Source organism: Paraburkholderia sp. LEh10, assembly GCF_017814945.1.
Classification (GTDB): domain Bacteria; phylum Pseudomonadota; class Gammaproteobacteria; order Burkholderiales; family Burkholderiaceae; genus Paraburkholderia.
Genome location: NZ_JAGIPX010000050.1, coordinates 1 through 57,671 on the forward strand (window position 1 = coordinate 1; position 57,671 = coordinate 57,671).

Below are 57,671 nucleotides of genomic sequence, written 5' to 3' on the forward strand. Positions count from 1 at the left end.
TGCCGCCCCGCACAGGGGCAACGCCCGCGCCGCGAGGCGCTATCGCGGATGCCAGCGATAGTGGCAAAACATAAGGCACATCGCGGATGCCAGCGACAGCGGCAAATCACCCCCAGCGTCGCAGACAGAAAACCAGCAAGACAATGATCCACGAAACAATCATCACCACAGCATCCCACGACGGCGTCCCCCACGTCGCGCCAATGGGCGTGCGCTTCGAGCAGAACCTCGCAATCCTCGCCCCGTTCCGTCCGTCGAAAACCCTCGACAACATCGTCGCTACACACGCCGCCGTCATCAACTTCACCACCGACGTGCGCGTGTTCGCGGGCTGTGTGACGGGCGCGCAACGCGAATGGCCAACCCGTGCGGCGAGCCGCGTCGGCAGCGTGCGGCTTCAGCAGTCGCTCGCTCACACCGAACTGACGCTCGATCATATGACCGACGATCCGCAACGCCCCGTGCTCCACATGCGATGCGTGCACAGCGAAACGCATGCGCCATTCGGCGGTTTCAACCGCGCGCAGGCCGCCGTCGTCGAAGGCGCGATTCTCGTGAGCCGGCTCTTCATGCTGCCCGCCGATAAAATCGACCGCGAAATGGCCTATCTCCAGATCGCCATCGATAAAACGGCGGGCCCCGACGAACGCGTCGCATGGGAATGGATCACGGCCGCCGTCGAACGCTTCCGCGCGACGGGCGGCGCGCCCGCATCGCACGCGAGTGCTTCCTGATCGCCGCGCGTCCTCATTTCCGTCATGCCTCGCCTCTTCGGAGACTTCGATGACCGCATTGCTCGCAAGCGTCCGCTCGGCGCAAGAGGCGCTCGACGCAGCCGGCGCCGGCGCGGACCTGATCGATCTCAAGGAACCGCTTGATGGCGCGTTGGGCGGCGTGTCGCCCGACAACATCTGGCGCATCGCGCGCACGCTGCGCTCGCGCTATCCGGTGAAGCCGGTCAGCGCAACGATCGGTGATCTTCCATCCGACGCGCTCGACGCTATCGCGGCGCGCGTAATCGAAGTCGCCGATGCCGGTGTGGATTTCGTGAAAGTCGGCGTTACGCCGGGCCCGGATGCGCGCGCGTGCCTCGCGCGCGTCGCCGGGTTGCGGGCCGTCGTGCTGCCCGTGCTGTTGTGCGACGAAGGCGTCGAAGCGTCGCTCGTCGAGTACGCGGCCACCCTCGGCTTCGAAGGCATCGTGTTCGACACGGCGGGCAAGACGGGCCGAACGCTGTTCGATTGCATCGACATTGGCACGCTCGCGCGCTACCTCGCGACGATCCGCGCATCGGGCGCCATGGCGTGCATCGCGGGCTCGCTCGGCTGGCCACAGCTCGGCGGCATACGCGCGCTCGCGCCCGACGTCGCCGGTTTTCGCACCGCGCTGTGCGAGAACGGCCGCACGTCCCGCCTCGATCCGCGCCGCGTCGCACAATGGGCCGACGCGCTGCATCACGCCGCGCCGAGCGCCGCCGCGTGACAGCCACTCGCGCCCCGCACGCTCAAACCCGCCGACGCGTGACAGCCACTCGCGCCCCGCACGCTCAAACCCGCCGCCGCGTGACAGCCACTCGTGCCCCGCACGCTCAAGCCGCCGACGCGTTGAGCAGCCGCTCGCGTACCAGCGCGACATCCGTCTTGCTGAACAGCTCGACCTCGTAGTTCGCCTCAGTCACGTAATGGACGAAGCTCGCGTCGACCACGCCGCTCGACGCGAGCGTCACGAGCGGCACGCCCTCGCCAACGGGACACGACTTCACCACCATCAGACGCTCGGCATTCAGCGACGTGGAAAGCCACGCGGCGAGGCTGTCGGACGTGGTGTCCCAGTTGGTCATCGAATCGGCTGTGACGCGCATGAGGCTCACGGGCATCCAGACAGCGACCTTGCCGTTGCGCAGCGCGCGCCGGATCAGGTCCTCGTTGGTCGCGAGCACGAGCTCCGGCAGCACGGCCTGCATCAGCAGCGCGTATTGCGTCATCGCCAGCAGGCACATGTTGTGCGCGGCCAGATCGTCGAACTGCCATTCGCGCTGATACGCGCGCACGCTGTCCGCAAAGTCCCCGCCACCGGGCACGATCACGACGCGCCCGCCGCCGACCTCCCACAACTGCGTGAGCCAGTCCCGCAGCGATGGGTCGTGACTCAGGCTGCCCCCGATCTTCACCACCCACATGTCCGTTACCTCGCTATCGTTCGCCTTCCTGAAGGCTTCCGTCCCATGCGTGCGCCGTGCGCCCGCTGCGTGCGTCGCGTGACGGCGGCTCTGCGCTGTGCGCGCCGCGCGCATCTATCGATGCAAACGCGGCGTGCGCCCGCTGCGGGACCCTCACGCGGCGCGCGTCGACGCTTCGTTTCGCCGTGGCGCACTCGCCGCCGTCATCAGCAACGCGACGGCGACACTCGGCGCGCATGTCGCAATCCATTCGGCGGCATCGCGTGGCGCATCTGCCGCCGCTCGCGCGAAGCTGCCGAAATCCACGTAATCGCGCCCGTGAGCGCGAGCCAGCGCGGCGGCCAGAAACCGCCCACAGCCCGCGCCGACGACGGGCGCATCGGCGAGCGCCGGATGCGCCGCGCACACCTGCTCGAAGCTCGCGCCGATCGCTTGCAATTGCGCATGGCGCCACGCCTGCGCGAACTCGCGCCATTCGTCTTCACGCGCGTCGGCGGCATCGCGGCCTATCGTTCTCGCGAGCCGCGCGCAGCTTGCCGCCACTGTCTTCGGCCCGTTGTCCGCGCCCGGATGCTGGTCGTGCGGCGGCCACAGCTCGCCCGTCAGGCGGTACACGTCGGCGCTCGTCGCGAACCATTCGTTCATGACGCCCGCGATTTCGCCGCGAAACGCGATGCGATGCGCAATGCCGCACAACGGCGTGCGCACGACGCCGTGATACGCGAGCTCGCCGGTCACGAGCCGCGCCGCATCGGTGGAGCCACGCGCGACGACGCGCGATCCGACGATGGGCACGATATCCGTCGTGGTGCTGCCGATGTCGATCAGCAGGCAAGCGGGCGCACGGGTCGCGACGTATTGCGCCGTCGCGAGCCAGTTCGCGGACGCCACGCTGCGCCACTGCGCGATGCTTTGCGCCGCGTCCAGCCAACGGCCGGGGCCGGCGTAGAAGACGGCATCGTCACCCAGCCGCCCAGCCAGCGCACCGACGATCGCACGCACGCCATGCTCGCGGTCGGCGAACAGATCGACCATTTCGCCCGTCATCGTGACCGCGTGGCGCGCGCGTGAGACAGACGCGTCCGGCCAGCGCGCCGCCGCCGCATCGATTGCCCGCTGCAGATGCCCGATCCCCTGCCACAACGGACACGCCCACTGCGCGACATCGGTGACGACGCCCGCCGAATCGACACGCGACACTTTCACATGCGCGCCGCCGACATCCCAGCCGAACACTGCGCGCTCGTCGAGGCAAGGCGCGCAGGCGCTCACGATTGCGCCCCGCATGCGAGCAGCTTCGCGCGCGGCGTGACGCCCGCGCCGGGCTCGCGCGGGCGCACGGCGACCCGCAGGCCGTGCGCGCACAGCACGTCGGCGGCAAGATTGCGGCCCAGCCGCGCCGACAGGCCCGCATAGGCGACGGTTGCGCGCGGATTCACTTCGATCACGACGGGACCGCGGCTCGCATGCCACACGACATCGATGCCGACGAATCCGCGCAGCCCCGGCAGCGCCGCGGCGACCTCACGCGCGAGCGCATCGAGCGTGCGGCCTTGCGGACTGTCGCGGTTGATGCGATCGATATCGACGCCGTCGAACCCGACCACCTGGCCCGCACGTCCCGCCACGCGCCCCGCCACATCGATCCGCTGCCGGTTGATGCTGACGAGCGTCGCGGCCGCCCCCTCGCAGATCAGCGACAGGCTCAGCGGATCGCCCTCCACCCATTCCTGAAGCACCGTTTCGCGCCCCGCCGCGCAGCGCGCCGCGTATTCGTCTCGCGCGCTGCCCGCGTCGTCGAACAGGTGCGTGTCGAGTCCGCCCGCGCCGTCGTCGGGCTTGACGACCCAGCGGCGCTGCGCGCGCGGTTCGAGGTGCGCGGCGTCGAGCGCAGGCGTCGCCGCGATGCCGTGCTCAGCGAGCCGCGCGGCCGTCACGCGCTTGCTCGACGCGTGCGCGATCGCTTCCCTCGTGCAGCCGATCCAGCGCGCGGGACCCACGGCATCGGCGAGATCGAACATCAGGCCGTCGCACTCGGGGGCGACGATCCACGCGTAGTCGTGCTCGCGCGCCGCCCGCGCGACGAATTCCATCATCGATTCGCCGGGCCTCGCGCGACAATGCGCAACGCCTTGCTCGACGGTTTCGAAGCGCGAACTGGCGAAGCTCACCTGTACGCCGTCGATGTGCCGCAGATCGCCGACGATCGCATCGCGCATCATCCGCCCTTCGACGACGAGCGCGCTCAGATCGGCGAGACTGCTGCTGCCAGCCAGTTGCCGATCGATGCCGCCGCCAGTGAGATACTCATAAACCCAAAGCTTCATCAAGGAACGTCTCCGCATGCAGGTGATCCCGGTTCTCGATCTGCTCGACGGGCACGCAGTACGCGCGATACGCGGCGAACGCGCGAACTACCGCCCCATCCAGTCTTCGCTATGCGCGACGAGCCGGCCGCTCGACGTCGCACGCGCCGTGCTTGCCGCGAGCGGCTCGCGCACGCTCTACGTCGCCGACCTCGGCGCGATCATGTCGCGCGAAGCCGATCCATTCACGCTCGCCGCGTTGAGCACAGCGCTCGCCGATCCGCACGACCAGCGTGACCCGCCGCACGGCCCGCCCGAAATCTGGCTCGATGCGGGCTACGCGGACTATCCGTCGATGCTTGCGCTTTTCGCGCGCATCGCGTCCGCGACGGGCACGACGCGCGAGCCGCAGTCCGTCGAGCGTCGCGCGCGCATCGTGCCCGTGTTCGGCTCCGAGTCGCTGCTTTCACTCGACGCGTTGCGCGAAGCCGAGGCTGCCGGCTATGCGCCCATCCTGTCGCTCGATCATCGCGGCGGTCAGCTGCTCGCCGCGCCCGAACTCGCGCACACGCTGCGTGCGCCGTCGTCGTGGCCGTCGCGCGTGATCGTGATGACGCTCGACCAGGTCGGCGCGGACCAGGGCCCCGACCTCGACACGTTCAACCTGATCCACGCGCAAGCGGGCCGGCGCACGACGATGGGAGCGGGCGGCATCCGTCATCGCGGCGATCTCGACGCGGCGGCCCGCAGCGGCGCGGCTGCGTGGCTCGTCGCGTCGGCGCTTCATGACGGCAGGCTCGGCGGAATGCTCGCGACAGACTCCGACGCTTCGGCGTGAACCGCGAAACAATATCCATGCCACGCGATCCGCGTTGCAGCATCGGCGCGCGTCGCATGCGCACTGGGCATCGTGCTGTCCTCAAGTGACACACTGTTGCAGCGCGGATCACATTCTGTGCTGTAGTCGCCCGGCCCTGCGCCGGGTCCGCGCACCGGGTTCGTGCGCACCACCGCGCGGCGCTCATGCACCCGACGGCACGCCCGCAAAACATCGGCACGGACCTTGCTGGTCGGGTTCTCATGCACGATTCCAACGCCCCCGCACCGAATGCCCAGACGACACCCGCCGCCGACGGGCCCGCACCGTTCGACGGGGCCCGCAGCGACTGGACGTGCCCCTTCTGCCCGCTGCTGTGCGACGACATCGACGCGAGGCTCGGCGGCGACGAGACGCTCGCGGCACCCGCCACCCGATGCACGCGCCTTGCCCTTGCGCTTACGCGCTACGACGCCAGCGACAACGTGTGCTCGCCTGCCATCGACGGCACGCCCGCGACGCTCGACGCCGCGCTCGACGAAGCCGCCGCGCTGCTCGCGCAGGCACGGCGGCCGCTGTTCGGCGGCTGCGCAACCGATATTGCGGGCGCGCGCGCGCTCTACACGCTCGCCGCCGTTTGCGGCGCGACGCTCGACTCGCTGCACGGCGACGCGCTGAGCGCCGCGACGCTCGCGTTGCAGGATCGCGGCGCGTTTTTCACGACGCTGTCCGAGGTGCGCTCGCGGGCCGACCTGCTTGTCGTGTTCGCTTGCGAGCCTTCGGCGCGGCATCCGCGCTTCTACGAACGCATCGCGAGCGGCACGGGCATGGCGCGCGAGATCTGCTTCGTCGGTTGCGAAATCGATCCCGCTGCGAGCCGGCTCGATAAAACACGTGCCCGTTCGATGCTTGCGGATGCTTCGCCGCATGATCTGCTCGCGATCTGGTCCGCTATCGCCGAAGGCCGCAAGCCCGACTTGCTCGAAGACGGCTCGGGCATGGCGACGACGCTCGCCTCGCTGACGGCGCGCGTGCACGAGGCCCGCTACGCGGCGTTCGTCATCGAGCCCGCCGCCCTGACGCAGCCTCATGCGGCGTTGCTGATCGAAGCGTTGCATCGCATCGTCAAGGCGGTCAACAGGACGAGCCGCGCGGGCGTGCTGACGCTCGGCGGCGCGGACGGCGCGCTGAGCGTCAACCAGACGCTCACGTGGCTGTCCGGGTTTCCGTTGCGCACGCGCGTGTCGAAGCCCGGCCGGCTGCCGGGCACGCCGCCGCTCGACCACGACCCTTATCGCTACCGCACCGCGCGCCTGCTCGCCGCGCGCGAAATCGACCTGCTGCTGTGGATCGCGAGCTTCGAGCCGCACGCGCCGCCCGCTGACCTCGACGACGTCACGCCCGCCATCGTGCTCGGCGCGCCCGCGCTGGCATCGGCCGTGACGCCGCGCGGCGCGAAAACCGTCTACATTCCCGTCGCGACGCCGGGCATCGATTGCGACGGACATCTGTTTCGCGTCGACGCATCCGTCGTCGTTCCGCTGCATGCGGCGCGGCACATTGCGCTGCCGACGGTCGCGTCGATCGCGGCGCGCCTGTCCGACGACCTCGCCGCGCGTGCGGCGCTGACGCGGAGGCCCGCATGAGCACTGCGCGACTGCGGGGCGGCCGCGTGTACGATCCCGCCAATGGGATCGACGGCGAAACGCGCGACCTCTATATCCGCGACGGCCGCATCGTCGCCGCGCCCGCCAGCGGCGCCGTCGATGCCGACTACGACGCGCACGGCATGATCGTGATGGCGGGCGGCATCGATCTGCATTCGCACATCGGCGGCGGCAAGACGAACCTGTCGCGGCTTCTGCTGCCCGAAGATCATCGCGACGACGCGCCGCGCGACGCATCGTACGAAGCCGTGCAGGACGAGCGCGGCCGCTATTTGCGCATGCCGTCGTGCGGCGTCTGCACGCCGGGCACGCTCGCCACCGGCTACCGTTACGCGGAAATGGGCTACACGGCGGCGTTCGAGCCCGCGATGATCGCGTCGAATGCGCGCCATGCGCATCTCGAGATGGGCGACACGCCGATCATCGATCACGGCGCGTACGTGATGCTCGGCAACGACGAGTTGCTGCTGCAGATGCTCGCCGCGAAAGACGACTTCGAGCGCGTGCGCGATTACGTCGCGTGGACGATGCACGCGAGCCGCGCGCTCGGCGTGAAAGTCGTCAATCCCGGCGGGATCTCGGCATTCAAGTTCAACCAGCGCGCGCTCGATGTCGACGAAGCGCATGCGCATTACGGCATTACGCCGCGCGACGTGCTGCGCACGTTGACACGCGCGTTGACGGAACTCGACGTGCCGCACCCGCTGCATGTGCACGCGAGCAACCTCGGCGTGCCGGGCAACCTCGACTCGACGATCGCGACGATGGACGCCGCGGACGGCCTCCCGATCCATCTCACGCATATCCAGTTTCACAGCTACGGCACGGAAGGACCCCGCAAGTTTTCGTCGGGTGCGCGCGCGATTGCGGACGCGGTGAACGCGCGGCCCAACGTGTCGATCGACGTCGGCCAGATCATCTTCGGGCAAACGGTGACGGCTTCGGGCGACACGATGATGCAGTTCAAGAACGCGCCGCTCGCGCGGCCTCATAAATGGATTCTCGGCGACATCGAATGTGATGCAGGCTGCGGCGTGGTGCCGTTCCGCTATCGCGAGCAAAGCTATGTGAACGCGCTGCAATGGATCATCGGCCTCGAGATCTTCTTGCTGGTCAGCGACCCGTGGCGCGTATCGATGACGACCGATCATCCGAACGGCGGCCCGTTCACCAGCTATCCGCATCTGATCCGACTGTTGATGGACAAATCGTTTCGCGACGCGCAGCTCGAGCGCCTGCATCCCGAAGCGAAAGCCGCAAGCGTGCTGGCCGGGCTGACGCGCGAGTTCTCGCTCGATGAGATCGCGATCATCACGCGCGCCGGTCCGGCGCGGCTGCTCGGCCTGAAGGATCGCGGGCACCTCGCGCCGGGCGCTGCTGCCGACATCGCCGTGTATCGCGACGACGCCGACCGCGAGCGGATGTTCACGTCGCCTGCGTATGTGTTCAAGGACGGCCAGCTCGTCGCGCGCGACGGCAATCTCGTTTCGACGCCGACGGGCGGCATCCACTGCGTTTCCCCGGCTTTCGACAGGAGCATCGAAAAGACGCTGCGCCAGTACCGCGAAACGAATCTGGCGAGCAACTTCGCGCATGCCGCGATCAGCGACGACGAGATCCGCGCATGCTGCCGCGGCGGGCGGCTGCTGCCCGTCGCGTGCGTCGCGCGGACCTGAGGTTGCACGACACCACAAATCCATCACGCGATGCAGATCAACGACACCCTGATCGACGACACCTTCGCGGAGGCCTTCCCGATGAAGGCGACGCGCATCATCATCACCGCGCACACGCCGCGCTGGGCGCGCGCGGCGGCAGACTCGCTGACGGGCTTCGCGACGTCGGTGATCGACTGCGGCTGCGAGGCGGGCATCGAGCGCGAGATCGCCGCCGACGCGACGCCCGACGGCCGCCCCGGCATCGCCGTGCTGATCTTCGCGATATCGTCGAAGGAACTGGCGAAGCAGATCACGCGGCGCGTCGGCCAATGCGTGCTGACGTGCCCGACGGCGGCCGTCTATGGCGGCATCGATCCAGCGACGTCGAGCGCGCCGCTGTCGGATGTCGCGCCCCTCGGCGGCTCGCTGCGCTTCTTCGGCGACGGCTGGCAGATCTCGAAGGTGCTGGGCGGCGTGCGCTACTGGCGCGTGCCCGTGATGGACGGCGAGTTCGTCTGCGAGGAGACGGTGCAGACGGTCAAGGCAATCGGCGGCGGCAACCTGCTGCTGCTCGCGCGCGATCTGGACAGCGCACTCGCTGCCGCCGAAGCCGCCGTCGCCGCAATGCACCGGCTCGCCAATGTGATCACGCCGTTTCCGGGGGGCGTCGTGCGCTCGGGATCGAAGATCGGCTCGAAGTACAAAGGCGCCGTCGCGTCGACGAACGATGCGTTCTGCCCGACGCTCACCGGCTTGTCGCAGCGCAGCGAACTGGACGCGAACACGGGTTGCGTGCTCGAAATCGTGATCGACGGTCTGACCGACGCCGACGTCGGCGCGGCCATGACGGCGGGCATCGCGGCGGCATCGGCGGCAGGCAGCGGCGTATTGCGCATCTCGGCCGGGAACTACGGCGGCAAGCTCGGGCCCTACCATTTCAGGCTGCGCGAACTTGCCGCGAACATTGTGCGGCGCAAGGCGGATAGCGCCGCCGGCGGCGCGCCGGACAGCGCGACATGAGCGCCGTCACGCTGCGCGTGAAAGACGCGCCGGGCTTTCGCGTGCAAGGCGCGGCGCTGTTGCCGTCGGCGCTCGCTTCGCTGTCGGAAGCGGCCATTGCACGCGTGATGCTGCCCGCGGGCAACGAAGCCTGCGCAGTCGGCGATCTGTTCGACGTGTCCGTCGATGCGAGCGCAAGCGATGCGCGCGTGGTGCTCGAAGGCGAAGCAGGCTGGCTCGACGGAGTCGGCTCGGCACTGGATGCAGGGCGCTTGCGCGTCGCGGGCTCGACGGGCGATTACGCGGGCTTCCGGATGATGGGCGGCACGCTCGAAATCGACGGCGACGCGGGGCATTTCACCGGCTGCGAGATGCGCGGCGGACGGTTGACGGTCGCGGGCGACAGCGGCGACTTCGTCGCGGGCGCGCTGCCGGGCGGCATGGAGGGCATGACGGGCGGCACGCTGATCGTCGCGGGCGATGCGGGCGCGCGGCTGGGCGACCGGATGCGGCGCGGCACGGTGCTGGTCGGCGGCGACGCGGGCGATTACGCAGCGTCGAGGATCGTCGCGGGAACGATCGGCATTGCGGGCCGTCCCGGCGCGCACTATGGTTACGGCATGCGGCGCGGCACACTGTTGCTGCTGCAATGGCCCGCGCGCATACCGCCGACGTTCACGCTGGGCGGACGCGGCTTCGACGTGTTCTGGGCGCTGTTCACGCGCGCGCTCGCGGCGGAATGCGGGATGGCGGCTTCTGTCGCCGCGAAACGTGTTGCGCGATTTGCCGCGCTCGATGCCCGCAGGCTGCCGCAGCGTTACGCAGGCGACCTTGCAGTCGATGGGCGCGGCGAACTGCTGATCGTCGAATAACACAGTCGCCGTCGAATGATCCGAGGGAACCGACATGAACGCCACACGCTCGACCGACATCGCGCAACGCGAGAAAGAGGTGCCGCAGCGCTTTCCGATGTCGCTGATCGTGTTGCACTGGCTGATCGCGTTCGGCATCGTCGCGATGCTCGCGATCGGTCTCTATATGGTCGGGCTGCCGCGCGGCCTGCCCTTCAAGGCCGCGCTGATCAACTTCCACAAGTCGCTGGGCTTGACGATTTTCCTGCTGGTGCTGATCCGCATCGGTGTTCTGATGGTCTCCGGCAGGCCGCCGCTGCCGCCGATGCGAGCGTGGCAACGCGCCGCCGCGAGCGCTACGCAGGTTCTTTTATATGTCGCGATGATCGCGATGCCGGTGACGGGCTATCTGGGCTCGTCGTTCAATACGTACGGCACGCGCTTCTGGGGACTGCCGCTTCCGAAGTGGGGCTGGGACGACAAGGCACTGCGCGAGTTGTGGTTCGGCATCCATGAGATTGCCGCATGGATCTTCATCGCATTGATCGCGATGCATATTGCGGGCGCGCTCAAGCATCAGCTGATCGATCGCGACGGGCTGTTGCGCAGGATGTTGCCGTGATGCGCGGCGCTCATCAATCGGGGCCTTTTTCTAGGGCATTTTCAGGAGCGGACGGACGATGAAGATCAAGGTGCTCGGTTCATCGGCGGGCGGCGGCTTTCCGCAATGGAACTGCAATTGCCGCAACTGCGACGGGGTGCGCAAGGGCGAGATCGATGCGCGTGCGCGCACGCAGTCGTCGATTGCCGTGAGCGTCGATGGGCTCGCGTGGCTGCTCGTGAACGCATCGCCCGATATCCTCGCGCAGATCGCCGCGAACCCAGAGATGCAGCCCGCGCGCCATGCCCGCGACACGGGCATCGCCGCGGTGCTGCTGATGGACGCGCAGATCGACCACGTGACGGGCCTGCTGATGCTGCGTGAAAACAGCGCGCCGCTGCCCGTCCATGCGACCGAGGCCGTATGGCAGGACCTGTCGACGGGCTTTCCCATCGTGTCGATCCTGTCGCACTACTGCGGGATCGAGCGCCATGCGATCGACCTCGACGCCGGGCCATTCGAAATCGCCGCGCTGCCTGGCGTGCGCATCGAAGCGCTGCCGCTGTCGAGCAAGGCGCCGCCCTACTCGCCGCACCGTGCCGCGCCGCAGCGCGGCGACAACATCGGCCTGATGCTGACGGCACCCGATTCCGGCAAGCGCGTGTTCTATGCGCCGGGGTTAGGCGCGCTCGAACCCCACATTCGCGATGCGATGTGCAGCGCCGATCTGCTGCTCGTGGACGGCACGCTGTGGACGCGCGACGAGATGATCGAGCTCGGCCTGTCGAAGAAAACGGCCGCCGACATGGGCCATCTCGCGCAAACAGGTCCGGGCGGAATGATCGACGTGCTGGATTCGCTCGATAGGCCGAAGGCGCGAAAGGTGCTAATACATATCAACAACACGAATCCGATTCTGATCGACGACGGTCCCGAGCGGCACGTGCTCGCGCAGCACGGCATCGAAGTCGCGCACGACGGGATGCTGTTCGAACTATGAGCCAGGCAAGCGGCTGAATGAGCCACCGCGCACGGCAATGATACGGAGAATCGATCGATGACTTTCAAGAGCGACATCGGCCCCGCATGGACCCGCGACGAATTCGAGGCGCAGTTGCGCGCGAAGGGTCAGGCATATCACATTCATCACCCGTTCAACGTGAAGATGAACAGCGGCGGATGCTCGCGCGAGCAGATTCGCGGCTGGGTCGCGAACCGCTTCTACTATCAGATCAACATTCCGCTGAAGGACGCCGCGATACTCTCCGGTTGCCCCGACCGCGAGACGCGCCGCCGCTGGGTGCTGCGCATTCTCGATCACGACGGCTACGGCGCGGACGAAGGCGGCATCGAAACATGGGCGCGGCTCGGCGATGCCGTCGGTCTGTCACGCGATGAATTGTGGTCGCTCGAACACGTCGTGCCGGGCGTGCGCTTCGCCGTCGATGCCTACGTGAACTTCGCGCGGCGCGCGCCGTGGCAGGAAGCCGTCTGTTCGTCGCTGACGGAGCTTTTCGCGCCGCAGATCCATCGCGACCGGCTCTCGACATGGCCCGAGCATTACCCGTGGATCAAGCCCGAAGGCCTCGCGTATTTCCGCTCGCGTATCTCGCTTGCGCAACGCGATGTCGAGCATGGCCTCGCCGTCACGCTCGATCACTTCCGCACGCGCGAGCAGCAGGAACGCGCGCTGGACATCCTGCAATTCAAGCTCGACATACTGTGGACGATGCTCGATGCAATCGAGAAGGCGTTCCCCGCATGAACACACCGACCAACGAAGGCCCCGTCATGCAAGACAACGAAAAGCGCGGCCCGAAGCTCAATCGTCTGTTTCGCCTGCAATGGGAGCCGGCGCAGGACGCGCACGTGCTGCTGTATCCCGAAGGCATGGTGAAGCTGAATCCGAGCGCCGCGCAAATCCTGTTGCGTTGCGACGGCACGCGCGACATGCAGGCGCTCGTCGCGGAACTCGAACAGGCTTTCAATGCGACGGGGCTCGCACCGGAAGTCGAAGCATTCGTCGACCACGCGCGCTCGCGTGGCTGGCTGGAGTGACAGCATGACCGACCTCGCGCTACCCGACCCCGAACACGCCGCGCGCAGCGGCGTCGGCCCGCCGCTGTGGCTGCTCGCGGAACTGACGTACCGTTGTCCGCTGCATTGCGCGTTCTGCTACAACCCGGTCGACTACACCGATCATCGCAATGAACTGAGCACCGCGCAATGGATCGGCGTGTTGCAGCAGGCGCGCAAGCTCGGCGCCGCGCAGCTCGGCTTTTCGGGCGGAGAGCCGCTGATGCGCGACGATCTCGAAGCACTCGTCGCCGAAGCGCACCGGCTCGGCTTCTATACGAACCTGATCACGTCGGGCGTCGGCTTGACGGATGCGCGGCTCGATGTGCTCAAGGCCAACGGACTCGATCACATCCAACTGTCGTTTCAGGATTCGACGCAGGAACTCAACGACTTTTTGAGCAGCACACGCACCTTCGACCTGAAGAACCGCGTCGCGCGTTCCATCAAGGCGCACGGCTTTCCGATGGTGCTCAATTGCGTGCTGCACCGCTACAACCTGCCGCATGTCGACAAGATCATCGACATGGCGCTGGCAATGGGGGCCGAGTACCTGGAACTCGCCAACACGCAGTATTACGGTTGGGCTCATGCGAACCGCGCGCAACTGATGCCGACGGCGGAGCAACTGCGCGAAGCGGAAGCCGTGGTCGAGCGTTACCGCAACGAAATCGGCAATCGCTGCAAGATCTTCTTCGTGGTCCCTGACTACTTCGAGACGCGGCCCAAGCGCTGCATGAACGGCTGGGGCTCGGTGTTCCTCGGCGTCGCGCCCGACGGCGCCGCGCTGCCCTGTCATTCGGCACGCTCGCTGCCGGGCCTCACGTTTCCGAACGTGAAGGACATGCCGCTTTCGCACATCTGGTACGAGAGCGACGCATTCAATCGCTTTCGCGGCTTCGAATGGATGAAAGAGCCTTGCCGCAGTTGTGACGAAAAGACGAAGGACCTCGGCGGCTGCCGCTGCCAGGCGTATCTGCTGACGCTCGATGCCGCCAACGCCGATCCCGTCTGCGACAAGTCCGCGTATCACGAGCAGGTCGTGCGCGTCGTGCGCGATGCGGCGAATCGTCCGGCGACGCCCGCGCCAAACGAGCAGCCCGTCACGTTCCGCAACGACGCGAACTCGCGGCGGCTCAGCGCCGACGCGCAAGCGAACCGCGCGCAAGGCGATCCGCGCGCGGTCCCGGCGACGCCTCACCCATAGGGAACGCGATGATGACGACGCCCGCCATTTCCGTGCTCCTCGTCGACGATCATGCCGTCGTGCGCGAAGGCTATCGACGGCTGCTCGAACTGAGCCCCGATGTGCGCGTCGCGGGCGAGGCGGCGCAGGCTTATCAACGCTTTTGCGCGCTGCGGCCGGACGTCGTCGTAATGGATCTCGCGCTGCCCGGCGCGAGCGGCATCGAAGGGATGCGGCGCATGCTCGCGCGCGAGCCGCAAGCGCGCGTGCTGATTTTCAGCGTGCATGAAGAAACGCTCTTCGTGCGCCGCGCGTTCGATGCAGGCGCGTGCGGCTATGTGACGAAAGCGAGCGCGCCCGATGTGCTGGTGGAAGCCGTGCGCGCCGTCGCGCGGCGCGTGCGGTATCTGAGCGCGGACGTCTCGCATGCGCTTGCGCTGCGGACGATGTTCAGCGAAGGGCCGCCCGGACGACAGCTTTCCGCGCGCGAGTTCGAAGTGCTGCGGTTGCTCGTGCAAGGCTACACGCTGCCCGTCATCGCCGAGCGGCTCGGGCTCAGCCAGAAGACGATTGCAAATCACCAGTCGGCGATCCGCCAGAAGTTCGGCGCGAACAACGGCGTGCAGCTCGTGCAGATCGCGCAGCGTCTGGGGCTGCAATTTTCCGAGCTGGCCGCGCCTCAGGAGCTTTTCGGACCGGCGGGGTCGATCGGGCCGCTCGGTTCGGGCAGCCCGAGCTGAGACGGTATCCGCGCGCAGAGCAGGAAGCCGCGCTCCGGCTCGCTCGCCACATGAAACTCACCGCCTAGCGCTTCGACGCGCTCGCGCATGCCGATGAGGCCAAGACCCGTGCGCGGCTTCGACAGATCGACGCCTGGGCCGTCGTCCGCGACCGTCAGCACGATCTCGCCACCGCGCTCGCTGTCGGCGGGCGCCCTCACCAGATAGATCTCGACGCGCGCTTGGCGCGCGAACTTCGACACGTTCGTGAGCGCCTCCTGCACGAACCGGTAAAGCGTGATATTGAGCGCATCGGTGAGACCGTCAAAGTCGCCGTCGACGGCCAGCTTGAACGACGCATCGGGCAGACGCTCGCGCCAGCCTTCGACGCAATGTTCGAGCGCGCTCGGCAGGCCGAGCTCGTCGAGGCCGATAGGCCGCAGCTTGCGGATCATCCCGCCGATCTGCCGATAGACGAAGCCCGCGCTTTGCATCACGGCCAGCGACGCGCGGTGAATCTCAGGCTCGCTCGCTGCCGACAGATCGCGGATTCTCGCGGCGTCGAGCGCGATTGCGTTCAGATATTGGCCAAGCTCGTCATGCAGTTCGCGCGCGAGGTGGCGGCGCTCGGCTTCCTGTGCTTCGATGCCCTGGCTCGCGAGCCGCCGGTTTTCAGCGAGCAGCCGGCCCGCTTCTTCCTCCGCCGCGCGCCGCCGGCGCAACTCCCTTTGCGATTCCCGATAGCGGCGCCATGCAAACCACGCAAGCCCCGCTGCAAGCACGAATAGCGTGACGGGCAGTTCATCGAGCTGATAGCGCTCGGCACGGCGGCTCCAGCGGTAGGCAATCTCGCTGACATCGAACGTCGTACACAGTACGCCGACGACGCCCGTCAGGATCACGACGCACACGAAATCGCGCCACGCGACTGAGCGTGTTTCCGTTGCGCGCGTTCGCGTGGCGTGCTCTTGCGTCCCGTGCGGCAACGCCGGGCGGGGCTGCGTCGGGGGCTGGTGCGGCGCGTCTGCCGCGTCCGCGCCACTGCCTGCTGCTTGCCGCTGGTCCAACGGCGGATCAGTCGGGCGGGCTGAAGGGAGAGCGTCGGGCATGAGCGTGTCGATGGAAGCAGTGACTCATTCTACTCATCCAGCGGACGCTTTTCGCGCGGGTTATTACCTGTTTGGGAAGGCCTCCCGTAAGAATCGGGAAAGCTTCCCGGGTGATACAAGCCTTCCGTATGCGACGCTGCAAGCATGGGTGAAGCGAATCGGGCACGCGTGCGCAGCCCGCGAATCGCGCCGCCGACAGAAGGCTACATGAGGGCTACATGAGGGCTACGTTAGGGCTGCATAAGGGCTGAAAACACGGTGGAGAAGACAACGATGAAACACAGGCGGCGCAAATCGCGGCGCGACCTCGCGCATCGACGCAAGCGCGTATTCAGGCTCGTGTTCGGCGGCGCGCTGGCCGGTCTCTGCGCAGCCGCCTGGCCGCAGGACGCCACAACGACGCCCGCGACGGCTCAACAGGGCGCGCAGGAGGAGACGCGAACCCAGCCGCAAGATCCCGCGCAAGATCGCGCACAGGACGTCGCACAGGACGTCGCACAGGAAAGCGGGCAACAGCCCGCGCAGGAAGTGGAGCTTCCGTCGATTCTCGTGATCGGCACGACGCCGCTCGTCGGCATCGGCACCGCCATCGAACTCGTGCCCGCGAACGTGCAAACCATACGCGGCCGCGAAATCGACCAGCAGCATCCCGTCACGCTCACCGACTACTTCGCGAGCAATCTGCAAAGCGTCGATATCAACGACGCGCAAGGCAATCCGTCCCAGGTCGATATCAACTATCGCGGCTTTACGGCGTCGCCGCTGGTGGGCACGCCGCAAGGGCTTTCGGTGTTCATGGATGGCGTGCGCGTCAACGAGCCGTTCGGCGACGTCGTCAACTGGGATCTGATACCGCAGGCCGCCATCGATACGATCCAGCTGATTCCCGGCTCCAATCCGACCTTCGGCCTCAACACGCTGGGCGGCGCGATTGCGATCACGACCAGGAATGGCAGCACGTCGCCGGGCGGCGAAGCGGAGATCAGCGGCGGGTCGTGGGGACGCAAGAGCGCGCAGATCCAGCAAGGGGGGATGATCGGCAACAACCTCGACTATTACTTCACGGCCAACGCGACCAACGACGACGGCTGGGCCGATCACAACGGCAGCCGGTTGCGCCAGGCGTTCGGCAAGCTGCGCTACCACGACGCCGACACGACACTGTCGATCTCGGCGGGCGGCGCGGACAACACGCTCGACGGCTCGCAGACGATCCCGCGCTCGTTTCTCGACAACCGCAAGCAGGCGTACACGTTTCCCGATCAGAACAAGAACACGGTCGGCTATCTGACACTGGCGGGCGAGCACTACTTCACGCCCAATATCGAGCTTGCCGGCACGCTCTACTATCGCCATTACCGCAACGAGAATGTCAGCAGCAACGTCAACGACGATTTCACCGGCGACGATGACGAAGATGTGCCGCCCGCGAACAACCTGCAATCGACGGTCTTCACGCAGAGCTATGGCGGCAGCCTGCAACTGTCGCTGCTGCAGAACCTGTTCGGCAAGCGCAACGAGCTGGTGTTCGGCATGGCCGCCGATCTCGCGAACTCGCACTTCACGCAGGCATCGCAGGACGCGACCTTTACCGATACGCGCGCGACGATCGGCACCGGCCCATTCGAGCAGACCACGGATGCGAAGACGCGCAACGAAACCTATGGCGTCTATTTCACCGACACGCTTTCGTTCACCGACCAATGGTCGATGACATTCGCGGGCCGCTACAACTGGTCGCGCACGACGATCGGCGACGAGAGCGGCATGCAGCCGCTGCTGGACGGGCGCCATGTGTTTTCACGCTTCAATCCCGCTGTCGGCATCAACTGGAACCCGACCGACAACTTCACCGCGTACGCGACCTACAACGAGGGCATGCGCTCGCCGACGTCGATCGAGCTTGCATGCGCGGACCCGCAAGCGCCGTGTTCGCTGCCGAACGACTTCATCGCGGACCCCGCGTTGAAGCCGGTGATCTCGAAGACGTTCGAAATCGGCGCGCGCGGAAAGCTCGGCAGCAATACGGCATGGAGCGCGGCGCTCTATCGCACGACGCTCGACGACGATATCCAGTTCGTCACCAGCAACGGCGCGTCGAGCACACTCGGCTTTTTTCAGAACGTCGGCAAGACCCGCCGGCAAGGTTTCGAAGTGGCGGGCCGCTCGAAGTACGGCCCCGTCGGCGTGAGCGCGAGCTACAGCTATGTGGACGCGACGTATCAGTCGACATGGACCGAGAGCAGCGCGAGCAATTCGAGCGCGGACGCCAACGGCAACATCACGGTGAAACCCGGCGACCGCATTCCGGGCATTCCGGCCAATACGGTGAAGCTGCGCGTCGACTACACGCCGTTTGCACAGTGGAACATCGGCACGAACCTCACGTACCGGGGCAGTATCTTCGCGCGCGGCGACGAGAACAATCAGGACGTGATCGGCACCGTCGCTGGCTACTTCCTGATCGATCTCGATACGACGTACAACGTGACGAAGCAGCTTCAACTGTTCGCGACCGTCAAGAATCTGCTCAACAAGCACTATGCGAACTTTGCGATTCTCGGCGAGAACTTTTTCAATGGGCCGAACCACACGTTCGATCCGTCGGGCGTCACCAACGAACAGTTTCTCGGCATCGGCGCGCCGCGCGGTGCGTGGGTGGGGCTGCGGTACGCATGGAAGTGAAGTGCCCGCGACCCGCACCGCAAACGGGATCGAAGCCCGCCGCCGATGCTCATCGCGATTCGATCGACCCCTGGCTTGGCGGCGACGTCACGATTCCCCACGCCAGCGGCAGATCGCCGATCTGCCCCACCGTCTGGTAGCTCTTTGCGTCCACCACGAAGACGGCGTTCGAGCGTCCGCACGCAAGCAGCACCTTCGAGCCATCCGGCGTGAAGCTGAAATGCCAGCAACGCTGACCGACGGGCGCATCCGTCACATGGTCGTAGGTCTTCGCGTCGAATACCTGCAAGGTCTTGTCGCGCGCGGCCGCGACGAGCAGATGCTTGCCCGCGGGATCGAACGCGATGCCGTATGGCCCGAGCTTCGTATCGACCGTTTTCACCGGCTTGAGTGTCGCCGCGTCGAGCACGACGAATTTGCTGGTGTTTTCCAGCGTGACCACGTACTGCTTGCCGTCCGGCGACGCCTTGATGCCGCGCGGCCGCGACCCCTTGTCGAGCTTCAGCGTGCGCACGGGCGCGCCCGTGCCCGTGCGATAGACGGACACGGTGTCGTCGCCCTCGTTGGTCACGAGCAACTCACGCCCGTCCGGCGAAAACTCGACGCCTTCCGTCTCGTGCCCGCTCTTGACCGAGCGGATGACTTTCATCGTCTTCAGATCGACGATCGCGACTTCGGCGGGCGGGCTGTTCGCATCGTCATCGTCGTCGTGGCCACCCTTGCCAGCCTGACCTTCGGGCTTGCCTTCGGGCTTGCCTTCGTGTTTGCCTTCGGGCTTGCCTTCGGGTTTTCCGCCGCCCTCGTTCGCCGCCTGCGGCGGTGGTCCGCTTTCACCCGGCTCGTACGTCACATAGGCATAACCGCGATGCACGCGCACGAACTCCGGGTTCTTGCCGATCTTCACGCGCGCCACCACCTTGTCCGTCGCCGTATCGATCGCCGTCAGACTGCCCGATTTATTCGCCACCAGCAGCCTGCGGCCGTCCGCCGTCAGGCTCAGACCGCGTGGCCCGTCGTTGCCCAGGCCGATGGTTCTCGTCAGCGTCATCTTGTCGAGGTCGATCACGCCGACGCCGTTGGTCTCGCTCGTCACGTACGCGGTTGCCGCGGATGCGTGACTGATCCCCGCGCCGAGCAGAACGGCGAGCGCGACGGCCGTCGCCACGTGTGTACGTCTCGTAGTGCAATGCATCGATGTCTCCTGCGCAATGTTTGTTCGACGGGTCCATGCGGACCCTACGCGTTTTTCCGTAACGTATTCATCCAGGCTCAAGGTAGCGCATCGCAGGGCCGGATGACAATGCGAGCGGCCGGGAGTTTTTCCCGAAATCGGCAGGCGTGCGGCTCAACGCGCGGCCTCGAATGGGAAGGCGCGGTGCTCGCAGCCTTTCATCAGGTGAACAGCCTCCCCGCTGTCGTCGAAAATCCACTGCGAGTGAACCCCGCATGGGAACGCGCACACGACAACTTCCACACCACGCTGCTCGCGGGTTGCCTGTCGAAGTGGCTGAAGCATTTCGCAACGACCTTGCGTGCGCAAACCGCTCGCTATCGGCACATGTCACCATCCATCGAGCACCCGGGCAAACGCAATGTCGGGAAAGAGCACGAAGATATCGTCAAGGCTGTGCTCGCGCGCAATGCGGACCGCGCCTGCGCGTTGTTGCGCGAGCATTGCGCCGTCACAGCCCAACCCGTGCTCGAACGGATGCGCGGCGCGAACGGGCAGAATAGAATTGCTTTAAAACGGGCTATTTAATTTTTGCAATATCGACGCAGAACCACTCGGCGAATCCGCGGATGGTGGTTTCGTTACGCGAGAGCAAAACCCACTGTCCAATTTTTTGCGTCTTGATAAGGCCCGCTTGCTCAAGCAGCGACAGATGACGCGACACCGTGGACTGAGAAAAGCCGCTTTTCGCGTGGAGCATTCCCGCTGAAACACCTCGAAACGGTGAGCACTTGGTCTCGGTAAAGTATGTGGCTGGATCGGCCAGCCACTGCAGTACTTTTCTCCGGAATGGGTGAGCCAATGCCCGCATGGCGGCATCGAAATCGATCGTCTGACGGGTAGTGCCCATTTGCAAATTCATCCATTGCGGTACATCAGACTCTGTCCAGCACGTCGAAGCGGCCCGCGAATACCCGCACTGACTCCAGTACGCCCGCGACCTCCCATCCATTCAATTCAAGCAACTTTGAACGGTCGCCGTGCCGTACGAATTCATCGGGAAGTCCAAGACGAAACTGGATGGCAAATCGATGGTGTCAAGTAAGCTCATTTTGTTTCGGGCTTGGTGTTTCAATAAAGTATCCGGCTCTTCCCAATGTCCGGTACCCGCAATGATAAGGTCTTCGCAAAGAGACATTCGGCCAATATTCACCGACTTCGGGACAAGTTTCGATTGCCGGGTGCTCAGATCTATATAAGACTCAAATTCGACACAACCTGGCCTAAGTTCATGACCGAATCCTTAGATCGCAAAGACAACTTATGCGCTAATTGACGACTCCGCAGAGATCTGCTATCTGATTCCAATAGCCGCTTGTATGCTGTCACGTAAAGAGTATCTCGCCGACGAATATGTCGATGGGGCCTCGATGCCGACCGCCGGGTTCCTTCCGTTCCGGCAAGTCTCGCATTTCGCTGGGCCCTGGTCAAAGCGAAAGAACTGCGCGTGATCCATCATCCGGGCCTTACACGTTCGCGCGTCTTTTGGGCGGATCGTCGGGATCGCGGGAACGGGCTCGTGTGAACATCCACGCAAACTGGATTCTCTGCGCTGCAATCAGCAAAGCGGGAATGATCTGGTGCGCTAGAGCCGACGGCTTCAGGCGCGTCGAGGGCGCGCTCTTTATGCTCGGCTATGATTTGAGTGGTCTTGAGCGTTTGCAGGATCGCTTCGATTCAGGGCCCGCAAACCTGTCTTTCCAATGGTAAAGCGCCAGCCCGGATAACAGAACTGGCGCAGCAGCACGCCGTGACAAAGCCACAGCCTGCATCGGAACGACGCTAGAACATGTCCGCAACCTGCTGACGCTGCGCACCTTTCTCTTCTGCTTCCCGCCCGGTGCGGCAAGGTATGAATGGGCCGGTAATCATGGTCGAGTAGCTCTGACCCGGTCCCACCATCGGATAAACGTCGGCGTTCTGGTCGATCATGACTTCGAGGAAGGCGGGTCCGTCGAATTCGATGAAAGCCTTCAGTTTCTCGTCAAGCTCGCTGACCGCTTCGACGCGACAGGCAAAATCAAATCCGTCAGCCCGTGCAGCCATCACGAAGTCCTTGCGATGCAGCGTCTTGTCGCTCACGCACAATCGCCCTTCGTAGTACAGGTGCTGCCATTGCCGGATCATTCCATCGCCGACATTGTTGAGCAGAAGCACCTTGACGGGAACGCCATACGTGCTAGCTGTCTCCATCTCGCCGACATTCATCCGGATGCTGCCGTCACCATCGATGTCGATCACCAGCGCATCGGGCCGCGCAAACTGCGCGCCAATCGCTGCGGGCAGTCCGAACCCCATCGTTCCCATACTGCCCGAAGTAAGAAAGCTTCGCGGCTCGACGAAGTCGAAGAACTGCGCAGCCCACATCTGATGCTGACCGACGCCGGTGCTGATGATCGCTCGCCCGCCTGTCATTTCACTGAGCCGCTCAATGACAAATTGCGGCTGGATCGCCGTGCTGTTCCTGTCGTAGTTCATGCCATACGTTCGCTTGAGTTCCAACACCTGGTCGAGCCAGTACGAAGGCGCCTGTTCGCTCGAATCATGCTCCATCAGTGACAGAAGCGCGTTCCTCGCATCGCCGACATGCGTCCAGTGTGCCCGTTTGACCTTATTGATCTCCGCTTCGTCGATGTCGATATGAGCGACGTGTCGCGCGCTGGGAGCGAAGGCTTCCGGGCGGCCTCCCGCAACGCGATCATCAAAACGGGCGCCGACCGCAATCAGGAAATCGCAATCTTCAACCGCGTAGTTCGCACACGCGGCGCCGTGCATACCCAGCATTCCAAGGTACAGCTCGTGTTTCGCGGGTATCGCGCCAAGGCCCATCAGCGTTGTCACGACGGGAATCCCGTAACGCTCGGCAAAGCGACGCAACTCAGATGTCGCGCCAGCGGCAATCACGCCACCTCCGACATACAGCAGCGGCCGCTTGCTTTGCGCCAGAAGTTCGAAGAAGCCGGCGCGCTTGTCCTCGTCGAGGCGCGCGCCTTCTGCCACCATCCGCAGACGGTCGGAATAGCCCCGAAACTGCAACGTGCCTTGCCCTTTGTACGTTCCCATCCAGTTCTGGACGTCCTTCGGCACATCGACGACGACCGGGCCAGGACGGCCGCTGCGAGCCACCTCGAATGCAGTCCGCAGCGTCTGCTCCAGCTTCGCCGGATCGGTAACGAGAAACACCTGTTTCGCGCACGCCGACATGATGTTGAAAACGGGTGCCTCCTGGAAAGCGTCGGTGCCGATTACAGCACGAGGCACCTGTCCGCATATGAGGACGACGGGGATCGAATCACCATTGCAGTCGGCAATAGGCGTCACCGCGTTGGTCGCCCCTGGGCCTGACGTCACCATGAACACGCCTACTTTTCCGCTCGCGCGCGCATATCCGGCAGCCATGAAGCCCGCCGCCTGTTCATTGGCGGGGACGACGAGCTTGATCTGACGCTCAGGACTTTTGTCATGCATTTCGTTGAATCGAAACACGGCGTCGTATGTCGGCAAGATCGCGCCGCCGCTGTAGCCGAATATCGTGTCCACGCCCTGTTCGCTGAGCACGCGCAGGATGATGTCGGCGCCCGACATCGGTTCGCCGGTGTTCGACGGATTCAGGAGGGCTTGTAAAGCAATCTTTGGGTTGCGGGTCATGGCTGTCTCGCATGGAAGCGGGCGCTGGTCGATCCAGCATCCCAGTTCAAGGGCGTTATCCCTTCCAACTCAAGAACAGCGTATGTTCAACACCAGTTCATGGTTGGTCGATCCGACGGGTTCTCCGCGCGTCGCCAGTCCATCTGGCACCGTTGTTGAAGTGCCCCTGGAAGAATTGTGAGGAATGGTTCCATCCATTGTGACAATGTTTGACCTGTCAGATATAATCAGGAGCGACGTATGCAGGCCAAGATGTGCTGCTTCTGCGCCATTTGCGACCTCGCGCTCTTGCGTTGTGCTGCGGCGCGTCACGGCTCGGCCATTTTCATTTTGTATTGCACCGCGCAACGCCGGTTCGTGCAACAGTGCGAACAACGATTGAGCAATACGACATACTCGGAGCGCCGCAGCCGCGCTAGACTGGACGACCGCACTCTGTTGCGGTCAATGCTGGTTTTTTGCGGTTCGCCTTGGCGGCCATTGGCGGCACTGACGACAGCGTGCTCATTATCCGAAGGTCATGATATGAAAGTCGCCATTGTTATTTTCGATGGTGTGCAAGCGCTGGATGTTGCAGGCCCACTGGACGTCTTCGCGGAAGCCAACACCTTCCTTCCCGAACATCAGAGGTATCAGATCTCTCTCGTCGGTGACCAGGCTGGCACCGTCGCCTGCTCGAATGGGATGCAACTCTCAGTTCCTCATAGCTATACGGAGTTCGACGAGCCATTCGACCTTCTGTTGATCGCCGGAGGACCGCAGTTGCCCAATGCTCAGCCCAAAAGCGAGTTTCTGAACTGGTTGCAAGCGCAGTCGCGCGGCGCAACCCGGTTTGGCTCCGTTTGCACGGGAGCATTCGTGCTCGCGCGTGCAGGGCTTCTCGACGGCAAGCAAGTGACGACGCACTGGGAAGATGCGGACCGGCTCGCCGACGATTTTCCCGATGCCTGTGTGCAGCCTGACCGGATTTTCATTCGTGACGGACGCCTCTTTACATCTGCCGGCGTGACAGCAGGCATCGATCTGTGTCTGTCGCTCGTGACAGAAGACTGGGGTCACGATCTTGCCGTGCGGGTGGCGAAGCGACTGGTCGTTTATATCCAGCGAGAAGGCGGACAATCTCAGTACAGCCCTTACGTCGGCGTACGCAAGGACCATGATCCCATCGTCGGCAAGGTGCTCCGATACGTGACCGAGCACATCACCGATTCACTATCGATCGAGCAGCTTGCGAGCGCAGTGTCCGTCAGCCGGCGCACCTTCTCCAGGCTCTTTGCGAAATATGCCAAAGTGACACCGTCCGCATTTGTCGAACAGGTTCGGGTCGATACTGCCCGGAAGCTGCTCGAGGAGACGGATGCGCCTCTCAAGACAGTCGCGTTCAAGTGCGGCTTTCACAGCGCCACCCACATGCGAACGACTTTCTCGCGGCGGCTCAACGTCACGCCCAAACAGTACCGTCAACGATTTCGTGGTGACAGCGGCGGCCAACAATGGGCTTATGGCGGCGTCAACGAGCGGGTCGAATCGGCGGAGATGGAAGGCCTGAGTTAGATGTCGCTGGCTTGATTCGTGACGCCTTTGACCTGAAACCGTCCCTCTTATTACTTGTTCAGTGAGACAGCGTGGCCCACACTGCCTCCCTGCGATGGTTTTGCCGAGATGGTCCCATTGCTTCCACCCGGCGATTCCTCAAATGCTTGATGAACACACCTGCGCCATCCATGATTCACTCCGATGTACTTCCATCTCTTCCGGACATCCTTGAGTCCGGTTTATCAGTGGTGTTTTGCGGAATCAATCCGGGCATCTGCGCGGCATCGACAGGCCGCCACTTTGCAGGCAGAGGCAACCGGTTCTGGCGCGTCGTCCATCTGGCCGGTTTTACTCCTGAACAGATCCGCTCTGAAGACGACGTCACGCTGCTACGGTACGGCTGCGGTCTGACGACTGTCGTGTCGCGTCCAACGGCGCGAGCCGACCAGTTGTCGCCATGGGAGTTCAACGCGGCCGCTTCCGCGTTCGAGCAAAAGATCGAGAGGTATGCACCGCAATGCGTTGCTTTCCTCGGAAAGATGGCGCTCTCCGCAATGTCCGGCAAGCGCGACATTTCGTGGGGCCTGCAATCGAAGCCATTTGGTGGGGCACGTGCGTGGGTATTGCCAAATCCTAGCGGTCTGAACAGAACCTTCAGCCTCGATGCGCTAGTGGCTGCCTATCACGAGCTTCGTCTCGCGCTCACGGCAGCCGGTCCTGCGAAGAGAAGCTGATGACAGGGATTACGGGACCTGTCAGATACTATCCAAAGCCATCGCACTATCAAGGTAGCGAAGATGCACGTTTTCGCGCAGCGTCTGCGTGACGAACTCTACGAAGGCCCGAATCTTGCCGCTCTCTCCGCGCCGCTCCACATGAAGCAGATTGACGGGAGTGGACTCGGGTTCGTATGCCGCCAAGACGGGGATCAGACTTCCAGTCAGCACTTCGGGAGCCGCCTGATAAGAGAACAATTGGGTGATCCCCACGCCATCGACGGCCGCCACAACGGCTGCGGGAGCCAGGTTGACGATCATTCGTGGCTGAAGCCGGACTGACATTCTCAAACCGTTTTCATAGAAAAGCCATTCGGTGGGATTCGTCACGCCTGTCAGAGACACGCAATGATGACTGGCAAGCTCCCTCGGATGAAAAGGCTCCCCGTGCGCCGCAAGATAAGAAGGGGCCGCATAGGTTCTACGCCTGACAAAGCCCAACGGCACTGCAAATATCGATGAATCTCCCAAGTGCCCAATGCGAATGGCGATGTCCACGCCCTCTTCGAGAAGTCGCGTGGCACGATCGACATAGATTGCATTGACCCTGACGTCCGGATAGCGCTGCACATACGCGTCGACGAGGGGAGCGATGAAACGCTGGCCGAACAGAACCGGAGCCGAAATGGTCAGTGTGCCGACTGGATTGTCCTGGCGAGCCGCGACAACTGCTTGCGCGTCCGTGATGGTATCCAGCACCCTGCGGCAGGCGTCGAGATACGACATGCCCGCTTCCGTCGGCCGGACTGAGCGCGTTGTCCGGGCAAGCAACTGCGCGCCAATCGGGTCTCGAGTGAGTTGAGTGCTCGCGAGACCGCGGGGGCCGACATGCCAAGTTTTTCCGACGCGCCCGTAAAACTACCTCTGTCAACGATAGCTACGAATACCTCCATCTCGCGCAATCTGTCCAATCTGATTCCTGATTTCAATGTTGACGAACGGTAAATCGAAAAGCGGTGCGCACTGAGGAGATGTCCTGATTCCAGGCGTCATACCCGGCATGGTCATGCTTTACTTCGTCGATTGACCCAAAGACAACCAGGAATGGCCAGCATTCGCACACTCTTAACGACGAATCACGCGGCGAATCAGACCATCGAGATAAACGACATTTAGCTTTGCCGCTTTAACCGGGAATGTGCCTGGCCGGATACAAGTACGGAATGGCCTAATAGGCGAGTTACTGGCTCTTCAAGATTCCCGTTCCAACTTCGACAATGGGGCAAGAGATCGCCCGGCCATCGTATCGCGATGAATCGGGTGGTCGCCTCTCAACCGAACGAGGAATCTATGTTTTCCGCAATGCTTGAAGTAAATCCCAAATCCGAGCAATTCAATGCCTATCTCGCGATGGCAAAGATGCTGCGCGCAGAGCTCGAACAAATCGACGGCTTTATCGACAACGACCGCTATGCAAGCCTCACGCGCGATGGATGGCTACTGTCCCTGTCGAGCTGGCGGGACGAGAAGTCGCTGGTGCGTTGGCGAATCAGCACGAACCATCACAAGGTCCAACAGGCGGCCCGCGATCGGGTATTCGCCGACTATCGCCTGCGTATTGGCGAAACGATCGCGGATACGCGCTTACCCGCGGGGCAGACGTTGCACGAGCATCGCCTCGATGCAACCGAGACGGGAGCCGGCACGGCAGTCACGCTGCTCGACGCGAAGCGCGCGCCGGACTGGGTCAAGCAGGCGGGTGCCGACGCCGTCGCCCAGTCACTCGGACTCGACACCCAAGCTTCCGGCCTCGTGGCGTGGGACGCATTCGACGCACTGATGACACCTGGCGACGTCATTGCCGTCTTGACATGGCAAGATCAGGCAGCCGCTGAAGCGTTTGAGCGCAATTCGACACTGCCGGACGACGTGCGCCTGCGAAGAATTCGTGTTGTCCGGGAGTATGGGATGTTCGATCGCCGCGAGGCGCCGCAATATTTTCCGGACGCGAAGTCCAACGCGTAAAGTCGGCGATTCTGCATCTCCCCGCTAGCGACGCAGTGAGCCTCGCTGACACCGGTGGCGGCTTCATACCGTCACCGGCCTCCTTCCGATGCCCTCCTACCACTCTGCAATTGCCACATCGTAGTCTTCGTCGACAAATGCGACGATGAACTCTTCTGGCATCAGCCATGAATCAACGTTCACGGTCTTCGCGCCGATGTCCACGTCGACCTTGGCGTCAGCGTCTACCGTCTTCATCGCTCGATCAATCGCCGAAATATCGGCCGGGCGCAATTCGTTCTTCACTGAAAATTTCACTGTCACTTCTCCACTCTGTAAGGCTTCGATAGAGCTAGACCTATCGGCCAATCCATACCAGTAGGCCTGCACATTGATGATACCCGGCCACCTGTTTTTTTGGACGTAAAAGCTTTGAACAAGTTAAACAACAGAGTCTTTCATAAACAGCGTTGTCTTATTCACCGATACGGCTCTGCGTAATTGTTTTGTTGAACGGCTGGAAACGGATTGTTTCTCGCGCGATGCTTTATCGATGCAAGCCCGGGGACATTGGCCTGAATTACGAATGGAATGGCCTGATACGAAAACTATGCCCGCTTTAAGAACAGTGACCCGGGTCCTAGAATGAATCAATCCATCGCGCGGGGAAATTCGCCCAACGCAATGCTCGTTGAACACACCTGGCTGACGTGCCCTTATGAATACCGCAAACCCATGGACAAGTGGAGCAGCTGAGCCGAGGCTCGGGCAAATGCCATCGCCCGTTGCTGTACGGGAAGCAGAGAGTCCCGCACCGCAGGCACCCACAGAAGCTGGGCTAGCGCCTCGTCTCGCTATCGGGTTGCTTGGAATGCTGCTCGCTTCGCTATTGGCGATATTGAACGAGCAGGTCACCGCAGTGGCGATGACGGATATTCGTGGCGCGCTCTCGATCGGACGTGACGACGGAACGTGGCTCACCGCCCTCTTCGAGGCTACTAACGTCGCCACGATGATATTTGCTCCGTGGTTCGGGGTGACGTTTACGCTAAAGCGTTTTACGATCGGCGCGGTTCTCGCCGTGATGTTGATCGGATTCCTTTGTCCCCTTGCGCCGAACCTGCCGACCCTCTATGTGTTGCGCGCATTGCAGGGTATTGCGGGCGGATGTCTGCCCCCGATGTTGATCATCGTGGCGTTGCGCTATCTTCCCCCGAAAATCAAGCTATACGGACTTGCGGGCTACGCTCTCACCGCAACCTTCGGACCGGCGCTCGGTACGCCTCTCGCGGCCTTATGGACGGAATACGTCAGCTGGCGAATGGCATTCTGGCAAATCGTGCCACTCGGCCTGTTGAGCTGCGTGGCAATCCAGCAGGGACTCCCGTCGGAACAATGGAAGCCCGAACGGCTGCGATCGTTCAACTGGGTCGGATTTTTGACGGGCTTCCCCGCGATGCTGATGCTCGTCATTGGGCTTTTGCAGGGCGATCGCCTCGACTGGCTGAACTCGACACTTATCCGCGTGCTGCTAGGTGGAGGCGGGCTGTTGTTCGCGGCATTCCTTGTCAACGAATGGTTTCATCCGCTGCCGTTTTTCAAGCTTCAACTGCTTTCCCGCCGAAACTTCGCGCACGGGCTTCTGACACTGATGGGCGCGGTTGTACTGCTGGTCAGCGTCAACGTCATACCGGCCCAATATCTTGCGCAGGTTCATGCTTACAGGCCGCTGCAAACGACGCCTCTGGCCTTGCTCGTTGCGATTCCACTATTGATTGCGCTTCCTCTGACGGCCGCCCTTCTTAATCTGCGGCGAGTAGACCATCGCTGGGTAATGGCGATTGGACTTTCCCTGATGGCTATCAGTTGTTTTCTGGGCAGCTTCGTAACCTCGGACTGGGTTCGCGAGAACTTTTACCCGCTTCAGTCGTTGCAGATCATCGCGCAACCGATGATGATCCTCGCGATCCTGATGGGCGTGACCACAGGCTTGCCCCCAACCGAAGGTCCATTTGCTTCGGCGATGTTCAACACGGTCAAGGCGTTTGCAGGCGTAGCGGCAACTGGGCTCCTTGAGGGGCTAGGCACCGCGCGCGAGCACTTTCATTCGAGCATGCTCGTGGACCAGCTAGGCAACAACACATTGGTCATGGGCGCAGCCGTCGATGCCGTTCATGGTCTCGGTCAACTCGCGCACCGGATTCACGAGCAGGCCGTGGTGCTGACATCCGCGGATCTGTACCGCGTGATGGCAGGCGTTGCCGTCGTGTTTCTCGTTGTCATTCCAGTACTGCCCGTGCGTATTTATCCGCCTTGGAGTACTACGCCGCATTCTTCTCGCTAAGCGCCGATATATATGTCATCTGCTGCCACCTTTACCCCTCGCAAGCTGCTTTATCTCATCGCGTGTCTAGTTGCAATCGGCGCTGTCGCATGGATTTGCACAAAACTCATTGCCGGCTCGGATACGGAGACCACGAACGATGCCTATGTGACCGCCGATTTCACGCTAGTCGCCCCGCGTATCGCCGGCCAGGTCTCCGATGTGCTGGTAGAGGACAACCAGCAGGTCAAAGCGGGTGAACTACTGGTGCGTATCGACGACCGTGACTTTCGGGCCGCGTTGCTGAGCGCACAGGCTGACGTGGCGGCGGCCAAGGCGTCGGTAGCGAACTACGAAGCCGAGATCGCGCGACAACCCTCGCTTGTCGAGCAGGCGCGCGCCACGCTTCGATCAGACGAGGCGTCGATCCAGTTTGCGCAAGCGAACGCCTCGCGCTACCGGAACCTCTCGGAAGCGGGCGCAGGAACCACGCAGGAGCAGCAACACGCGGCGAGCGCGCTGGCCGAGCAACTCGCGCAGCAGGCTCACGACCGCGCCGTGTTCGTCGCGACCGAGCAGAACCTCGATGTTCTGCGTACGCAGCGCGACAAGGCGGCGGGCGCACTGGCCCACGCCGAGGCGGTTCTCCGACAGGCAACACTCAACCTCTCTTATACGGAGATCCGCGCGCCCGTCGACGGCAAGGTCGGGAGGCGCTCGGTGCGGGTCGGCGCGTTCGTTACGCCCGGCGCGCCGCTGCTCGCGATCGTCCCGCTGTCGGAGGCCTATATCGTCGCCAACTTTCAGGAAAACCAGATCACCAACATGCGGCCCGGCGAAAGCGTGCGCATCAAAGTTGACAGCTTTCCGGGCGTGGTGATTCGAGGCCATGTCGATAGCCTTGCCCCGGCGACGGGCGTGAGCTTTGCGCCCATTGCGCCCGACAATGCAACGGGCAACTTCACCAAGATCGTTCAGCGTGTGCCTGTCAAGATCACAATCGATCGCGGCCAGCAGGCCGCGTCTGCGTTGAGCGTGGGCCTTTCCGTCGAAGCGGAGGTGGCCGTCAGCCGGCATCGCGATACTGCGATCGCGGGAGCGCAAAGCAAATGAACGCAAGCGAATCCTCTTTCCGCGCGCGAGCGCTGGCGGTGCTGCTGTGCTCCACGCTGACGGGCTGTCTCGTGGGTCCGAACTTCGAGCCTCCCAAATCATCCACGCCCGATGTATTTAATCGCACTCAGTCTGCACAAGCGCCCAGCAAGGCTGTCGAATCCGAATTCAGTCCGGATTGGTGGACATTGTTCAACGATCCCATGCTGAACTCGCTGGAGCAACAACTGACCGACGCGAATCTTGACATTGCTGCAGCGTCGGCACGTCTGCGGCAAAGCCGGGCCGAACAACGCGTCGCTGGCGCCGCGCAATATCCGACGCTCACGGGCGCCGCCTCCTATAACCGCGAGCGCGGAAGCGAGAACGGCATCTTGTCGCTGCTCGGCGTCACGCCAACGGGCAGTCAGACGCAATCGGCGTCGGGAAGCGCACCACTTGGCGTCGCGCCGCTGCCGGGCAGCAAGGGTTCGCCCGCTTACGACCTGTACCAGTTCGGCTTCGACGCGTCGTGGGAAGTGGACATCTGGGGGCGGGTTCGACGCAGTGTCGAGGCTTCGGCAGCGCTGACGCAAGCCTCATACGAGGACCGAAACGCGGTTCTGCTATCTGCGCGCGCCGAACTTGCCCGTGACTACATTCAGTTGCGTGACACGCAGGCTTTGCTTCAGATCGCGAAGCAAAACCTCGACATCGCACGCGATGCGATGAAGCTCACACAAACGCGGGCACGTGAAGGCGTGACGACGGACCTGGATGTCGCCAATGCTTCCGCGCAGGCGGAGTCGATCGAGAGCCTGCTCCCGACGCTCGAATCGCGTTGCGAGACCACGATCAACGCGATCGGCGTGCTGCTTGCCATGGAACCGGGTGCCCTGCGGCAAACGCTCGGCGAACCGCACGATGTTCCTGCTCTTCCCCAACAGGTGCCGATCGGATTTCCGTCGGAACTGGTGCAACGCAGACCGGATATTCGCAGAGCGGAAGCTCAACTGCATGCGGCGACAGCGGCGATCGGCATGGCGAAAGCCGACTTCTATCCGCGCATATCGCTTAACGGCAGTGCGGGCTTCCAGAGCCTTCAACTCTCGAATCTGGCTGACTGGGCGTCCGGCCAGTTCGTTGTCGGACCGTCGATCACGCTTCCGATATTCGAAGGCGGACGCCTGAAGGGCACGCTCCAACTGCGCGAGGCACAACAACAGGAGGCGGCGATCCTCTACAAACGCACCGTACTTCAGGCCTGGCGAGAGGTAGACGATGCCCTCATCGTCTACGACGCTGAACAGCGGCGGCGTGATCGCCTGAAAACGGTCGTTAGCCTGAATCAACGCGCACTGCACGTTGCGCAGCAGCGATACAAGGCAGGCGCAGTCGATTTTCTCGACGTGCTCAACGTGCAGAAACAATTGCTCGACGCGCAAAGCAATCTCGAGCAAAGCGAAGCCGATGCCGCTGCCAACCTCATCACCTTATGCAAGGTACTTGGCGGGGGGTGGGAGTCCACGTATGCGAAAGCGGACGCGCTTCATTGAAGCGGCGCTTTGTCGTGGCTCGCGAATGCATCGCGCTGTACTTTTTATTTTCTCAACAGCCGTGGACGCGCGTTCGCGGCGCACTGTTCCCAGAGGTCATCATGAAGTCTTTTGCTCGCACATTTTTCATCGCAGCAGTTCTCACCGCGCCTGCCTTGTGCATGGCTCAGGAAAGCGGCACTACTGCCGTCAAGTCACAGCAGAGCAACGATGCCGTAGCGTCCAGCTACGGCGGCGCCGTGAACAGCAAGGACCAAGCCGGATCGCAGCAGAATCGTGTCAGAACTGGCAGCAACGCGTCGACTGGCAATTGCGCAGGTCCCGTTAGCTACTGCAGCATCTTTTTCGGCAACTGAGTGTGAACGGCTACTGGGCGAGCCGTCGGCGGGCGCACGAGAGTCGCACGATTCGAGGACCTCACCCGGTAGCCGGAGCAGTGACCTCACGCATACGGGATATCCACAAACTAGCTCCCGGCCTCGGCCGCGGTACTCAAGGCGGCCTGCGCGGCAGCTTCCGCGGCAAGCGCTTTGCCGATCTCATCTGCAAACCGCTGCAATGACGAAAGCGGTCCGCAGACGCTGTGATACATCTGGCTGCCGATCTGCGCATCCAACAGGACCTGCATGCCGGATTTCCTTGCCATTTCGATCAGGTCCACCCCAGGCCTCCTTGCCGGTGACGCAGTAGTCGCGACACCACCAGCGTACCCAGTCAATTTGACCTTCAATCCGTCGAACAGATGCCAAGGAGCGGACCAATTTACCGCTTTCGACGACGGCGTCGGCACCTTCTTTATGGAGACTTGAGCGGCGTGGATGCCATCTGACGCGACGCGAGTTGCGCTTCCTTTGTCTGAGCATCGGCTTTCGGCGAGCGCGCCTTGTTGGCGCTTCGAATCGAAAAGCCGAACGTGTTGACGCCCTGCAGACTGCGCACGAACACCACGCCGCCGTGCATCTCCGCCACCGCCTTGACGATCGCGAGCCCGAGCCCGTGATTCTCGCGGCTGTTCGTGCGCGACAGTTCTGCGCGATAGAAGCGGTCGAACACATGATCGAGCACATCCGGCGCTATCGGCTCGCCGCGATTGGCGACGGCAACCCACACGCGCCCCGCCTCGCGCGAGATCGTGACCGTGATTGTCGAGCCCGGCATGCTATGGTGGATCGCATTGATCAGCAGGTTCGCGCACGCGCGGCCAAACAGCGGACGATTGACGCGCGCGACGGCATCGCCGTGCAATTGCGCCCGCACATGCGCCTCTTCCATCGGCATTTCGAGGAATTCGACCGTGTGCGCGACTTCCGTCGCGAGCGACACTTCGACCAGTTCCGTCGCCCGTTCGCCCTGGTCGGCGCGCGCGAGGAACAGCATGTCGTTGATGATGCCGCGCATCCGCTCGAACTCTTCCAGATTCGATTGCAGCGTGCGACGCAGATCGTCGACGGCGCGGTTGCGCGTCAATGCAACCTGCGTCTGCCCAATCAGAATGGTGACGGGCGTTCGCAGTTCATGCGCGACGTCGGCGTTGAACGATTCAAGGCGGCAGTACGCTTGATCGAGACGTTCGAGCGCGCCGTTGAACGAATGTGCGAGATCGTTCAGTTCCAGTGGCAGCTCCGCAGTGCGCAGTCGTTGCGAGCGGTTGTCGGCGCTGACTTCGGATGCATCGATGGTCAGCCTTCGCAACGGCGCGAGACCGATCCGCGTAACCCAATAGCTGAGCAGCGATGCGCCGAACGCACCCAGCGCGGACAACGCGGCCAGCGCGAGACCGAATTCGCGCAACGCCTGCTCCGTTGGCGCATAGCTGGTCGCCACCTGCAATTGCACCTGCGGGCGCTCGCCGTTCGCGGGAATGTTCAGCGTACGGGTCAGCATATCGTGCCCCGTGCCGTTGTGCGTGATGCGCGCATAGTCACCGTGCCACTGCTGCGCAATCTGGCCCGTGACAGGATGACCGTAATTGAAGAGCGGCGTCGTGCTCGAAATCGCGTACGTGTTAGTCCCATCGCGCGGCGTCATATCCGCGAGCTTTTCCTGTGCAATGCGCCATTTGTCGCGATTGATCACATGATGCACGATGATGCGCGCGACCTCGGTGCGGCTATCGAGCGAATCGCGCAGACGCTGCTCGACTTGCGAGCGCAACACGAGGAACAGACCCGTATCCACCAGCGTGAAAACGGCAAGCGCGACAAGCGCGAACAGCAACGCAAGACGCCGCGCAATCGAACGGTTCGAGCGAATCATGATGCCTCCGCTTCCTCGCGTACTTCGAGCACGTAGCCCATGCCGCGCATCGTGTGCAGCAGCTTCGTCGGAAACGGGCCGTCCAGTTTCGCGCGCAAGCGCTTGATCGCCGTTTCGACGACGTTCGTATGGCTGTCGAAGTTCACATCCCAGACCAGTTCCGTGATCATCGCTTTCGACAGAATGTCGCCCTGCCTGCGCGCGAGCACGCTGAGCAGTTGAAACTCCTTCGCGGTCAGATCGAGCCGCACGCCGCCGCGCGTTGCGCGCCTGCCGATCAGATCGACATACAGATCACCGACACAGATCAGCGTCGATTCCTGCACGCGTGTGCGCCTTGCGAGCGCATGCAGACGCTCGACCAGTTCGAGAAACGAGAATGGCTTGGTCAGATAGTCGTCGGCGCCTTCGCGCAGGCCGCGCACGCGATCGTTCACGTGATCGCGCGCGGTCAGCATGATGACGGGTGTGGACTTGCGCATGCGCAGCGCCTTGAGCACGCTGATGCCGTCGCGCTTGGGCAGCATCACGTCAAGCACGATGATGTCGTAGTCGAACTCCGACGCGAGGTGCAAGCCCTCCTCGCCGTCGAGCGCGACGTCGACCACCCAGCCCTGTTCAGTCAGGCCCCGGCGCAGATAATCGACGACCTTGAATTCGTCCTCCACGATGAGCAGCTTCATGTGCGCTCCTCTCTATTGTCATCCTCATTATAAGTAGGCTTTTCAAACGTGTTCAGCCCGTCCTTTACAGCCTGTTTTGCGCAATCTTCCGTGCATTACGTACAGCCTTCAGTCGTACCGCTTCAAATCAGTTCGGCGCGCGCATGGCAGATGAACCCGTCTCCATCGATACATCTTTCGCGGCATCGGCGGGCGCAGCCGATACCGCGTCCTGCCCATCCCAGCCACCGCCGAGCGCCTTCACGAGCGCCACGGAAGTCGTCATCTGCTGCCCGTGTATCTGCACGTCCGTACGCTGGCTGGTCAGCAGCGACTGCTGCGCGGTGATCACGTCGAGGTAAGCAACGAGGCCGCCCGAATACCGGTCGTTGGCAAGCGAGAGAAGGCGCTGCGCATCGGCGACGGCATCGCGCGACTGCGAAGCGGCGCCATCGAGCACGGAAAGCCCCGTGATACCGTCCTGCACCTGCTGGAACGCCGTGAGCACCGCCTGACGATAGTTGGCCTGAGCCGCCTTGTAGCCCTCGCTCGCGAAGTCAACATTGGCCGCGCGCCGCCCGCCGTCGAACACGACCTGGCTCAACGCTGCGCCGAGCGACCACATCAGGCTCGGTGCACTGATCAGATCAGCGAGCTCCGTGCTCTGCCAGCCGATGCCCGGCGTGAGCGTCAGACTCGGGAAGAACGCGGCCTTCGCGACGCCGATCTGCGCATTCGCCGCCGCCATCGCGCGTTCCGCCGATGCAATGTCAGGCCGGCGCTGCAGCACATCGCTGGGCAGTCCGAGCGGGATCGTGGGCACCTTGTAGTCGATCACTTTCGGCTCGATCGAAAACTGCGGCGCAGGCACCGCGACGAGCGCCGCGATCGCATGCTCGAACTGGTCGCGTTGTGTGACGAGCAGTTGCGCCTGCACGCGCGTCTGATCGAGCAGCGATTTCTGCTGCAATACATCGAGCCCGGACACAGCGCCGAGATCATGCTCCGTCGTTACGTAGTCGAGCGCCTTCTGTTGCAGCTGCACCGATCGGTTCAGCACATCGATTTCGGCGTCAAGTTGGCGCAGCGAGAAGTAGTCAGTGGCAAGATCGGTGGTGAGCACGAGACGCGCGTTCGCGAGATCGTCGCGCGACTGCTCAGCCGACGCCTGCGCGCCTTCCACTTCGCGCCGAATACGCCCGAACAGATCGACGTCGTAGTTGATCGTCGGACCGATCTGCAAGTTGTTTTGCACCGTCGATTGATTCGGCACCGAGTAGCTCGTCGCAGGCCGGTTCTTCGAGATCCGCTCGCGCGCCGCCGACGCCGACAGATCGACCTCCGGAATCAACTGCGCGCGCGTGTTGGCGAGCGTCGCGCGTGCCTGCGCGTAATGCGCGCTGGCCGCGGCCAGTGTCTGATTCTGCGCGAGCGCCATCGTTTCGAGTCCTTCGAGCGTGCTGTCGCCGAAGGCCTTCCACCAGTCCAGCGCAAGCGGCGCATGGGAAGGCTGCGCGAGACGCCAGTATGAATCCGTGTGCCATGTGGGCGGCGCATCCGTCGACGGCGCGTTGTAGTCGGGGCCGACCGTGCACGCGCACAGCGCCGCCGCAAGCGCCGTCGCGCCCATTCGCGCAGCGAGTGTGCGCGTATTCACGATGCCGCCTTGCCCGCATGTGACGTCGAGCGCGCATGCGACACTTCGACGTGGTCGCCGTCCGCGATCGAATCGCTCGGGTTGATGATCACGCGGTCGTTGGGCTCGAGGCCGCTTTCGATTTCAAGCGTCTGGCCGAGATCCTGCGCAATCGTGACACTGTGCAGATGCACGACGCCTTCGCTGTCGACGACGGCAAGGCGCGGACCTTCGGCGCGAAACAGCAGCGCGTTGCCGGGCACCGACAATTGCGCGCGCGTACCCGACGGTATGGCGACCTGCACGTAGGCGCCGGGGCGCAGCTCACCGTCAGGATTGCGCAGCGTGACCTCGACTTGCAGCGAGCGCGTGGGCACGTCGATCGCGCCCGAAATGTTCGTGATACGGCCGTGAAATTGCTGGCCCGGCAACTCGGCCTGCGTCACGACCACGTCCTCGCCGACCTGCACGTTCTGCGCGTACGCCTGTGGGAGCTGCACGTACACGCGCAGCGGGTCCGACTGCGCGAGCGCGAAGAGCGCGCGGCTCGTGCCACTGCCCGCATCGATCAGATCGCCTACATCGACGTTGCGCTGCGTGACCACGCCCGCAAACGGCGCGACGATGCGCTTGAAGCTTTCGAGCTGGCGCAGCCGTTTCACGTTGGCGTCGGCGGCGGCCAGATTGGCGACGTCCTGCGAATACGTGCTTTGCCGCTCGTCGAGTTCCTGTTGCGAAACGGCATCGCGCTGACGCAGTTGCTGCCAGCGCTCGAATGAACTCTTGGCGAGGCCGAGACTCGACTGGATCTGATCGCGCTGCGCAACGGCCTGCGCAAGTTCCTGATCGATCTCCGGCGTATCGAGTTCCGCCAGCAGTTGCCCTTCTTTCACGCGTGCGCCGATGTCCGCATACCAGTGCAGCAGATAGCCCGTCGCGCGCGCGTAGATCGGCGACTCGACATAGCCGCGCAACGTTCCCGGCAAGACCGTCACGCCCGTGCTGCCGTCCGTGGCCGCCGGCGTCACGACGTCGACGTATTGCTTCGCGTTTTGCTGCGTCATTTGCGCGACCGTACGGTTCTGCACGATGTTAGCGATCACCGTGCGCAACGCGCCGATCGCCAGCAATACCAGCACGATCGCAACCGCGATCTTCGCGCGCCGCCATTCGCGGTGGCGCGGCGGCAGCGCGTGCCCGTCCTGGGTTTCCCGTGCGGGAATCGCTAGCGAAGAGTGAGTCTTTTCAGTCACCTCGATCCTCCGTCTTCGGGCTGTGTCCGTGTGCGTCGTCACGGTCGTGTCGTTGCGGCGCGGCGCCTTCGCGCTGCTGATCGCCCTCACGTGCCGCCTTGCGATGCGCGAGCCGGCTATGAATGCCCGCGAACAGCAACGGTACGAAGAAGAGCGTCGAGACGGTCGCGAACAGCAGCCCGCCGATCACCGCGCGCCCCAGCGGGGCATTCTGTTCGGCGCCTTCACCGAGCCCGAGCGCCATCGGAATCATGCCGATGATCATCGCGCACGCCGTCATCAGCACGGGCCTGATCCGGCTCGCGCCCGCTTCGAGCGCGGCTGTCAGCGGCGGCGCACCCGCCGTGAGCCGTTGACGTGCGAACGCCACCATCAGAATGCTGTTTGCCGTCGCGACGCCCATCGTCATGATCGCGCCTGTCAATGCAGGCACGCTCAGATGCGTGCCCGTCAGGAACAGCATCCACACGATGCCTGCCAGCGCGGCCGGCAATGCGCTCACGATGATGAGCGGATCGATCCACGACTGGAAGTTCACGACGATCAGCAGATAGACGAGCACGATCGCCATCGCAACGCCGATGCCCAGCCCGAAGTACGACGTGCGCATCGTCTGCACCTGGCCGCGTATCGCGATCGAGCTGCCGCGCGGCAACGACGCGCGAGCCTGATCGACGAGCTTTTCGATCTGCGTGTCCACGCTGCCGAGGTCGCGACCTTCCACACTCACGAACACGTCGATCACGGGGCGGATGTTGTAGTGCGTGACCATCGCGAACTGGTTCTGCGGCGAAACCTGCACGAGATTGCCGAGCAGTTGCGTCGGCCCCGCCGCGGAAGCCGATACGGGCGTGCGCAATAGCTGGTCTACCGACGAGATCTGATACTGCGGTGTCTGCACGGCGAGGTTGTACTCGACGCCGTTGCGCGGATTGAACCAGAATCCCGGCGACGTCTGCGTGCTCCCCGACAGTGAGATCAGCACGTTCTGTGCGACGTTGTTCGCATTCAGATTCAGTTGTTGCAAGCGCGTGCGATCCATCTGCAGGTTGATGACAGGCTCGTCGAGCTTCTGCTGGATGTGTGAATCGACCGCGCCCGGAATCATCCTGATCTGCTTGAGCAGCTTGCGCGCAATCTCCAGATTGCCCTGCTGGTTTGCGCCGACGATCTGCACATCGACAGCGGCGGGCAAACCGAAGTTGAGGATCTGCGTGACGATATCGGCGGGCTGAAAGAAGAACTCCGTTCCCGGGAAGCGCTGCGGCAATAATGCGCGCAAACGGTCGATATAACCGATGCTCGGCTTGTGATCTTCTTTCAGCGCGAGCAGGATCTCGCCGTCGAGCGTGCCGATGGTTCCCGCGTTGCTGTACGACAGGTTGATGCCGCTATAAGGCAAGCCGAGATTGTCGAGCACCGTGCCCAGTTCGTTGGGCGGAATGACTTCTCGCACCACCTTCTCGACCTGATCGGCGAGCCGCGCCGTTTCTTCGATCCGCGTGCCGGTTGGCGCGCGCATGTGCAAGCGTATCTGGCCCGCATCGACACGCGGGAAAAAGTCCTCGCCCAATACGAACGCCAGCGCGAGCGAGACGACGCAGAAGCCGAGGAATGTCGCGCCGAACAGCCGCCGCCGCACGAGCAGACTGCTGAGAGTCACGATGTACGCCGCGCGCATCGATTCGAAACTGCGGTCGAAGCGGTGGTGCAGTCGCATGAACAGGTTCGGCTTCGCATGCGCATCCCGCTTGTGCACGTGGCCCATCAATAGCATCGCGAGCGTTGGCACCAAAGTTCTCGACAATACGTACGACGCGAGCATCGCGAACACAACGGCTTGCGCGAGCGGCACGAACAGGTAGCGTGCGACGCCCGTCAGAAAGAACATCGGTACGAACACGATACAGATGCACAGTGTCGATACCAATGCGGGAATCGCGATCTCGCCTGCGCCGTCGAGAATCGCATCACGCAGGTTCGTCCCCATGTGCAAATGGCGTTCGATGTTCTCGATCGTGACGGTCGCATCGTCGACCAGAATCCCGACCGCGAGCGCGAGGCCGCCTAGCGTCATGATGTTGATCGTCTGTCCGAGCGCGTGCAATGCGATCAGCGAAGTCAGAATGGAGAGCGGAATCGAAATGGCGATGATGCAGGTGCTGCGCCAGTTCCCGAGGAACAGCAGAATCATCGCGGCCGTCAGCGCGGCGGCGATGACGGCTTCGCGCGCCACGCCCTGAATGGCGGCCTTCACGAACACCGATTGATCGAACAGCGCCGTCACCTTCAGATCGGCGGGCAACGCTGCCTGCGCGGTTGGCAATAGCGCATGCAGCGCGTTCACGATGGAGAGCGTCGATGCGCTGCCCGTCTTGAGAATCGAGATCAGCACACCGCGCCGGCCGTTTTCGCGCACCACATTGGTCTGCGGCGAGAAACCGTCGCGCACGTGCGCCACTTCACGCAGATAAGTGGTCGCGCCGTTCACCGTGCGCACGGGGATGTCGTTCAAGCCCGCGACCGTCGTCGGCGAGCCGTTCATATTGATCGTGTATTCCTTTGGTCCGATCTTCGCGGTGCCTGTCGGCAGAATCAGGTTCTGCGCATTCACGGCGTTGACGACGTCGAGCGGCGTCAATCCTTTGGCTAATAGTGCGCGCGTGTCGAGATCGACGGAGATCAGACGGGTCTTGCCGCCATACGGATAGGGCACGGCTGCGCCGGGAATCGTGACGAGTTGCGGACGCAGAAAGTTGAGCGCCGTGTCATTCAGTTCCTGCTCGGAAAGCCGAGGGCTCGACAGGCCCAACTGGATCACGGGAATGCTCGACGCCGAATAGCTGATGACGAGCGGGGGCGTTGCGCCTTGCGGCATCTGCTTCAGTTGCGCCTGCTCGACAGCGACCGTTTGCGCGATCGCGGTCTGAATATTTGCATTCGGCTGTAGAAACAGCTTGATGATCGCGATACCCGCCAGCGATTGCGACTCGATGTGCTCGATGTCGTTGACCGTCGTCGTCAGGCTGCGCTCGTTGACGGAAGTGATGCGATTGGCCATGTCCTCGGCGGACAGGCCCGTATAGTTCCATATGATGCTGACGACGGGAATGTTGATTTCAGGGAGGACGTCGACGGGCATGGTGAACAGCACGAAGGGCGTCGCCAGCACGATCAGTATGGCCATCACGATGAACGTGTACGGCCTCTTCAATGCGAGATTGACGATCCACATACAGTGCTGGTATCCGTAAGAGCGCGCGAGCGTGACGTCAGGCAGCGGCGTCAGTTTTTCCTGCGCGTCCGCGGCAGCCTGGTGTTAATACTAATTCGCAAGGGCCAACAAGCAGATGACGCGAAAATGGCAGCATTGCCATTTTCTGGAAGTGGGATCGTTATTGTCGAATGAGCGCTGTGGGAAGATGATGGACGTTCTTTCGGAGCACGAGTCCGAGCGCTGTTCGATGCGAAGAGTTGCGAGCTGATATTCGAACGGAACGAGTGACGGGACTTATCGTTTTTCCTGGCTGAGACGATTGCGTTCATGTTCGCTCAGGAGTGTCCGCGCGCGATGCACGATTGCATCCGCATCGACGCCGGACAAATCGGTGCGATGCTGGAACGCCTCCAGATAGCGGCGAAGCAATTCTGGTGCGTCTTTGCGCCGGGCGAGGTGTTCGACAAGACGAAGTTCATCGTCGGTGCCCCAGCCTTCCGACGCCTGCGTGCCCGCACTGACAGCCCGCATCCTGCATTTGAGGTCCTTTTCCAGAGCATCCGCGAGCTGTGTCAGGATGTGATGCGGAAACTTCTCCGGCGCAGCGGCGCATTCGAGAGCTGCCTCGCGCCACGCCTGATTGATGAGCCCTTGAACGACGCTGTGCTTCGCACGAGCCCCCTTGATGCCACGCTCCAGAAGCGTGGCGATCCGCCCGTAGATCGAAACTGTCCTGTCGTTCGTTTTGCGATCGGCAGCGTCGATCTCGCGCGCACGCTCGATCAGATCTTCGCGCGAGAGTTTGCAGTCGGGTTGGGTCGATGAAGTCTTGCGCATGGTCGCTCCACAGGGTCAGACTTGTATCGTTTGTTTCAATACGAAAATGAACTACTGCTATCTCTTGCGCTTCATTTAAGGTGGACGAGCACGCAGCGTCACCCCCCGTTCGAAGGGGGGCATCAGATCGTGATATGGCTAGTGCTGGAGTGGTGGCGCGGACTTGCTAGACTCGGGGACCCGAATCCGTCACTTCGCGGTATGAATATCGCTGCCTTTAGTGCGTGGCGCGCTCGCATCCCTCTACCTTGTCTTGCAGTGTTTGATCCCGCGTTCTACTGGCTTCGCGTGGACGATCTACCGGCAAATAGCGCGGACGCGCTGCATCTGCGATTCGGGTGCCCGCCGTTACCGGCCGTGTCGAAAGCGTCGCCGCCCGGGCCCCGATAGTGCTACGTTCGTCGCCGGAGTACCGCCTTTGAGGACGACATGAAACGATTTTCGATGATCCGCGAGTTCCATCTTGCGGACTGGTTCACGCTGGGCAATGCGGTTTCCGGCACGGGTGCGCTGTTTTCGATGATGAGCTACATCGGCAGCGCGGATGTGATGCATGTCTATTTCGCCTGCGCGCTGGTGTTTGCAGCGCTGGTCTTCGACGTGCTCGACGGAAGGATTGCGCGCTGGCGGCAAAAGGCCTCGCTGCTCGGCAAGGAGCTCGATTCGCTTGCCGATGTGATCTCGTTCGGCGTCGCGCCGGCGATCATCGGCTATGGATGCGGGATGCGCGGCCTATATGATCGCTTTCTGCTCGCGTACTTCGTCGCATGTGGGGTGTCGCGGCTCGCGCGCTACAACGTGACGACGGAAGCGATGTCGGGCGGTACGGGGAAAGTGACGCACTTCGAAGGTACGCCCATTCCAACATCGTTTGCCATCGTCCTGCTGTTGACCATCGCCGCATGGCAGGGTGCTCTCGGTCCGCAATTATGGTTCGGCGAATGGCAAATTGCAGGTCATGTACTGCATCCGCTTACGCTGATTTTCGGCATTTCCGGATCGCTGATGATTAGCCGCATCCGCATTCCCAAGCCATGACGACCAGACACGTTCGCTCGGTCAATTGCCCTTGTAGAGAGATCGATTAAGCTGATCGAGCTGGCCATCGCGTTCGGACTGTATCAACTGCTGACGCACGTCCTGCCGCGTGAGCGGGTCATTGCGCGCCCCTTGGGACGAAGTGCCCCAATTGACGCCACCTTGCCCCGTATCGGCTACCGGGTTCGCCGATTGCGCCTGTGTCTGGTCCATCTGCGGGTTATTCATCGGCGCTTCCTGCGCGTATGCGCTCGACATCGTTGCCACGCCTGCCGTTACCACGAGACTGAGAAGTAGTTGCTTCATTTCGAGGCTCCTTGATCGCTGGAAACTGGTCAGTGTTAAGTCCCGCGGCGGCAAGTCCGCACGCGGAAACCAGCTTTCACTCTACGCCTCGCTAGTGGCACAACGCTGACATTAGTATGACGAACGCGCCATTTTCGCGGTATTCACTTAAGACGTTGCCGTGGGATTCATGCCGGCCAATTTCACGCCCGGCCTTCAAATCCCAATAGAACATTGACTGCATTCACGCCTATCTGATCGACCATGTATCCGCCCTCCATGACGAATAGTGTGGGAATTGACAACCGCCGAACTCAGGAATGTGAACAGAGGGAATGTATGGACGTTTGCAATCTCGATGAACCAGTTGGTGCCACAGCTAACCAAAAAGGGCTGGCGAGATGCGCAAGGGTTTCGCCCTTGCATTCAATCGGCTTTCGTTTCAAATCGCGCTACTTGCTTGCGTTCAATGTCCGAGATAGGCAGCCTTGACCATCGGATCGTCGCGCAATTGCATCGCCGATCCGTGCGTCGCGATGCGGCCATTTTCAAGCACGTATCCATAGTCGGCGACATTCAACGCGGCGGCGGCGAACTGCTCGACGAGCAACATCGTCACGCCCTGCATCTTCAGACGTTCGATGATGCGAAAGACTTCGTCGACAAGAATGGGCGCGAGGCCCATAGACGGTTCGTCGAGCAGGACAAGATCGGGATTCAACATGATTGCGCGCGCCATCGCGAGCATCTGCTGCTCGCCGCCCGACAGCGTTCCCGCCAGCTGGTTTCGGCGCTCTTTCAAACGCGGGAAGAGTTCGATCGCGCGCTCGAGATCCGCGTGGACGTCGCCGCGCGGGCGCGCCCACGTCAAGCGCGCAAACGCGCCCAGCAACAGGTTGTCGGTGACGGTCATCGTCGCGAAAACGCGCCGCCCCTCAGGCGAATGTGCAAGGCCGAGCCGCGCGATACGGTGCGAATCGAGCGAATCGATGCGCTTCGCCGAAGCACCCTCGCCCATTGTGATCACACCTTCCGTCGGGCGGATCATGCCGGAGATCGCCCGCATCGTCGTGGTCTTGCCTGCGCCGTTCGAGCCGATCAGCGTGACGACGGAAGCCTTCGGCACGTCCATCGAAATGCCGTGCAATACCTGAACCTTGCCATAGCCCGCATGCAGGTTGCGGATCGATAACATCGTGTTCCCCATATATGTCGTTGTCCCGCACGAAGCGAGGGCTTCAGGCGGTCACACCGCCAAGATAAGCCTCGATCACTTTTTCGTTTTCCTGGATTTCGGACGGCTTGCCTTCCGCGATTTTCTGCCCGAAGTCGAGCACCGACACGGTATCGCAAACCGACATTACGACGTCCATATGATGTTCGATCAGCACCACCGTAATGCCATGATCGCGGACCTTGCGGATGATGCGCACCAGTTCCCGGATATCCGGCGACGTAAGCCCGGCAGCGGGTTCGTCGAGCAGCAGTACCTGTGGATCGAGCGCGAGCGCACGAGCAATTTCCAGCAGACGCTGCTTGCCATATGGCAGGTTGCGCGCCTCTTCGGTGGCAACATCGTCGAGACCGACAAAGCGCAGCATGCCGAATGCACGCTCGCGCGCAGCACGTTCCTCACGACGGTAGCGTGGCGTCATCAGGCCGACGTCGGCGAAGTTCGAGCGAAACGTGTGGTGCAGTCCCACCAGCACGTTCTCGAGCGCGGTCATTTCGCCGAATAGCTGCACGTTCTGGAAAGTGCGTGCAATTCCCGAGAGCGCGATGGCAGCCGACGCCCTGCCCGCTATTGATTCGCCGCGATACTCGATCGCCCCCGAAGTCGGCACATAGATGCCCGTCAACACGTTCATCATCGTGCTCTTGCCCGATCCGTTCGGTCCGATCAGGCCGTGTATCGTGCCGCGCCGCACGCTAAGGTTCACGTTATTGAGCGCCTTGAGTCCGCTGAACTGCATCAGCACGCCGCGCACGTCGAGAATGGTTTCCTCTCCCTTGACGTGCACGTCGAGCACCGCATCCGCCGGCATTTCAGCGGGCTTTCCGGTGTCGACGGTGACCGTGCGCACTCTGCCGTGCGTAAAGAACTTGCGCACGAAACCTACCACGCCGTCCTGCAGGTAATACACCACGAGCAGAATCATCAAGCCGAAGATCGTCAGACGCCAGTCGGTAAGCGCGTCGATCCAGTATGAGAACACCGCAAGCCCAACCGTGCCTGCGATGGGAATCGCGAGCTTACGCGGCATCACGCTCTTACGCGCAATCGAGTACAGAGCGCCCGCGATCACAACAACGGCAAGTGCCGTTGCGACCATGCGGAACATCGCGATGTCGTCTAGCAGCTTGGGCAGCAGCACGATGATCGTCGAGCCGATGAGCGCGCCTGTGCGCGTCTTGCGGCCGCCCATGATGATCGCGAGCAGGAACAGGATAGTCAGCTCGAAGTTGTAGGTATTCGGCGAGATATATTGCTCTGAATACGAGTACAGACAGCCCGCGAGTCCAGCGAAGCCCGCGCTGATGACAAACGCGTAGACCTTGTGGCGATACACGGAGACGCCCATGCAATCGGAAGCAATGGGGCTATCGCGTAACGCCTCGAACGCGCGGCCCAGATGTGACTTCAGCACGCGATGCACGACGACGAGCGACACCGCGAGCAGCGCGGCGACGACCCAGTAGTATTGCGTTTCATCGAGCGCATGCCCTGCAATCACGGGCTTCGTGATCTTGATGCCCATCGGGCCGCTGGTCAGAAAGTCCATTTCATTGATCAGGATCTGGATGATCGTGCCGAATGCGAGCGTGACCATCGCAAGATATGGACCTGACACACGCAGCGCAGGCAACGCGAGAATTGCGCCGAACGCCGCCGTGACGACGATGGCCATCGGCGCCGTCACGTAGAACGGCATGCCGAGCTTGATAAACAGCACGCCCGCCGTGTATGCGCCGACGCCGAACAAGCCCGCGTGCCCGAGCGACACCTGGCCCGTATAGCCGACCACGATGTCGAGACCGAAGAGCAGGATCGCGTAGATCATGATCGTCTCGACAAGATGGATGTAGTACGGATTGCCCGAAAGCACAGGGAATATCACCAACGCGACTAGCCCGAGCAGCGCGCAGATGAGGTTTTTCTTTTTCACGGCGCACCTCAAACTTTCTTGATCGCGGTTTTGCCGAAGAGGCCCGCGGGCCGCAACGCCAGCACGATCAGCAACAGCACGAGTCCGGGCACGTCCTTGTAACCCGTCGAGATGTAGAAGCCGGTGGTCGTCTCCGCCACGCCGAGTATCACGCCGCCGACAATGATGCCGAGCCCGCTCGACAGTCCGCCGATGATCGCCACCGCAAACGCCTTGAGGCCGAGCACCGCGCCCATCGTCGCGCCCGTCAGCGTGAGCGGCGCGATCAGCACTCCGGCGAACGCGGCCGTCAGCGACGACAGCGCGTACGAGAACGTGATGACGAGACCCGTGTTGATGCCCATCAGCGCAGCCGCATCGCGGTCATTCGATGTCGCGACGACTGCCTTGCCGAAGATGCTGCGGCGATTGAAGAACTCGACGGCGAGCATGATGAGCAGCGCGCCGCACACGACGAGCAGTTCCATCGGCAATACGTTCGCGCCGAACACCTTGATGGGCGCTTCGGGCAATGGCGAAGGAAAACGCAGATCGTCGCGGCCCCACACGTTTTCCGCCACGTTCTTGAAGATAATGCCGAGCGCGATCGTCGACATGATCCAGCCGAATTCCGATTTGATTTTGATGGCGGGCCGCACGCCGATGCGCTCGACGAATGCCCCTTGCAGCAGGCCGAATACGCACACGAGCGGAATCATTAGCCAGTAGTTGACACCGAGCGTGACAAGCGTGAGGCCGACGAGCGCGCCGAGCATCAGCGCTTCACCCTGTCCGAAATTCAGTGTGCCGGATGTCGCGAACGTGAGCTGATAGCCGAATGCAATTACGGCGTAGATCATGCCGAGCGCGATGCCGCTGTAGATGAGCTGAAGAAGAATCATGGTCCAATTGCCTCGAGCGCAACGCCCCGGGATATCACATTGCAAGCCGCGCAGCACAAAGCCGCCACCGCCGTGTGGGCGGAAGCGGCTTGCCGGTCCTTGCGGTGCTCAGTTTGCGGATACCTGCTTGATACGCAGTTGGCCGCCACCCTTCTTGTCGCTATCGTAGGCATAGACGACGCGGCCGCCCTTCACTTCGCCGACGACGGGCACGTTCGGGCTGATCGCCTCGTGGTCGTCATGCGAGAACGGCTTGTCGTACACCATTACGACGCCTTCAACCTTCGTATTGAGGCTTTCGAGTGCAGCGCGCACCTTCGGGCCGTCGGTCGAACCCGCCTGCGTGATCGCTGCAGCGAGCAGATAGACCGAGTCGTAACCTTGTGCCGCCGACACGGGCGAATCGATGCGGTTGTTCTTCGGCTTGAATTCCTTCAGGTACGCTTCGATGAACGCCTTGCGCTTCGGCGTGTTGGGCTCCTGGATAAAGGTCTGCGGCATGCGCGCGCCCTCGCCGTTCGTGCCCGCGTTGTCGATGTAGTTGGCCATCGACAAGGTCCAGCTGCCGATCAGCGGCACTTTCCATCCGAGCTTGGCCATGCCGTTCGCGATCTGCGCAAGTTCTGGGCCGATGCCATAGGTCAGCACGGCTTGCGCGCCCGCATCCTTGGCCTTGAGCAACTGGGCCGTCATGTCGACGTCCTTGATGTTGAATTTCTCGACGGCCACCGGCTTCACGCCCTTCGCAGCAAGCGCCTTTTCCAGATCTTCGCGCCCGAGCTGGCCGTAGTTGGTCGAATCGGCGAGAATCGCGACCTTCGTGAAGCCGCGTTTAGTGACGGCTTCCTCGACGATCATCGGCGCCTGGATGCGGTCCGCAGCCGCGTTGCGGAACACGTAGTTTTCAGGCTGATCCGCAAATTGCTTTGTGACGATACTGCCCGTCGCGACATTGTTGAACACGGGGATCCTGGCTTCCTGGAAGAAGCGCTGCGACGCGAGCGCAACACCCGTATTGATGTAGCCGACTACCGCGACCACTTTTTCCTTGTTGATGAGCTCTTGCGCGATCTGCACGCCGCGTTCGTTCTTCGCCTCGTCATCGCGTTCGACGAGCACGATCTGCCGGCCCAACACGCCTCCCGCCTTGTTGATCTCGGCTGTCGCAAGCCGCACGCCGTCGCGCATGCTGACACCCATCGACGACGATCCGCCTGTGAAGGGACCATCGACCCCGATCTTGATCGGATCGGCCGCATAGCCACTCGTTGCGACCACACATAATGCGAGCGCAGCAACGACGCTCTTCAGGCGAAGTACCATGTTCGTCTCCGTAGCATGTCTCTTGTTTTTCAACGGGCGCCGGCGGTCTCCGGACGCCGCACCGTCCGCGAAGCGGCTTTCTGTGCGTCTTCAAACGAGCGGCAAAGCAGTATAGAAATCGTAAGCTTTTTGCCACCATGCGGAGTTACCCGTAAGGGACCACACTTCGTGCGACAGCGCGCCCGCGCACTAACTCGGTGCACATGCAACCAAATGACTGATTGCGCAAGCAATCGGATTAACGTTTGTGCAGGCGCGACGTAGCGACGTCCTGGCGTGAGTAGCCGGCATGCGACGACGACTGGCCGAAATATGCGGCTAAGGCCAGGTGACAGAAAATGCCAAAGGCAATGGTAGAGACGACGACTGCCCGAGCCGGATCAAAGGCCCAGTTCGCTCAAGCCAGTATGGTCATCGGGCCGGCGTCCGAGCGGACAGTGGAATTTGCGCTCGTTCTCCTTGATGGGCATGTCGTTGATGCTCGCGTGACGATGATGCATCAGCCCGTGGAGACCGAACTTCCAATTCTCGTTGCCATATGAACGGAACCCGTTGCCCGCATCATCGCGCCATTGGCAGGCGTAGCGAACGGCGATGCGATTGTCCCCGTATGTCCAAAGTTCCTTGACAAGCCGGTAGTCGAGTACTTTTCGCCACTTCCGTTCGAGGAAGGCACGCGCTTCGTCGCGGTTGTGTACCAACTCCGTTCTCGGATCGCAGTCCCTGTCGCGAAGCGCGCGGGATTTCAAATAAGAATGGTGGCGTGCGGCGGGTGATGAGTGTGACGGTCGCGTCATACGGCGCGGACCTTGACTCAACACTCGGAAGTACATTTCTCGCGATGACGACGCAACGGAGAATCTCAGAACGGGTGGCGTATGTTAGCCGGTGCAACGGGAATCGAACGTATCCAGATCGACTCGACTGGTGCGCAAGAAAAGGAGCGACTCGTGAACACAGCTTGGTTGCCGTGTCAGTGCCCCGAGCAATCAGTTACGAACTGCCAAAACAATAGAAAAACGGACTGTCGGCGGTGGATGCGTTCCGCACGGCGGCGGCCTTCGTGCTAGCGAATTTCGCCGCACTTCGGCTTGCCGTGCATTGACACATCCCCTCCGGACAGTCCGTCCGAGCTTACTACGCTTACTTCTCTACTACTACCAGGCGATTACGGCGTAACCGTGCAACCCGAAACGCAGGTGTTGTTCGAATACTGCGCCGACTTCACGCCCCAGTTCTTACCGATGATGGTCTTGCTCGGGATGTTAGCGCCACGGAAACCCTGCGCATTGCTCTTGCCCGACACCGTGTTGTTACGCACGATGTTGGTGGAGTAGTCAGCGCTAGCTGCAACACCGCCCGTCAGCATCACCGACGACGTCATGTCGGGTGCGCCATAGCCATACACGGCGTTGATCGTGTTGTACTCGATCACGTTGTTGCCCGTCGCCTGCGTGGTGTTGTCGTTCTCGATACCCACAGCGCAGTCGGTCACCGTGTTGTGGCCGATGTAGCCGTTCGTATGTGCAACGAACACCGGACCGTAGTAGCCGCAGCTTGCAAACGTGTTGTAGATGATCTTGTCGCCGCTACCGCCGTTCGTCGAGCCGTAGGTCTGGAACATCGACTGGCCGAAGAACTGCTTGAAGCTGTTGCCTGCCAGGAAGAAGTTGCTTACCGGACCGGTCGTTTCAACGGGAATATCCCAATGACGGTTGTCGTTGTTGTAGTACTGCGGGGCTGCCGTGTTCGCGCCAACGAAGTTGCACTCAACAATACTGTCGTTCGTATAGGCGTTCTTATAGTCGCCGATGACGAACATCTGCATGTTGAAGCCCGTGGTCCGCTTGAGGACGGTCCCTTGGCACTGGATATGGCGGTTGCTTGCGCGCACATTGAGCGTGCCATTGATCACGCAGGTACCAGCAGGAACCAGCACGTCGCCCGCATTGATCGCCTTCTGGAATGCAGCCGTGTCGTCCGTTACGCCATTGCACTTCGCGCCGTACGTGATCGGGTTGACCGGGTTGACCAGCGCGGGCGGCGTGTATTTGGTGGGCGTCGTCGTGGTCGACTTGATATAGCACGACTTCAAATAGCCGTATGCCGAGTCTGCCATCGCGCTGTTGTCACACGGCACGCTGCTGCTGTAGGTGCCGTTCACCGCGTACATTGCCGAAGGCGAATTCGGAGGAAATGCACCATAGAGCACGCTTTGCGTGCCGGAGAATTTACACGTGCCATGTTCGTCGGCACATTTCGTCCACGTAACGCCATTGACGGTAACGCTGGACGGATTGCTAGCCGCGTGCGCAGCCGGCAGGAAAGCGAGCGAGAATAGTAAAAATAAGAAGTACTTAATGTGTCTCATTCCATTAATTCCAAGGTTAGATATGACGCTATCTCTAGCGATGAAAGGTGAACCGGGGAAACGCGTTGACCGAGCTCAACACCGGTGAATGATGTTTCAAGATCCGACGGCAGATGCCGTTGGACGAACGTGTTCGAGCCGCTGCCAAAAGCAGCGAGCTAGACCTATCGACTTGCGACAGTCAACAAGACGCTATTCTGTAGTCCTTATTGATAATACAAAATCCTTCCGGCAATCCCTTTTCAGGGATCAACACTTCGGATTGCACTACCAGGATGGAGTACAGATGATCGTTGCGGAACTCTTCCGCGTTCGACCCGCGACACGTTTCGATCGACCATTCACCATGCGTCGATGACTCGTCCTCAAACGCCGACCAAAAGCCGTCGCTTGAGGTTGTGCACGCCGGCGAGCTAATGCGTAGTCTTGTGCGACCCGCGCTAGCGACGCGACATGCTATAGATATAACCAACCGAGTCCGCTTTTGACCCTAAAACACAGGGGTGCTCATTGATCAGCCGCACCTCTTTCACAAAATTCATGCTGACATGATTGTAAGTCGTCAGTCATGAAGCGATCGAGGTCTTAAATTTCAAGCGCCTGATAATGATTCGACCCTGCAAAATCGGCGGGCGGCGTGCAAAACAAGACTCAGTAGTTATTACTTCACTTTCAGTTGCTTACAGGTGCTACTTACAGGTGACTTGGGAAGCAGCAGTATAAACGTTTCACTCTTGAAACGTAGTCGGAAATATTGCCAAAAAGTAACAATCTAAAGTTTTCGCGCCAATCTCGCAGATTGTTCTCCACGAGAACCGGGAAATAAGAAACAGACGTTTCGGCCGCGAGCGAAATTGAGTGATTAATTTCTTAATTCAGAAATTTGGCCTGCTTGTCGGGGTGCCGACGGGCGGGTGTAGCGAGCGAAATGGCCTCTCCACGTTCGCCAGGGTTGACCCGGAGCGCTTGCGCGAATGCCCGGCATCGTAACCTATTTTCAGCAATGTCGGTTGTGCCGTGAACATGCTTAACAAGTTCTTCCACATATGACATGTCCTGAACCTTGCCGTGGACTACGAACCAAAAGCGCAGCAAGCGTTGCGGATGAAGGGGTGGCATCGCTCGAAGCTCGCCGGACCGATTGCTGCCCAACCGCCCAAACACTTACATCAAAAGAAAGCGCTTCATCCGTTTAACTGCGTCCGCAATCCCACAGTCGCCGCAACCTGATTACCTGTAGAGGACTGCCCCAGGCCATTGATATCCGCGCCCTCGAACGCAGAACCTGCCGCGCCATACGCATGGTGATAAACGCCTTCGACATAGACATCCGTGCGTTTGCTGAACGAGTAGTCAGCCATCAGCGTCACTTGATGCCAACTCGGATCTTTCGAACCGGTGGCCCGGGCAAAGGCGCCTTGCGTATACGTATAGGCACGTATAGGCGCCTGCGAGTGAAATCGACGGCGTCACCGTGTAAAGACGTTCACTTCGTAGTTGTCGAAATGCAGCGTATCGAATGACTGTGCAATCACGGAGGTCGCACCGGGCTACCACTGAATCGTATTGCCGAGCGTCAGCGTTCGGTAGGTGTCGCTCTGAGCCCGACAAAGGCCTTGCGGCCAAACATCGTACCCGCGTAAGTGGTCTTTCCGTTCTGGATATTGAACCGTTCTCGAGGCGGAAGATTGCATGCAGATCGCCACCGTCGCTCGACGCACCACGCGCCCGCGAATGCGGTCATCTCAAGTTGCATGCAATAGTGGAAGAGACGCATGTCAGCGATCAGGTCGCCGCCATTCCATCGTAGTCGCGGCCTTCTTCATACGCGGCCAGCAGATCCAGTAACGCTGCAGGGTCAGCGGGCTTGACAAGATAATGGTCGACACCCGCTTCCATCGCCTGGCGGATGCTTTCTTCCTGACCATAGCCGCTTAGCGCGACCATCAGCGCTGTCGGGCAATTGCTGCCCTGTCGGAGGTGACGCGCAAGCTCATAACCCGTCATGTCGGGAAGCCCAATGTCGAGCACGATCACATCGGGTTTCATCTCGGCGGCAACGCGCAGCGCCGACTCTCCGTCCGTCGCACATCGGACGACGTAGCCGTATATCGCGAGCAGCGCTTCGAGGCTCTCCGCGGAAGCCACGAGGTCATCGACCACGAGAACACGCGTCGCCATCTTGCGGTTCAGATGGACGACGGGCGCGAGCGTCGGCGCGACGCGCTCGGTCATGGTGCCGGGCAGGCGCACGGTGAACTCGGCGCCACGGCCGGGCCCATCGCTTTTGCACTGGACAGAGCCTCCGTGCAGTTCCGTCAGATGCCGGACCAGCGTGAGTCCGATGCCGAGTCCGCCCAGCGACCGATGCAACGAAGCGTCGGCCTGCGCGAACAGATCGAACACGTGCGGCAGAAACGCCGCGTCGATGCCTTGCCCGTCATCCGCGACGGTAATCGATGCGACGCCGTTCACGAAGCGCGTCGACAACGAGATATGCCCGCCTTGAGGCGTAAACTTGGACGCGTTGTTGAGCAGGTTCGAAACGATCCGCGCGAGCCGGACGACATCGCCATCGACGATGGCATCGACGGCCTCCTCGTCGCAACTCAACGTCTGCGAGCGGCGAATAAAGTGAGGCCGGCTGGTTTCGACCGCGCGGCCGATCACGACCGACAGCGGCACGGGCGCCTTGCGCAGCGTTACCGTGCCGCGCGCGATGCGCGAAACATCCAGCAGATCTTCGACGATGCGCACCATATGCTCGACCTGCGTGCCGACGATCTCGCTGGCCCAACGCAAGACCTCCGCGTCGCCCTTGTGCGCGCTGCGCATGACGGCTGCGGCGTTGGCGATCGGCGCAAGCGGATTGCGCAGTTCATGTGCGAGCATCGCGAGGAACTCGTTCTTGCGCCGGTCGCCATCGCGAATGGCGGAAAACAGCAACGCGTTCTCCAGCGCGATGGCGGCGCGGCTCACGAACTCCTGAACGAGTGTCGTCTGCTCGGGCGGCATCGGCTCACCCGACGAACAGAGCACGATCACGCCCTTCTGGCTGCCTGTGTGCAACGGGAATGCCGTCACGCAGCGGATGCCTTCTGCACCGGGTTCGCCGCCGACGCTTTCACTGACGAATTCGTCTGCGGCGGGCTCGATGTGCGCGTCGCCATCGTGCAGCAATCTATGCACGAAGCAGTTCACGCGAGGAAAGTTCTCGGCAAGCGTACAAGACTGAAACGCTGCGAAATCGGGTGGCTCTGGATCGTTGCGTCTCGCCGCTCGCGCCGTCACACCCGTCGCAAACTCGCCGATGCTTCTGACGGCGACGAACGCCATGTCGGCGAATTCGCCCGATGCAAGTTCTACGATCCGCTGCAACGTGGTATCGATTTCAAGCGAACGGGTCAGCACGTGGCTTGCCGCCGCCAGAAAATCGGCGCGTTGCCGCGCGCGTTCAGCAACCGCCCTGCCTGCTTCCGCGCGCACGAAAGCCTCGCGCTCCTCCGCCCGTAACAGCAACTCCTTGTGCATCCGGTGCATTTCCACGAAGACCTTGACCTTCGAGCGCAGAATTTCCGGAACGACAGGTGCGGAAATATAGTCGACGGCGCCGAGCGAATACGCGCGCTTCATTTCCGATTCGTCGATGTAAGCGGTGACGAAGATGATGGGCGTGCTGGCCGTGCGCCTGTACGTGCGCAGCATTGACGCCGTCTCGAGGCCATCCATGCCGGGCATGTTGACATCGAGCAGAACCACGGCAAAGTTTCGCTCGAGCACGGCTTTCAGCGCTTCGCGTCCCGAGCCGACCGTAATCACGTTCTCGCCCAATTCCTCCAGAATCGTGCGCATCACCACGAGCTGCTGCGGCAGATCGTCCACGACAAGGATGTTGACAGGCTGCCGCGACGAGGCTACGGCGTTGTCCATGACCGTCTCCTAGCGGTGCAGCCATGCATGAAGCACCGCGAGAAGATCTTCGCGGTTCACCGGCTTCGACAGATAGTCCCACGCACCCGCTTCGATGCAGCGCTCGCGATCACCTTTCATCGCTTTCGCGGTGACGGCGATGATCGGCAATGTGCGGCCGACGGGACGCTTGCGGATCTCTCGCGTGGTCGCGAGCCCGTCCATCTCCGGCATCATGATGTCCATCAGCACGATGTCGATTTCAGGGTCTTCTTCTACGAGCCGGATCGCATCCCTGCCGTTGTCCGCCCACACGTGACGCATCCCGTGATCTTCCAGGACAGTCGCGAGCGCGAAGATGTTGCGCATGTCGTCATCCACGATGAGCGCCTTGCGCCCTGCAAGAGCAGCGCTGGAACCGTGCAATCGATCGACGACCGCGCGTGCCTCGTCGGAAAGCCATTTCCGGTCGAGGTGCAGCGCCGCGACGGTCGCATCGAGCAGGCGGTGCATGTCGGAGGCTACGTATGGCCTGAGGCTTTCGACGGCGCGCATCCACGGCCCGGGTTCTTTTCCGGGCGCAAAGACGATGAGCGACAGGGGCGCTAAAAGCGCTCTGCCCGCAAGCGTTGCGTTCATGTCACGAATGCCCGTTTCGAGCATTTCCGCCGAAATCACGACGGCAGATGGATCATGAGTGGCCAGTGCCTTCATCAGTTCATCGCGCGTCATTGCGAACACAGTCGAGACCTTCTCGCACGAGACAAGCGCGGAGAATTGCTCCCGCTCGCTCGAATCAGGCAGCACGACGACGAGCTCGCGCGGCGTCGTATCGGCATAGCGCGCCAGTACGCCCAACGCGTCGTCCAGTGTCTCGCGCGACTGGATCGGCTTCGCGAGAAACGCGAGTGCGCCCGCCTGCAGTGCGCGCTCGCGCGACTCGTCCGTTGAGATCACGCACACCGGCATGTGTCGCGTCGCCATATCGTTCTTGAGGCGGCCCAGTACTCGCCAGCCGTCCATATCCGGCAGAAACAGATCGAGCGTGATCACGTCGGGCTTGAACTGGTCGGCGAGCGTCAACGCTGGTGCGCCGAGTGGCGTGACGAGCCCCTTGAATCCCTGTTCCCTCGCTGCGTCGAGCAGGAAATGCGCGAACGCCAGATCGTTCTCGACGATCAGCAGCACCCGCTCCCCCGGCATGATGTTGAAGCGGTCGTCGTCCGGCAATTCCGCCAGTTCGCGCGACTCGTTGACGACGGTATCGATGAACTCGTGCGCCGCGAGCGCGTCGGCGTCGCTTACGCCGTCAACCCCGCGCGAGGCGACAGTTGTATCGTCGTCGGAAACGGCGACAGTCTTGCGGGCTACACGACCTGTCTCGCTCGACAAAGGCAAATAGAGCGTAAAAGTACTCCCCTTATTCGGCGAGCTGACGAGCCGGATCTCTCCACCGAGCAGTTTCGACAGTTCACGGCTGATCGCCAGACCAAGGCCCGTGCCGCCGTATTTTCGGCTGGTGCTGCCATCGGCCTGCTGAAATGCCTCGAAGATGATCTGCTGCTTGTCAGCCGAAATGCCAATACCTGTGTCTGACACTGAGAACGCAATGACTTCTTGTGCGCGGTTGAGTTCTTCGTTGTCCGCGACCCACCCGCCGAATACTTCTTCGATCGACAGCGTGACATGTCCTCTATGCGTGAACTTGAAAGCGTTCGACAGCAGATTTTTCAATATCTGCTGCAAGCGCTTGATGTCCGTGTGTATCGATGCAGGCAGGCGTGTGCCGAGATGAATGACGAAGTCGACGTTGCGCGATTCCGCAACATGGCGGAACGTGCGTTCCACATACGACGTCAAATCGGCCAGCCGATGCT

Annotated in this window: 49 protein-coding genes and 1 pseudogene (1 of these 50 running past the window's edge); 24 read left to right on the forward strand and 26 right to left on the reverse strand. The window is 62.2% G+C overall.

Annotated features, from left to right (window positions below; genetic code table 11):
• Positions 1 to 143 precede the first annotated feature (143 nt).
• Both J8I87_RS31445 and J8I87_RS31450 read left to right on the forward strand, forming a co-directional pair.
• On the forward strand, positions 144 to 734 hold the full coding sequence (locus J8I87_RS31445) for a DUF447 domain-containing protein (protein WP_209936063.1): 591 nt from the start codon (positions 144 to 146) through the stop codon (positions 732 to 734).
• A 49-nt stretch (positions 735 to 783) separates the two neighbouring features.
• Positions 784 to 1,482: a (5-formylfuran-3-yl)methyl phosphate synthase gene (locus tag J8I87_RS31450; RefSeq protein ID WP_209936064.1), complete on the forward strand. Its 699-nt coding sequence runs from the start codon at positions 784 to 786 to the stop codon at positions 1,480 to 1,482.
• Positions 1,483 to 1,588: 106 nt separating this feature from the next.
• On the opposite strand, the gene J8I87_RS31455 is transcribed toward J8I87_RS31450, so the two are convergent.
• The 3 genes from J8I87_RS31455 to J8I87_RS31465 form a co-directional block, all read right to left on the reverse strand.
• Positions 1,589 to 2,179, reverse strand: coding sequence for an aspartate kinase (locus J8I87_RS31455; protein WP_209936114.1), 591 nt, complete (start codon positions 2,177 to 2,179; stop codon positions 1,589 to 1,591).
• Between the two features lie 153 nt (positions 2,180 to 2,332).
• Positions 2,333 to 3,466, reverse strand: coding sequence for a hydantoinase/oxoprolinase family protein (locus J8I87_RS31460; RefSeq protein WP_209936066.1), 1,134 nt, complete (start codon positions 3,464 to 3,466; stop codon positions 2,333 to 2,335).
• Complete coding sequence (locus J8I87_RS31465) at positions 3,448 to 4,509, reverse strand: ATP-grasp domain-containing protein (protein WP_209936067.1); 1,062 nt, start codon at positions 4,507 to 4,509, stop codon at positions 3,448 to 3,450. Before J8I87_RS31465 ends, J8I87_RS31460 begins: the two co-directional genes overlap by 19 nt.
• A gap of 13 nt (positions 4,510 to 4,522) precedes the next feature.
• Here J8I87_RS31465 and J8I87_RS31470 point away from each other — a divergent pair, with 13 nt between their 5' ends.
• The 11 genes from J8I87_RS31470 (at position 4,523) to J8I87_RS31520 (ending at position 15,080) form a co-directional block, all read left to right on the forward strand.
• A complete protein-coding gene (locus tag J8I87_RS31470; protein WP_209936068.1) occupies positions 4,523 to 5,323 on the forward strand; it encodes a HisA/HisF-related TIM barrel protein in 801 nt (266 codons plus the stop codon).
• A 242-nt stretch (positions 5,324 to 5,565) separates the two neighbouring features.
• Positions 5,566 to 6,948: a formylmethanofuran dehydrogenase gene (locus tag J8I87_RS31475; protein ID WP_209936069.1), complete on the forward strand. Its 1,383-nt coding sequence runs from the start codon at positions 5,566 to 5,568 to the stop codon at positions 6,946 to 6,948.
• Positions 6,945 to 8,645, forward strand: coding sequence for a formylmethanofuran dehydrogenase subunit A (locus tag J8I87_RS31480; protein WP_209936070.1), 1,701 nt, complete (start codon positions 6,945 to 6,947; stop codon positions 8,643 to 8,645). Before J8I87_RS31475 ends, J8I87_RS31480 begins: the two co-directional genes overlap by 4 nt.
• A 30-nt stretch (positions 8,646 to 8,675) precedes the next feature.
• The gene (fhcD, locus tag J8I87_RS31485) at positions 8,676 to 9,647 is read left to right on the forward strand and encodes a formylmethanofuran--tetrahydromethanopterin N-formyltransferase (protein WP_209936072.1); all 972 of its coding nucleotides are present in this window, start codon (positions 8,676 to 8,678) and stop codon (positions 9,645 to 9,647) included.
• Positions 9,644 to 10,498 carry a formylmethanofuran dehydrogenase subunit C gene (locus tag J8I87_RS31490; RefSeq protein ID WP_209936073.1) on the forward strand — a complete coding sequence of 285 codons (855 nt, stop codon included), beginning with the start codon at positions 9,644 to 9,646 and terminating at the stop codon, positions 10,496 to 10,498. Before fhcD ends, J8I87_RS31490 begins: the two co-directional genes overlap by 4 nt.
• A gap of 34 nt (positions 10,499 to 10,532) precedes the next feature.
• A complete protein-coding gene (locus J8I87_RS31495) occupies positions 10,533 to 11,099 on the forward strand; it encodes a cytochrome b (RefSeq protein ID WP_209936074.1) in 567 nt (188 codons plus the stop codon).
• A gap of 58 nt (positions 11,100 to 11,157) precedes the next feature.
• Positions 11,158 to 12,078: a pyrroloquinoline quinone biosynthesis protein PqqB gene (gene pqqB / locus J8I87_RS31500; RefSeq protein WP_209936075.1), complete on the forward strand. Its 921-nt coding sequence runs from the start codon at positions 11,158 to 11,160 to the stop codon at positions 12,076 to 12,078.
• A gap of 57 nt (positions 12,079 to 12,135) precedes the next feature.
• On the forward strand, positions 12,136 to 12,843 hold the full coding sequence (pqqC, locus tag J8I87_RS31505) for a pyrroloquinoline-quinone synthase PqqC (RefSeq protein WP_209936076.1): 708 nt from the start codon (positions 12,136 to 12,138) through the stop codon (positions 12,841 to 12,843).
• On the forward strand, positions 12,840 to 13,136 hold the full coding sequence (gene pqqD, locus J8I87_RS31510) for a pyrroloquinoline quinone biosynthesis peptide chaperone PqqD (protein ID WP_409518846.1): 297 nt from the start codon (positions 12,840 to 12,842) through the stop codon (positions 13,134 to 13,136). The genes pqqC and pqqD overlap by 4 nt, the downstream gene beginning before the upstream one ends.
• 4 nt (positions 13,137 to 13,140) lie before the next feature.
• Positions 13,141 to 14,361: a pyrroloquinoline quinone biosynthesis protein PqqE gene (gene pqqE, locus J8I87_RS31515; RefSeq protein ID WP_209936078.1), complete on the forward strand. Its 1,221-nt coding sequence runs from the start codon at positions 13,141 to 13,143 to the stop codon at positions 14,359 to 14,361.
• Positions 14,362 to 14,372: 11 nt separating this feature from the next.
• A complete protein-coding gene (locus tag J8I87_RS31520) occupies positions 14,373 to 15,080 on the forward strand; it encodes a response regulator transcription factor (protein WP_209936116.1) in 708 nt (235 codons plus the stop codon).
• Here the strand turns inward: J8I87_RS31520 and J8I87_RS31525 are convergent.
• Complete coding sequence (locus tag J8I87_RS31525) at positions 15,020 to 15,970, reverse strand: ATP-binding protein (RefSeq protein ID WP_209936079.1); 951 nt, start codon at positions 15,968 to 15,970, stop codon at positions 15,020 to 15,022. The genes J8I87_RS31520 and J8I87_RS31525 overlap by 61 nt on opposite strands.
• 471 nt (positions 15,971 to 16,441) lie before the next feature.
• Here J8I87_RS31525 and J8I87_RS31530 point away from each other — a divergent pair, with 471 nt between their 5' ends.
• A complete protein-coding gene (locus tag J8I87_RS31530; RefSeq protein ID WP_209936080.1) occupies positions 16,442 to 18,853 on the forward strand; it encodes a TonB-dependent receptor in 2,412 nt (803 codons plus the stop codon).
• A gap of 49 nt (positions 18,854 to 18,902) precedes the next feature.
• Here J8I87_RS31530 and J8I87_RS31535 read toward each other — a convergent pair whose 3' ends face one another.
• Positions 18,903 to 20,045 (reverse strand): cytochrome D1 domain-containing protein, encoded by a 1,143-nt coding sequence (locus J8I87_RS31535; RefSeq protein ID WP_209936081.1) that lies wholly within the window; start codon positions 20,043 to 20,045, stop codon positions 18,903 to 18,905.
• A 183-nt stretch (positions 20,046 to 20,228) separates the two neighbouring features.
• On the opposite strand from J8I87_RS31535, the gene J8I87_RS31540 reads away from it, so the two are divergent.
• Complete coding sequence (locus tag J8I87_RS31540) at positions 20,229 to 20,612, forward strand: FCD domain-containing protein (protein WP_313067026.1); 384 nt, start codon at positions 20,229 to 20,231, stop codon at positions 20,610 to 20,612.
• On the opposite strand, the gene J8I87_RS31545 is transcribed toward J8I87_RS31540, so the two are convergent.
• Both J8I87_RS31545 and ilvB read right to left on the reverse strand, forming a co-directional pair.
• Positions 20,605 to 20,934: a helix-turn-helix transcriptional regulator gene (locus J8I87_RS31545; RefSeq protein WP_209936083.1), complete on the reverse strand. Its 330-nt coding sequence runs from the start codon at positions 20,932 to 20,934 to the stop codon at positions 20,605 to 20,607. The genes J8I87_RS31540 and J8I87_RS31545 overlap by 8 nt on opposite strands.
• Before the next feature lie 932 nt (positions 20,935 to 21,866).
• Entirely contained in the window at positions 21,867 to 23,732 is a 1,866-nt protein-coding gene (gene ilvB, locus J8I87_RS31550) for a biosynthetic-type acetolactate synthase large subunit (protein WP_209936084.1), read from the reverse strand.
• Between the two features lie 525 nt (positions 23,733 to 24,257).
• Between ilvB and J8I87_RS31555 the strand changes: the two genes are divergently transcribed.
• Complete coding sequence (locus J8I87_RS31555; protein ID WP_209936118.1) at positions 24,258 to 25,286, forward strand: GlxA family transcriptional regulator; 1,029 nt, start codon at positions 24,258 to 24,260, stop codon at positions 25,284 to 25,286.
• 170 nt (positions 25,287 to 25,456) lie between these two features.
• Positions 25,457 to 26,002: a G/U mismatch-specific DNA glycosylase gene (mug, locus tag J8I87_RS31560; protein ID WP_245254302.1), complete on the forward strand. Its 546-nt coding sequence runs from the start codon at positions 25,457 to 25,459 to the stop codon at positions 26,000 to 26,002.
• Between the two features lie 21 nt (positions 26,003 to 26,023).
• On the opposite strand, the gene J8I87_RS31565 is transcribed toward mug, so the two are convergent.
• On the reverse strand, positions 26,024 to 26,770 hold the full coding sequence (locus J8I87_RS31565; protein ID WP_245254303.1) for a LysR substrate-binding domain-containing protein: 747 nt from the start codon (positions 26,768 to 26,770) through the stop codon (positions 26,024 to 26,026).
• Positions 26,674 to 26,937, reverse strand: coding sequence for a LysR family transcriptional regulator (locus J8I87_RS45145; RefSeq protein ID WP_245254307.1), 264 nt, complete (start codon positions 26,935 to 26,937; stop codon positions 26,674 to 26,676). Before J8I87_RS45145 ends, J8I87_RS31565 begins: the two co-directional genes overlap by 97 nt.
• 397 nt (positions 26,938 to 27,334) lie before the next feature.
• On the opposite strand from J8I87_RS45145, the gene J8I87_RS31570 reads away from it, so the two are divergent.
• On the forward strand, positions 27,335 to 28,009 hold the full coding sequence (locus J8I87_RS31570; protein ID WP_209936087.1) for an antibiotic biosynthesis monooxygenase family protein: 675 nt from the start codon (positions 27,335 to 27,337) through the stop codon (positions 28,007 to 28,009).
• A gap of 96 nt (positions 28,010 to 28,105) precedes the next feature.
• Here the strand turns inward: J8I87_RS31570 and J8I87_RS31575 are convergent, their stop codons facing one another.
• The gene (locus J8I87_RS31575) at positions 28,106 to 28,306 is read right to left on the reverse strand and encodes a copper chaperone (RefSeq protein WP_209936088.1); all 201 of its coding nucleotides are present in this window, start codon (positions 28,304 to 28,306) and stop codon (positions 28,106 to 28,108) included.
• A 400-nt stretch (positions 28,307 to 28,706) separates the two neighbouring features.
• Between J8I87_RS31575 and J8I87_RS31580 the strand changes: the two genes are divergently transcribed.
• The 4 genes from J8I87_RS31580 to J8I87_RS31595 are packed head-to-tail and all read left to right on the forward strand — an operon-like array spanning position 28,707 to position 33,315.
• Entirely contained in the window at positions 28,707 to 30,332 is a 1,626-nt protein-coding gene (locus J8I87_RS31580; RefSeq protein ID WP_209936089.1) for an MFS transporter, read from the forward strand.
• Between the two features lie 12 nt (positions 30,333 to 30,344).
• On the forward strand, positions 30,345 to 31,424 hold the full coding sequence (locus J8I87_RS31585; protein ID WP_209936091.1) for an HlyD family secretion protein: 1,080 nt from the start codon (positions 30,345 to 30,347) through the stop codon (positions 31,422 to 31,424).
• Positions 31,421 to 32,959 (forward strand): efflux transporter outer membrane subunit, encoded by a 1,539-nt coding sequence (locus tag J8I87_RS31590; protein WP_209936092.1) that lies wholly within the window; start codon positions 31,421 to 31,423, stop codon positions 32,957 to 32,959. The genes J8I87_RS31585 and J8I87_RS31590 overlap by 4 nt, the downstream gene beginning before the upstream one ends.
• Complete coding sequence (locus J8I87_RS31595; RefSeq protein WP_245254304.1) at positions 32,956 to 33,315, forward strand: hypothetical protein; 360 nt, start codon at positions 32,956 to 32,958, stop codon at positions 33,313 to 33,315. The genes J8I87_RS31590 and J8I87_RS31595 overlap by 4 nt, the downstream gene beginning before the upstream one ends.
• Before the next feature lie 110 nt (positions 33,316 to 33,425).
• Here the strand turns inward: J8I87_RS31595 and J8I87_RS31600 are convergent, their stop codons facing one another.
• From J8I87_RS31600 to J8I87_RS31625, 6 genes are all read right to left on the reverse strand, one after another.
• Positions 33,426 to 33,620, reverse strand: a complete 195-nt coding sequence (locus tag J8I87_RS31600; protein WP_209936093.1) for a hypothetical protein — start codon at positions 33,618 to 33,620, stop codon at positions 33,426 to 33,428.
• 134 nt (positions 33,621 to 33,754) lie between these two features.
• Positions 33,755 to 35,215 carry a heavy metal sensor histidine kinase gene (locus J8I87_RS31605; protein ID WP_209936094.1) on the reverse strand — a complete coding sequence of 487 codons (1,461 nt, stop codon included), beginning with the start codon at positions 35,213 to 35,215 and terminating at the stop codon, positions 33,755 to 33,757.
• Complete coding sequence (locus tag J8I87_RS31610) at positions 35,212 to 35,898, reverse strand: heavy metal response regulator transcription factor (RefSeq protein ID WP_087737510.1); 687 nt, start codon at positions 35,896 to 35,898, stop codon at positions 35,212 to 35,214. The genes J8I87_RS31605 and J8I87_RS31610 overlap by 4 nt, the downstream gene beginning before the upstream one ends.
• Positions 35,899 to 36,025: 127 nt before the next feature.
• Positions 36,026 to 37,507, reverse strand: a complete 1,482-nt coding sequence (locus J8I87_RS31615; RefSeq protein WP_209936120.1) for an efflux transporter outer membrane subunit — start codon at positions 37,505 to 37,507, stop codon at positions 36,026 to 36,028.
• Between the two features lie 23 nt (positions 37,508 to 37,530).
• Positions 37,531 to 38,766 carry an efflux RND transporter periplasmic adaptor subunit gene (locus J8I87_RS31620; RefSeq protein ID WP_209936096.1) on the reverse strand — a complete coding sequence of 412 codons (1,236 nt, stop codon included), beginning with the start codon at positions 38,764 to 38,766 and terminating at the stop codon, positions 37,531 to 37,533.
• On the reverse strand, positions 38,759 to 42,001 hold the full coding sequence (locus J8I87_RS31625; RefSeq protein WP_209936097.1) for an efflux RND transporter permease subunit: 3,243 nt from the start codon (positions 41,999 to 42,001) through the stop codon (positions 38,759 to 38,761). Before J8I87_RS31625 ends, J8I87_RS31620 begins: the two co-directional genes overlap by 8 nt.
• Positions 42,002 to 42,310: 309 nt before the next feature.
• On the opposite strand from J8I87_RS31625, the gene J8I87_RS31630 reads away from it, so the two are divergent.
• Both J8I87_RS31630 and J8I87_RS31635 read left to right on the forward strand, forming a co-directional pair.
• On the forward strand, positions 42,311 to 42,808 hold the full coding sequence (locus J8I87_RS31630; RefSeq protein ID WP_209936098.1) for a hypothetical protein: 498 nt from the start codon (positions 42,311 to 42,313) through the stop codon (positions 42,806 to 42,808).
• Positions 42,809 to 43,249: 441 nt separating this feature from the next.
• A complete protein-coding gene (locus J8I87_RS31635) occupies positions 43,250 to 43,858 on the forward strand; it encodes a CDP-alcohol phosphatidyltransferase family protein (protein WP_209936099.1) in 609 nt (202 codons plus the stop codon).
• A gap of 21 nt (positions 43,859 to 43,879) precedes the next feature.
• On the opposite strand, the gene J8I87_RS31640 is transcribed toward J8I87_RS31635, so the two are convergent.
• From J8I87_RS31640 to J8I87_RS31685, 10 genes and pseudogenes are all read right to left on the reverse strand, one after another.
• Positions 43,880 to 44,164 carry a DUF4148 domain-containing protein gene (locus tag J8I87_RS31640; RefSeq protein ID WP_209936100.1) on the reverse strand — a complete coding sequence of 95 codons (285 nt, stop codon included), beginning with the start codon at positions 44,162 to 44,164 and terminating at the stop codon, positions 43,880 to 43,882.
• Positions 44,165 to 44,609: 445 nt separating this feature from the next.
• A complete protein-coding gene (locus tag J8I87_RS31645; RefSeq protein WP_209936101.1) occupies positions 44,610 to 45,338 on the reverse strand; it encodes an ABC transporter ATP-binding protein in 729 nt (242 codons plus the stop codon).
• A 43-nt stretch (positions 45,339 to 45,381) separates the two neighbouring features.
• Positions 45,382 to 47,310 (reverse strand): ABC transporter permease subunit, encoded by a 1,929-nt coding sequence (locus J8I87_RS31650; protein ID WP_209936103.1) that lies wholly within the window; start codon positions 47,308 to 47,310, stop codon positions 45,382 to 45,384.
• An 8-nt stretch (positions 47,311 to 47,318) separates the two neighbouring features.
• Positions 47,319 to 48,191 carry a branched-chain amino acid ABC transporter permease gene (locus J8I87_RS31655; RefSeq protein ID WP_209936104.1) on the reverse strand — a complete coding sequence of 291 codons (873 nt, stop codon included), beginning with the start codon at positions 48,189 to 48,191 and terminating at the stop codon, positions 47,319 to 47,321.
• Positions 48,192 to 48,299: 108 nt separating this feature from the next.
• Positions 48,300 to 49,514 (reverse strand): ABC transporter substrate-binding protein, encoded by a 1,215-nt coding sequence (locus J8I87_RS31660; RefSeq protein ID WP_209936105.1) that lies wholly within the window; start codon positions 49,512 to 49,514, stop codon positions 48,300 to 48,302.
• Between the two features lie 380 nt (positions 49,515 to 49,894).
• Positions 49,895 to 50,311 carry a DUF1348 family protein gene (locus tag J8I87_RS31665; protein ID WP_409518847.1) on the reverse strand — a complete coding sequence of 139 codons (417 nt, stop codon included), beginning with the start codon at positions 50,309 to 50,311 and terminating at the stop codon, positions 49,895 to 49,897.
• A 371-nt stretch (positions 50,312 to 50,682) separates the two neighbouring features.
• Positions 50,683 to 51,633, reverse strand: coding sequence for a hypothetical protein (locus tag J8I87_RS31670; protein WP_209936107.1), 951 nt, complete (start codon positions 51,631 to 51,633; stop codon positions 50,683 to 50,685).
• A 1,436-nt stretch (positions 51,634 to 53,069) separates the two neighbouring features.
• Positions 53,070 to 53,435, reverse strand: a pseudogene (locus J8I87_RS31675) (porin); the annotation flags it as partial.
• 235 nt (positions 53,436 to 53,670) lie between these two features.
• Positions 53,671 to 55,815, reverse strand: coding sequence for a response regulator (locus J8I87_RS31680; RefSeq protein ID WP_209936110.1), 2,145 nt, complete (start codon positions 55,813 to 55,815; stop codon positions 53,671 to 53,673).
• 9 nt (positions 55,816 to 55,824) lie between these two features.
• Positions 55,825 to 57,671, reverse strand: partial view of a HAMP domain-containing protein gene (locus J8I87_RS31685; protein WP_209936112.1) — the 3' portion only. The gene runs 4,189 nt beyond the window's last position; the window shows 1,847 of its 6,036 coding nt (coding positions 4,190-6,036); the start codon falls outside the window, past its right edge — the gene reads right to left on this strand; the stop codon is at positions 55,825 to 55,827.

Bases quoted from the DNA above. Each gene is read 5' to 3' on its own strand.
- J8I87_RS31445 (WP_209936063.1), top strand. From the start codon at position 144: ATGATCCACGAAACAATCATCACCACAGCATCCCACGACGGCGTCCCC.
- J8I87_RS31450 (WP_209936064.1), top strand. From the start codon at position 784: ATGACCGCATTGCTCGCAAGCGTCCGCTCGGCGCAAGAGGCGCTCGAC.
- J8I87_RS31455 (WP_209936114.1), bottom strand. From the start codon at position 2,179: ATGTGGGTGGTGAAGATCGGGGGCAGCCTGAGTCACGACCCATCGCTG.
- J8I87_RS31460 (WP_209936066.1), bottom strand. From the start codon at position 3,466: ATGCGGGGCGCAATCGTGAGCGCCTGCGCGCCTTGCCTCGACGAGCGC.
- J8I87_RS31470 (WP_209936068.1), top strand. From the start codon at position 4,523: ATGCAGGTGATCCCGGTTCTCGATCTGCTCGACGGGCACGCAGTACGC.
- J8I87_RS31475 (WP_209936069.1), top strand. From the start codon at position 5,566: ATGCACGATTCCAACGCCCCCGCACCGAATGCCCAGACGACACCCGCC.
- J8I87_RS31480 (WP_209936070.1), top strand. From the start codon at position 6,945: ATGAGCACTGCGCGACTGCGGGGCGGCCGCGTGTACGATCCCGCCAAT.
- fhcD (WP_209936072.1), top strand. From the start codon at position 8,676: ATGCAGATCAACGACACCCTGATCGACGACACCTTCGCGGAGGCCTTC.
- J8I87_RS31490 (WP_209936073.1), top strand. From the start codon at position 9,644: ATGAGCGCCGTCACGCTGCGCGTGAAAGACGCGCCGGGCTTTCGCGTG.
- J8I87_RS31495 (WP_209936074.1), top strand. From the start codon at position 10,533: ATGAACGCCACACGCTCGACCGACATCGCGCAACGCGAGAAAGAGGTG.
- pqqB (WP_209936075.1), top strand. From the start codon at position 11,158: ATGAAGATCAAGGTGCTCGGTTCATCGGCGGGCGGCGGCTTTCCGCAA.
- pqqC (WP_209936076.1), top strand. From the start codon at position 12,136: ATGACTTTCAAGAGCGACATCGGCCCCGCATGGACCCGCGACGAATTC.
- pqqD (WP_409518846.1), top strand. From the start codon at position 12,840: ATGAACACACCGACCAACGAAGGCCCCGTCATGCAAGACAACGAAAAG.
- pqqE (WP_209936078.1), top strand. From the start codon at position 13,141: ATGACCGACCTCGCGCTACCCGACCCCGAACACGCCGCGCGCAGCGGC.
- J8I87_RS31520 (WP_209936116.1), top strand. From the start codon at position 14,373: ATGACGACGCCCGCCATTTCCGTGCTCCTCGTCGACGATCATGCCGTC.
- J8I87_RS31530 (WP_209936080.1), top strand. From the start codon at position 16,442: ATGAAACACAGGCGGCGCAAATCGCGGCGCGACCTCGCGCATCGACGC.
- J8I87_RS31535 (WP_209936081.1), bottom strand. From the start codon at position 20,045: ATGCATTGCACTACGAGACGTACACACGTGGCGACGGCCGTCGCGCTC.
- J8I87_RS31545 (WP_209936083.1), bottom strand. From the start codon at position 20,934: ATGGGCACTACCCGTCAGACGATCGATTTCGATGCCGCCATGCGGGCA.
- ilvB (WP_209936084.1), bottom strand. From the start codon at position 23,732: ATGACCCGCAACCCAAAGATTGCTTTACAAGCCCTCCTGAATCCGTCG.
- J8I87_RS31555 (WP_209936118.1), top strand. From the start codon at position 24,258: ATGAAAGTCGCCATTGTTATTTTCGATGGTGTGCAAGCGCTGGATGTT.
- mug (WP_245254302.1), top strand. From the start codon at position 25,457: ATGATTCACTCCGATGTACTTCCATCTCTTCCGGACATCCTTGAGTCC.
- J8I87_RS31565 (WP_245254303.1), bottom strand. From the start codon at position 26,770: ATGTCGTATCTCGACGCCTGCCGCAGGGTGCTGGATACCATCACGGAC.
- J8I87_RS45145 (WP_245254307.1), bottom strand. From the start codon at position 26,937: ATGGAGGTATTCGTAGCTATCGTTGACAGAGGTAGTTTTACGGGCGCG.
- J8I87_RS31570 (WP_209936087.1), top strand. From the start codon at position 27,335: ATGTTTTCCGCAATGCTTGAAGTAAATCCCAAATCCGAGCAATTCAAT.
- J8I87_RS31580 (WP_209936089.1), top strand. From the start codon at position 28,707: ATGAATACCGCAAACCCATGGACAAGTGGAGCAGCTGAGCCGAGGCTC.
- J8I87_RS31585 (WP_209936091.1), top strand. From the start codon at position 30,345: ATGTCATCTGCTGCCACCTTTACCCCTCGCAAGCTGCTTTATCTCATC.
- J8I87_RS31590 (WP_209936092.1), top strand. From the start codon at position 31,421: ATGAACGCAAGCGAATCCTCTTTCCGCGCGCGAGCGCTGGCGGTGCTG.
- J8I87_RS31605 (WP_209936094.1), bottom strand. From the start codon at position 35,215: ATGATTCGCTCGAACCGTTCGATTGCGCGGCGTCTTGCGTTGCTGTTC.
- J8I87_RS31610 (WP_087737510.1), bottom strand. From the start codon at position 35,898: ATGAAGCTGCTCATCGTGGAGGACGAATTCAAGGTCGTCGATTATCTG.
- J8I87_RS31615 (WP_209936120.1), bottom strand. From the start codon at position 37,507: ATGGGCGCGACGGCGCTTGCGGCGGCGCTGTGCGCGTGCACGGTCGGC.
- J8I87_RS31625 (WP_209936097.1), bottom strand. From the start codon at position 42,001: ATGTGGATCGTCAATCTCGCATTGAAGAGGCCGTACACGTTCATCGTG.
- J8I87_RS31630 (WP_209936098.1), top strand. From the start codon at position 42,311: ATGTTCGCTCAGGAGTGTCCGCGCGCGATGCACGATTGCATCCGCATC.
- J8I87_RS31635 (WP_209936099.1), top strand. From the start codon at position 43,250: ATGAAACGATTTTCGATGATCCGCGAGTTCCATCTTGCGGACTGGTTC.
- J8I87_RS31640 (WP_209936100.1), bottom strand. From the start codon at position 44,164: ATGAAGCAACTACTTCTCAGTCTCGTGGTAACGGCAGGCGTGGCAACG.
- J8I87_RS31645 (WP_209936101.1), bottom strand. From the start codon at position 45,338: ATGTTATCGATCCGCAACCTGCATGCGGGCTATGGCAAGGTTCAGGTA.
- J8I87_RS31655 (WP_209936104.1), bottom strand. From the start codon at position 48,191: ATGATTCTTCTTCAGCTCATCTACAGCGGCATCGCGCTCGGCATGATC.
- J8I87_RS31660 (WP_209936105.1), bottom strand. From the start codon at position 49,514: ATGGTACTTCGCCTGAAGAGCGTCGTTGCTGCGCTCGCATTATGTGTG.
- J8I87_RS31665 (WP_409518847.1), bottom strand. From the start codon at position 50,311: ATGACGCGACCGTCACACTCATCACCCGCCGCACGCCACCATTCTTAT.
- J8I87_RS31670 (WP_209936107.1), bottom strand. From the start codon at position 51,633: ATGGCAGACTCGGCATACGGCTATTTGAAGTCGTGCTATATCAAGTCG.
- J8I87_RS31680 (WP_209936110.1), bottom strand. From the start codon at position 55,815: ATGGACAACGCCGTAGCCTCGTCGCGGCAGCCTGTCAACATCCTTGTC.